Genomic DNA, 53,340 nt, shown 5'->3' with positions numbered 1-53,340 from the left:
GCGGCGTTCTACCCGCGGGCCCGCGCGTTCATGGACGCCCAGCTCGCCCGCTGGGCGGCCGGGGAGCCGCTGGAGAACATCGTCCGGCCCGGCCGCCGGTAGGGACCGCGCCCCCCGCCCGGCGGGCCGGGGCCCGGGCGGCCGCGGACCGTCGGTACCGCGGACCAGAATGGGCGCATGAGGATCGCGGTGGTCGCCGACGGCGAGGGCGGCGGACGGTTGCGGCCGCTGGACGGGGACGGCCCCGAACGGCGGGTCGACGACCTGGCCGCGGCCGTCCGCGCCGCCGAGGCCGACCGGCCCCGCTGGGTGTGGGCCGACACCCGCGACGTCTACCCCGACCTGGTGCGCGCCGGGGTGCGGGTGGAGCGCTGCCACGACGCGGCGCTCGTCGAGGCGCTGCTGCTCGGATACGAGGGGCGCCACGGCGAGCCCCGTTCCCTGGGCGCCGCCTGGTCCCGGCTGCACGGGCGCCCGGTGCCCGCGGACCCCCACGAGCCGGCGGGGGAGGGCGCGGCCGCCCAGCCCGCGCTCTTCGAGGCCGACCGCTCCACCCTGCCGCCGGGCACGGACCGGCTCGACGCCCTGGCCGAGGTCCACGCCGACCAGCGGCGCCGCCTGGCCGCCCTGCCGCCCGGCATGGACCTGCTGGCCGCGCTGGAGTCGGCCGGGGCCCTGGCCGCCGCCGAGATGTCCCACGAGGGCCTGCCCTGGCGGCCCGACCTGCACGACCGGATCCTCACCGGCCTGCTGGGACCGCGGCCCCCGGCGGGGCGCCGCCCCCCGGTGCTGGCCGACCTGGCCGCCCGCATCGGCGAGGCCGTCGGCCGCGAGGTCAACCCCGACTCCCCGGCGCAGGTCCTCAAGGCCATGGCGTGGATCGGCCACCCCGTCACCTCGACCCGGGCCCGGGAGCTGGAGCGGATCGAACACCCGGTGGTGCCGCTGCTGCTGCGCTACAAGGAGCTGTCGCGGCTGCACTCGGCCAACGGCTGGGCCTGGCGGGACGCCTGGGTGGACGAGCGGGAGGGCCCCGACGGGGTGCGCCTGGGCCGGTTCCGCCCCGACTACGTGGTGGGCGGGGTCGTCTCCGGGCGGTGGGCCACCCGGGGCGGCGGTGCCCTGCAGATCCCCAAGGCGGTGCGCGGCGCCGTGCGGGCCGACCCCGGGTGGGTGCTGCTGCGCGCCGACGCCGGGCAGCTGGAGCCGCGCGTCCTGGCCGCGGTCTCGGGGGACACCGCCCTGGCCGAGGCGGCCGCCGAGGACGACCTGTACGCCCGCCTGGCCGTGCACACCGGCGACGACCGGGCCCGCGCCAAACTCGGCCTGATCTCCGCCATGTACGGCCAGACCGGAGGGGACGCCGCCCCGCTGCTGGCGCTGCTGCGCCGCCACTACCCGCGGGCCCTGGAGTACGTGGACGCCGCCGCCCGCACCGGCGAGCGGGGCGGGGTGGTGCGGTCCTGGCTGGGCCGCACCTCGCCCCGGCCCGCCGGGTGGGAGCGGCGCACGTCGGGCCCCGACGGCGAGCGCCACCGGCGGGCGCACGGCCGGTTCACCCGGAACTTCGTGGTGCAGGCCGGGGCGGCCGAGTGGGCGCTGGTGCTGCTCGCGTCGCTGCGGCTGTCGATGCCCGGGGCGGTGGTGTTCTTCGTGCACGACGAGGTGCTGCTGCACGTGCCCCGCGAGCGGGCCCGGGAGGCCGTTCACGCGATCGATGCCGCCAGGGAGCGGGCGCGCACTGTCCTGTTCGGGGACACTCCGGTACGATTCCCCCTGGCTGTGACCGTTGCAGAGGAGTACGAAGACACCCCCCGACCCCCCATGACCCCCTGACCGGCCCGTACCGGGACGTTCGATATCGGACGGCGTGGGCTTCTTGCAAAGGCGTTCAGGTACACCCATTCTTGGACTCGGAACGTCATCGGAAAGGCGCGCGCCGTAGGGGTCCCCCACACCCCGGGTCGTTCAGAGAAAGGGCGAGACATCCCCGTGCGGAGCCGTAGATCTGCTTGCACCACGGCGGTCCTGGTGGCCGCCTTCACCGCGTTCGGGGCGGCTCCGGCCTGGGCCGACCCTGTCGTCGAGGACCGACCCCCCATCAGCGAACAGGCCGACCCCCTCGCGTCCGGGGGATCCGACCCCCTCCGGGACCCGCAGGCCTCCGCCTCCCCCGAGGTCGCAGACCCCGACGACCTCAGCCACAGCGCCTACGTGGCCCCCTTCCGCGAGGCGCGCAGCATCGAATACTTCGTGGTCGCCCAGGAGACCCTGCCCGCCGAGGCCGTGGACGCGGTCCGCGGGATCGACGGCGTCGAGCACGTGCTCACCGTGGACGCCGCCCGGGTCCTGGTCGACGAGGAGGCCATGTCCGTGCTGGGCGTGGACCCCTCCACCTTCCGCAACCACGCCCCCGAGCCCTCCGCCGAGTCCGACGACATCTGGCAGGGCGTCGCCGAGGGGCGCATCGCGCTGTCCAAGGACGCCGGCACCGAGCGCGGGCTGGAGGTCGGCGGCGACGTCACCGTGACCGGCGGGCGCGGCGACGTGCCCCTGGAGGTGTGGACGCACGCCACCTCCGGCATCGCCGGGATCGACGCCCTGGTCTCCCGGGAGACCGCCGCCGAACTCGGCATGCCCGAGGGCAACGCGCTGGTGGTCTCGGCCTCCGGGGCCGACCTGTGGGACCTGTACGAGGAGCTCGGCGGGGCGCTGGGCGAGGACGTGTCCGTCCAGCTGGTGGGCGACGCCCCCGAGCCGGCGGGCGACGGCGAGACCGTGCCGCCGACGGTCATCGAGCGTGTCATCGCCAACGCCGAGTCCCAGCTGGGCGTCCCCTACGTCTGGGGCGGCACCACCCCGGGCGTCGGGTTCGACTGCTCGGGCCTGCTCCAGTGGGCCTTCCGCGAGGCGGGCGTGGAGATCCCGCGCGTCACCCACGACCAGTGGAACGCGGGCGAGCGCATCGCCTTCGAGGACATGGAGCGCGGCGACCTCATCTTCTGGAGGTCGGACCCCACCGCGCCCGACTACATCTCGCACGTGGCGATCTACCTGGGCGACGGGATGATGCTGGAGGCGCCGCGGACCGGCCTGGACGTGCGCGTCACCCCGGTGCGCACCGCCAACTACGCGGGCTCGGTCCGCGTCCACACCTGACCGCTCGGCGGAACGCGCGGGCCCCGGCCGTTCGGCCGGGGCCCGCGTGCGTTCCGGAGGGGACGGACCTGTCCCGCCACGACCGCGGCCTCCTCGACGAAGTCGCCGAGGAACCCGACACCCGGCCCCGCAAGACGTCGGGGTGGGACTCCCCGTCCCAGCGTCTCGCGGTACTCATCTCGACTCATCCCGGCAGGCAACCGATCACCATGTTGCGACGAGCGCTCGGATTCGCCGGCCCCGGGCGGAGGCCCTCGGGCGGCGGCGGGGCACCGCGCCCGGGAAAGGCGGTGGGCCGTGGCGCCGCCGAACCGGCGGCACCACGGCCCACGGTCTCCTTGTCCGAAGGACCCGGCCGGGAGGGGAAGGCAGGCCTCGGTTCAGGAGGGGGTTGACAGGGAGCCGCTGAGGGAGGGGGAGACAGCGTGCCGACCCTGTCGGGATGGTCCTGGGGTGTGACGACGGCGTTCCGTCGCACAAGGACTACATAAGCAGCGAGCGGGCGATTTGGCAAGAGGCACGATCAAGGCAGGCAAGTGGTCCCAAACCAGTCTTAACGTGCAAAACGATGATTCGGATGTCCGTTTCGTTTCCGTTCGTCTCAGCGCCCGGCGGCGTATCCCTGGGAGCCCCGCGCGTCGGCCGCCGCACGCAGCTCGCCGGTCTCCGGATCGCGGGCCACGGCCGCCAGCCGCCCCAGCGACCAGGGCTCGGACACCTGCACCCGGTGCCCGCGCCGGCGCAGCTCGGCGATGACGTCCTCGCCCAGGCCCGGCTCCACGACCAGGTCGCCCGGGACGGTCTCCCGGGGGTGGAACGAGCTGGGGAAGGCGTTGGTGTGGAACATCGGGGCGTCCAGGGCCTCCTGGAGGTCCTCCACCCCGTTGAGGATGCGCAGCAGCGCGGTGAAGGTCCACTGGTCCTGCTGGTCGCCGCCCGGGGTGCCGATCGCCAGCACCGCCTGGCCGTCCTCCCGGGTGACCAGGGTCGGGGACAGCGTGGTGCGCGGCCGCCGGCCCGGGGCCAGGGCGTTGGGGGACTCCGGGTCGAGCCAGAACATCTGGGTCCGGGTGCCCAGCGGGAACCCGAGCGCCGGGATCACCGGGGAGCTGGTGAGCCAGCCGCCGCTGGGGGTCGCCGACACCATGTTGCCGCGGGAGTCCACCACGTCCACGTGGCAGGTGTCGCCGCGCTGCACGGTGGGCTCGCCGAGGGTGCGGTCCGCCGGGGCCTCCTGCGCCAGGTACACCGGCGGGGTGAAGGGCGTGCGCCCGGCCACGCTCCCGGGGCGCTGGTCCAGGGACGCGCGGCCGTCGTCCACCAGCGCCGCGCGCGCCGCGGCGTACTCGGCGGACAGCAGTTCCTTGAGCGGGACGTCGGTGAAGTCGGGGTCGCCGTACCAGGCCTCGCGGTCGGCGAAGGCGAGCTTGGCCGCCTCGGTCACCCGGTGCACGAAGTCGGCTCCCTCGCCGCGGGTGCCCAGCGCCTCGGCCAGCCGCAGCTGCTGGAGCATGGTGGGCCCCTGGCCCCAGGGGCCGGTCTTGTGGACGGTGTGCGCGCCGTAGGTGACGCTCGCCGGCTCCTCGTACGTGGCGCTCCAGTCGGCCATGTCCTGGGAGGTGAGCAGCCCCCGCTGCGGCTCCCCCGTGGAGGAGGGCACCGGCACGGCCAGGAACGCGGCCACGGCCTCGGCCACGAACCCCTGCGACCAGCTGCGGCGGGCCGCCTCGATCTGCGCCTCGCGGTCGCTCCCGGCGGCCTCGGCCTCGGCGATGATCCGCCGGTAGGCGGCGGCCAGGGCGGGGTTGCGCAGCCGGGTCCCGGCGGCGGGCACCCGGCCGTGCGGCAGGTAGACCTCGGCGGAGCCGGTCCAGTGCCGGGCGAAGACGGGCTCCAGGGCGGCGACCGCCGCGGAGATCCGGTCCAGCACGGGGTACCCGCGCTCGGCCAGGCCGACGGCGTGGTCCAGGACGTCGCGCACGGTCAGGGTGCCGTGGTCGCGCAGCAGCAGCATCCACGCGTCGAAGGCGCCCGGCACGGCGGCGGCCAGCACCCCGCTGCCGGGGATGCGGTCCATCCCGGCGAACGCCTCGACCGTGGCGGCGGCGGGCGCCACCCCCTGGCCGCACAGGACGCGCACCGGCCCGCCCGCGGCCTGGAAGACCACGGGGACCTCGCCGCCGGGGCCGTTGAGGTGGGGTTCGACCACCTGGAGGGTGAAGCCCGCGGCGACCACGGCGTCGAAGGCGTTGCCCCCGCGTTCGAGGACGGACATGCCGGTGGCGCTGGCCAGCCAGTGCGTGGACGCGACCATGCCGAAGTCGCCTCTGAGCTGGGGACGGGTGGTGAAACGGGCCATCGGAGGGGCCTCCAGGGGTAGCAGAGGTGGTGGGGGAGCACGCCGTACGCGGAACGGGATGCCGGTCCGCGCAGGGTGACGCTACAGCACGCCCCGAGGGCGGGGGGAGGGGTCATGGGATGGGAGGAGGGGTGGACACGCGAACGCCGGGGGCCCGAGGGCCCCCGGCGTCGGTCGGCGTTCGATCACTGCTGGGCCGGGACGCTCCAGGGCAGGGAGTCCCACAGCTCGCGCCACTCGTCGTCACCGATGGTGTCGAGCTCGGCCGCGGCGGCCTCGGTGCCGTCGTCGGCCTTCTCGGTCCCGGTCTCGGTCCCGGCGGCCTCGGCGGCCTCGGCCTCGGCGGCCAGCTCGGCGATCAGGTCGGAGATCTCCGCGATGACCTGCTCGACCTGGGCGCGCTCCAGGTCGTTCTCCTGGGCGCAGGTGTCGACGGCGGCGTTCTTGTCGCCCTCATCGCCGTAGTACCAGACGGTGGCGAGCAGGCGGTCGCGCTCGGCGTCGTCCAGGTCCTCCTTGCCCAGGGCCTGCTCGACGAACTCGCCGCTGTCCTGGGCCAGCTGGGACTCGTCCAGCCCGGTCTCACCCGCCTCGAAGTCCACGAACCGGTCCAGCAGGCACTCCTTGACCTCGCGGGAGCCCGTGCCGGGCAGGGTCACGGCGTCGTCGACCGGGGTCTCGGGGGTCTCCACCGGGACCTCGGGGGTCTCGACGGGAGCCTCCGGGACCTCGGGCAGCTCGGGCGCCTCGCCGACTACCCCGTCGACCGGGGTCCCGGGGACCTCCGGGGTGCCCGGGTCCACCGGGGTCTCGGGGGTCTCCACCGGGGCCTCGGGCGTCTCGGCGGGCAGCTCGGGCGTCTCGGCCGGGACCTCGGGGGTGTCGACGGGCGCCTCGGGCGTCTCGACCGGAGCCTCCGGGACCTCGGGGGTCTCGGGGACCTCCGGGGTCTCGACGGGCGTTTCGGGGACCTCGGGGGTGTCGACGGGCGCCTCCGGGGTCTCGGGGACCTCGTCCACGACCTCCTCGGCCACGTCCTCCGGGCCCGGGCTCGCCCCGGCCTGCTCCTCGGTCCCCTCGGCCGGTTCCTGGGCGGGCTCCTGGGCGGGCTGCCCGGCGGCCCCGGCCTCCTCGGTGACCTCCTCGGCCATCCGGCGCAGCTCCTTGACCTCCCAGCGGTCCGGCTGGAGGTGGGCGGCCACGGCGACGCCGGGTCTCTCCAGCCAGAAGAGGTCGCCGGTCTCCTCGGACAGGTAGGCCCCGTCCTCGAAGGCGGCGTCGCCCTCCACGAGCTCCAGCTCCCGGTCGGGGATGTGGCTGTACCGGCTCTTGCGCAGGTCGTCGAGGTCCTGGAGGGCCTCGGACCGGATCACGGACACCCGGCCGAAGAGCTGGTCGGGGCCCTGCACCCAGGAGAGCTGGGACTGGCGCCCGCCCTGGCGGTCGGTGACGGAGGAGGCGTTGATGCCGTACCTCTCCAGACCGGGGGGCAGGTACCCGATCTCGTACCCGTCGAGGCTGTAGGAGGACTGGCCCTGGCGGACGACCGGCCAGCTCAGCTCCCGCGCGTCCTCCTCGTCCGCGAGGGCGGACCCGGCGAGTCCGACCGGACCCGCGGCGGCCAGGGCGACGACGCCGAGAGTCGCGACCCACCTCGTGCGGTGCTTACGCATAGTGTTCCTTCCCATCGACTACTAATAGTGATAATTGCAGGGCTCTGCGTAATTATCGAGGGTCTCAAGAGCCAAAAATGTAACATGAAGTCATCAAGTGAATGCATACTGTGATAATCGGTGGGAGGCGGACAACATGACCGCGGGTCGTTCCCGCGTGCTCCGCACCCCGTAACCGGGGGGTCACCGAAAGCACTCAGGCTTCGGTGTCGAGGAACCCACCGATACGTCCGTCCACGCGTACCTGGGAGGCCCGGTGCACCGCATCGGCATCGTCTTCGGAGTCGTCTCACTCGTTCTCGCGGTCAGCGCCCCCATCGCCGCGTCCGCGGTCCACGCCCCCGGGCTCGACCCGCTGGGCACCACCACGGAGCCCGTCATCGTCCAGCACGCCGACCCCCAGCGCCCGATCATCGCCGTCTCCCACCGGGGGGCCGCCGGCCACGCCCCGGAGAACACGCTCGCCGGACTCGACGCCGCGCGGCGCTTCGGCGCGCTGACCGTCGAGATCGACGTCCAGCGGACCAAGGACGGCGAGCTCGTCCTCCTGCACGACGCCACCCTCACCCGCACCACTGACGTCGAGGAGGTCTTCCCGGACCGCCGGTCCCGCCTGGTCGCCGACTACACCCTGGCGGAGGTGCGCCGGCTCGACGCCGGGTCGTGGTTCTCCCCCGAGTTCGAGGGCGAGCCCGTGCCCACCCTGGGCGAGGCGCTGGACCGCATGCGGGAGCTGGACCTCAACCTCTTCCTGGAGATCAAGGAGCCGGCCCGCTACCCGGGGATCGAGAGGGAGATCGCGGTCGAGCTGCTCAGGCGCCCGGACTGGCTGGAGCACAACCCCGCGTGGGAGCCGCGCCGCCTGGTCGTGCAGAGCTTCGACTGGGAGGTCACGCGCTCGTCCAAGCGGCTCCTGCCCTCGGTCCCGCACGCCCTGCTCGGGCGGGTCCCCGAGGACCGGCTGTCGGAGTTCACCTGGGCGCACATGGTCAACCCCAACCACACCACCGTCGACGAGGACTACGTGGAGCTGCTCCACGAGCACGGGTACGAGACCATGCCCTACACGGTCAACAGCCGGGCCGCCATGGACGCCGTCCTGCGCATGGGGGTGGACGGGTTCATCACCGACTACCCCGACGCCGGGCAGCGCGCCATCCGCGACTTCCTCGACGACGAGGGCCGTGAGGACGAGGACCGCGACGACACCCCGGAGCAGGTCGCGACGCCGCTGCTCCCCGCGCCCCTGGTGCCGGTTCTCCACTAGCCGCTAGATTGCGGGGAGACCCACGAGCAGGAGGCGGAGCCACGTGAGCGACCGGTCGGACATCGGAGAAGTCGTCGACTGGCGGACGAAGGGGGTGTGGTGGCCGGGGGACCCGGTCGCCGCCGCCGACTTCGCCGCCCGGCGGGACCGGTTGTTCGACGGGCCGTTCACGTGGCCGCTGCTCGTGCTGCGCGAGTCCGCGCTCGCCCGCAACACCGCGGCCCTGGCCGACTTCACCCACCGCCACGGGCTGCTGTTCGCCCCGCACGGCAAGACCTCGATGGCGCCCGCCCTGCTGGACCGCCAGCTGGCCGCGGGCGCCTGGGGCATCACCGTCGCCACCGCCAACCAGGCGCTGGCGGTGCGCCGGTTCGGGGTGCGGCGGATCCTGCTCGCCAACGAGCTGCTCGAACCCGGGGTGATCCGCTGGGCGGCGGACGAGGGCGCGGCCGACCCCGGCTTCGAGTTCCTGTTCTACGTCGACTCCCCCGAGGGGGTCGCGGCCCTGGCCGAGGGCCTGAAGGGCGCCGAGGGCGGCCGGCCGCCCGGCGTGCTGCTGGAGCGCGGCGTCCCGGGCGGCCGCACCGGGGTGCGCACCCGCGAGGAGGTCCTGGAGCTGGCCCGAGCCGTGGCCGCCGTCCCCGGGGCGGGCGTGTCCGGCGTGGCCGGGTACGAGGGACCCCTGTCCGACGCCGACGGGGTCCGGGGGTTCCTGCGGGACCTGCGCGGTGACGCCGAGGCCCTGTCGGAGGCCGGGTTCTTCCCGGGGCGGGCGCAGCCGATCGTGACGGTGGGCGGGAGCGCGTGGTTCGACCTGGTGGCCGAGGAGCTCGGCGGCATGGTCGAGGCGATCCCGATCCTGCGCAGCGGCGCCTACATCAGCCACGACGACGGGCTGTACCGCCGCCTCACCCCCTTCAACCGGCTGCCGGAGGGCGGCGACGCGCTCACCGGCGCCCTGGAGCTGTGGGCCCGCGTCCTGTCCGCCCCCGAGGAGGGACTGGCGGTCGCCGGGATGGGGCGCCGCGACGCCGGGTACGACCAGGACCTGCCGATCCCGCGCGTCCTGCGCCGGGCCGACGGCACCACCGTCCCCGCCGCGGGGGTGACGGTGCGCAAGTTCGACGACCAGCACGCCTACCTCGACGTCCCGCCGGGGCTGGGGGTGCGTCCGGGCGACCTGATGTCGTTCGGGATCTCCCACCCCTGCACGACCTTCGACCGGTGGCGGAGCATCCCGGTGGTCGACGACGCCGACACGGTCGTCGACGTCGTCGCCACCTACTTCTGAGCCCTCCGGCGCGCCCGCGGCCCGCGCCGCGGGCGGCCGGGAGGCCCCGTCCCGGCCACCCGGGACGGGGCGGGGGATCAGCCCCAGCCGTGGACGCCGGGACGGGTGTGCCAGGGGCGCGGGCCGTCGAGCGGGCGGTACTCCACGCCCGCCGCGTCCAGGCGGGTCAGGTGGTGGACCAGGCGCGGCTCGAACTCGGCGTAGTCGCGCGCGTTGGCGGACCACACCTTCTCGGCGAACGCCGACAGCCGCGGGAAGACCATGTAGTCCAGCCGCCGCGGCGTGTCGATGTGCTCGGTCCACACGTTGACCTGGGCGCCCAGGACGTGCCGGGCCTCCTCCTCGGTCAGCGAGGCCGGGACCGGCTCGGCCAGGTACACGTCCTCCGTGCGCAGCAGGGTGCCCACCCGGATCGGCTCGTCGTCGGACTCCGACTGCTTGTAGTCCAGGTACGAGGTGGCGGTGGGGGACATGACCACGTCGTGCCCCGCCCGGGCGGCCGCGATGCCGCCCTCCTCGCCGCGCCAGGACATCACCGTCGCGCCCGGGGCCAGCCCGCCCTCCAGGATCTCGTCCCAGCCCACCAGGCGGCGCCCGCGCGCGGTGAGGTGGTCGTCGAGCTGCCGGATGAACCAGCTCTGCAGCTCGTCCTCGTCGGCCAGGCCCTCCTCGCGGATGCGCCGCTGCGCGCTCTCGCTGCCCTTCCACTGGGTCTTGGGGCACTCGTCCCCGCCCACGTGGAAGTACGTGCTCGGGAACAGCTCCAGCAGCTCGTCGATGACGTTCTTGTAGAACTCGATGACGTCGTCGGTGACCGCCAGCACCTCCTCGAAGACGCCCCAGCGCTGCCCCACCGGGATCTCGCCCACCTCGCCCAGCTCGGGGTAGGCGTGGATGGCGGCCTGGGAGTGCCCGGGCACGTCGATCTCCGGGACGACGCTGATGTGCCGGGCGTCGGCGTAGGCGACGATCTCGCGGATGTCGTCCTTGGTGTAGAAGCCCCCGTGCGGGCGCTCCTCGAACTCCGCCTCCTGCCCCGGCCGGGGGGTCCCCAGCTGGCTGCGGGTGCGCCAGGACCCCTTCTCGGTGAGCTTCGGGTAGCGGTCGATCTCCACCCGCCAGCCCTGGTCGTCGCTGAGGTGCAGGTGCAGCACGTTGAGCTTGTGCATGGCCAGGAGGTCGATGTAGCGCAGCACCTCCCGCTTGGGGACGAAGTGCCGGGCGGTGTCCAGCATCAGCCCGCGCCAGGCGAACCGGGGGGCGTCGGTGATCCGCACGGCGGGCAGCGTCCACTCGGTGCCGCCCAGGGGGGCGTCCCGGTGGGCCTCGGCGGGAAGCAGCTGACGCAGGGTCTGGGCCCCGTAGAAGACCCCGGCGGGGTCGTTGCCGACGATGATCGCGCCCTCGTCGTCGACGATCAGCCGGTAGCCCTCGCGGCCCAGGCCGGCCCCCGGGTCCACGCTGAGGCGGATCTGGCTGTCCTCGGAGCCCGTGGCGAGCGGCAACCCCGTGGCCGCGCCGAGTTCACGCTGGAGCCACACGAGGGTGTCCCGGGCTTCGGGGTCGGCGGACACCCTGGTCGCGGCGGTCAGTGTCAGCCCGCCCTCGTCGCCGGGCACCAGCTGGGCGGGGCGCGGGATGACGGGTCGGGAGTCGAGGAGGGAGGGGGAGGTATCAGGCACGGGTGGGCGCTCCTATCCGGTCTAGACCAATAGGGGACATGGTGCCATGGAGGCCGCCTCCGGCGCAGCACCGTTCTCCGGGTGGTCGGGACCGGACCGCGCATTCCGGCCGCCCCTTACCCGGTTTTGACCGCTCCCGGCCCTTACCGCACCGACTTTCGCGGAAGGGCTCCGGACAACGGCCCGGCGTGTCCGATCCGCCGAAAAGCGTGCGGGGGTCGGCTTCGGTGGATGCTGGGGGAGGAGACCCCCCGAGGGGGTGGGGTGCGGACCACACCCCGAAAGGGGCGCTGGCGTCATGGCCGGAGCGGAGCCCCGCCCGTAGCGTTGTTGGACGCGCCCGGAGCCGCCCGGGCGCCGGGAGGAGACGACGAGTGGCGCAGGCGACGATGGGACCGCGGTGGTCCGCCCCCCGGGGGTGGTGACGGTGGTCTGGTCCGTCCTCATCGCCGTGGCGGGGGCCTTCGCGCTCGCCCTGGGCTCGGCCCTCCAGGAGCGCGACGCCGTGCGCGCCCCGGGGGACCAGGTGGCCCGCGCCGGGTTCCTGCTGCACCTGCTGCGCCAGCCGCGCTGGCTGCTGGGCACCCTGGCCGCGGGGGTGGGCGTGTGCCTGCACCTGCTGGCCCTGAGTGGCGCGCCGCTCACCATCATCCAGCCGATCGGCGTCACCGGGCTGCTGTTCGCCATCGTCCTGTCGGCGCTGTTCAACCACCAGCGGGTGCGGACCTCGCAGATCATCGCCGGGGTCGCCGTCATGGCCGGCCTCATCGGCGTGCTGTGGACGTTCCCGCACGGCGCCGACCTGCCGGTCATGTCCACCCGGGCCGCCCTGGTCCTCACCGGGACCACCCTCTTCCTCGGCCTGGCCGTGTTCTTCACCGCGCACTGGATGCGCAGCGGCGCCCGGGCGATCGTGCTCGCGCTGGCGGGGGGCACGGCGCTGGGCGCCACCTCCGGCCTGGCCCGGGTGATCACCGCCAACGCGGTCGTCGACTGGACGACCGTCTTCGGCTGGCTGACCGTGCTCGCCCTGGTGCTGGCGGTCTTCGGCGGGCTGCTCATGCAGAACGCCTACCGCACCGGCCACTTCGCGGCGGCCTACGCGACCCTCCTCATCACCGACCCCGTGGTCAGCGTGGGGATCGGCGCGATCCTCCTGGGGGAGGGCGCCCCCGAGACGCTCGCGGCCCAGATCGGAGCGCTCGGCTTCACGGCCCTGGCGATGGCCGGGACCATCGCCCTGGCCCGCACCCGGCACCGCAACCCCGAGGCGAAGGGGGCGCACACGCACACGAGCACGGCCCGCACCCGCGACCGCTGAACGAAGGAGTTCCACACATGGCCCAGTCCAGAGCGCTGCGCGTCCTCATCGCCACCGACACCTACCCGCCCGACGTCAACGGGGCCGGATACTTCACCCACCGGTTGGCCGAGGGGCTCGCGGACCGCGGGCACCGGGTGCACGTGGTGTGCCCCTCCGACGAGGGGGACCCGTACGTGCGCCGCAACGGGCGGGTGATGGAGCACCGGCTCCGGTCGGCCCCGATCCCCCTCCAGACCGACATGCGCGCCGCCGTGCCGCTGGGCATGGGCGGCCACATCGCCCGCCTGGTGCAGCGCCTGGACCCGGACGTGCTCCACTCGCAGAGCCACTTCACGCTGAGCCGCACGGCGATGCGCAGGGGGCGCACGGCGGGCATCCCGGTGGTGCTGACCAACCACTTCATGCCGGACAACCTGTACGCCCACGCGCGGATCCCCGAGGCGATGCGGACGGCGGTGGGCGACCTGGCCTGGCGGGACATGGTGCGGGTGGCGGGGGAGGCCGACCACGTGACCACGCCGACCCCGCGCGCCGCGGCGCTGCTGCGGGAGAAGGGGTTCGCCGGGGAGGTCGAGCCGATCTCGTGCGGGATCGACCTGGAGCGCTTCCACCCGCGTCCGGCGGAGCGGTCCGCGCTGCGAGAGGGGTTCGGCCTGCCGGACCGGGAGACCGTGGTGTTCGTGGGGCGGCTGGACGAGGAGAAGCGGATCGACGACACGATCCGTGCGCTGGCCCTGGTGTCCCGGGAGCGGGACGTCCAGCTGGCCCTGGCCGGCCTGGGCCGCTGCGAGGCGCGGCTGCGGGCGCTGGCGGCCGCCGAGGGGGTCGCCGACCGGGTGTTCTTCCTGGGCTTCGTGCCGGACGACGAGCTGCCGCTGGTGTACGCGGCGGCGGACGTGTTCGCCATCGCGAGCGTGGCGGAGCTCCAGAGCATCGCGACCCTGGAGGCGATGTCCACGGGGCTGCCGGTGGTGGTCGCGGACGCCATGGCGCTGCCGCACCTGGTGGAGGAGGGGCGCAACGGCTTCCTGTTCCCGCCCGGCGAACCGCGCCTTCTGGCCGACCGGCTGCTCACCGTGCTGGGCTCGGAGCGGTCCCGGACGGAGATGGGCGAGGCCAGCCGGGAGCTGGCGGCGCGGCACGACCACCACCGCTCGCTGGAGCGGTTCGAGGAGGTCTACCGGGGGCTGCTGCCCGCGGCGCCCCGGCCCGCGCACCTGGAGCGGCTGGCCGCCTGAGGGCGGTCAAGCGGCGGCCAGGGGAGCGCAGGGGTATTTGTCGGCTTTGTCTGAATTGCGAATAATCTGAGGTTTGCCACTTTCCGCATTCTTTGCGTGGCTGACGGTGATATCCATGCGGCTCGGGAAACACATGGGGTGTGTGGTTCGAAGGGATCAATGGACGGAGCGGCCTCGGCAGGATCACCCGCGGCGGTGACGGGAACCAGGCCCTCAACGACCGACTGCTCGACGCCGAACGCGAAGCCGGGTTCCACGAGCGCGACATGTCGGCGTTCGAACGGGAACGCATCGACCTGGAGCACCGGGTGACCCGCATGGAGGCCGAACTGGAGGCACTGCGACAACGCCGGCTGGAGGCTTACGCCCGGTGGTGGAACGCCCGCGACGACCGGGACCGCGCGCTGCACGTCTGCCGCAAACTGCGCCGCCGCGTCGACCGGGCGCGGCGGCGGAGCGGCGATGGGGACGATTGAAGGACACCGGAGCGGGAGGCCCGCGGTGGCCCGGCCGAACGGCCGGGCCACCGTCATGTCCGGGACCGTCCGCCGCCTCGGACCCGCCGCGGTCGCCGTCCGCCGGATCCGCCGCCGCTCCGGGTCCGGAGGACCGGCGGCCGTCCCCGCGCGGCTCCGGTGGCTCCTGCGGGCGCGGGGGCCACAGAGCGCGAGGGCCGCGAGGAGTCCGGCGGCTCCCGCGAGCGCGGGGCCTCAGGAGGGCCGGTCGGTGAGCGCGTCCAGCTCCTCGGCCACGGTCCGGGCCGCGGTCCGCAGCGCCTGGAGGGTGACCTGGACCGCCGGGCGACGCAGCGAGGCCGGGCGCACCACCGCGTACACGTGCCGGGCCGGGACCCGCCCGGGCAGCGTCCGGTGGACCAGCCCCGCCGGGGCGCCCACCATCGCCAGCGATGGCACCGCCGCGATCCCGATGCCGCGCGAGACCAGGCTCAGCACCGTGCCCAGCCCCTCGAACTCCCAGGCCGCCCCGGGCAGTCCGCCCACCTCGGCCAGCAGCAGGTCGGTCCCGTAGCGCGAGCGCTCGCCCTCGGGCGCCACGATCCACGACTCGCCCAGCAGCCGCTCCAGCACCACCGGCTCCTCCGGGTCGGCCAGCCGGTGCCCCTGCGGGACGGCCAGCACCATCGGGTCGCGCAGCAGGTGCACGTGGCGCAGCCCGCTGTCCGCGCCCCGCCCCGGGTGCTGTCCGCTCCAGTCGTCGACCAGGGCGATGTCCACCTCCCGCGAGCGGACCTTCTCCGTCCCCGTCGACAGCAGCGTCTGGCGCAGCACCAGCTGCATCTCCTCGTGCATCCGCAGCGACGGCGCCAGCAGCGGGGCGAACGCCACGGCGGCGGTCGGGAACGCCGTCACCGTCACCACGCCCAGCGCCATGTCGGCCTGCTCGGCCAGGACCGACTCGGTGGCCTCCACCAGGGCCAGGATCTCCTCGGCCTGGGCGACCAGGAGCCGGCCGGCGTCGGTCAGCTCCGCCCCCCGCGGGGTGCGGTCCAGCAGCGCCACCCCCGTCTCCTTCTCCAGCGCGGACAGCTGCTGGGAGATGGCCGAGGGCGTGTACCCCAGGGCCGCGGCCGTGGCCGCGATCGTGCCCCGGGCGGAGAACTCGCGCAGGATCTGGAGGCGTCGGAGGTCGAGCATAAGAAAAGCTTACGCTCACCATCGAAAAGACTCGCTTGTAGTGAAGGGTGTTCCTGGGCAGGGTGAGGGGTGAGAGGCCGTCACCTGGAACGACGGCCGCACGCCGACCCTGAGCCGGAGATGAGTCATCACATGGCCGTCACTGTTTCCGCGACCCTCGCCGTCAACGAAGCCCTCGCCGAGAAGCGCCGCCAGGGGGTGCGCGTGCTGCCCCTGGGGTTCGGTGAGGCCGGTCTGCCGGTCCACCCGGTCATGCGCGACCGCCTCACGGCGGGCAACGGCGCCAACTCCTACGGCCCCGTCGCCGGGGTCGCCGCCCTGCGCGAGGCCGCCGCGGGCTACTGGGAGCGCCGCGGACTGCCCACCGACCCCGGCATGGTGATCGCCGGGCCCGGCAGCAAGCCGCTGCTGTACAGCCTCCTGCTGGAACTGGGCGGGGACACCGCCATCGCCGCGCCCAGCTGGGTCAGCTACGCCGCGCAGAGCCGGCTGGTGGGCGCCCGCCCCCTGCTCGTCCCGACCGCGGGCGGCGGCGAGGGCGGCGTCCCCCAGCCCGACCTGCTGCACGCGGCCGTCACCGCGGCGCGCGCGGAGGGTCGCACCGTCAACGCGGTCATCGCGACCCTGCCCGACAACCCGACCGGCACCCTGGCGAGCCGCGAGACCGTGCGCCGTCTGGCCGAGGTCGCCCGCGAGCTGGACCTGGTGATCATCTCCGACGAGATCTACCGCGACCTCGTCCACCCGGTCGGCCCCGGCGGGGAGCCCGTCCACGTGCACAGCCCCGCCGAGTTCGCCCCCGAGCGCACCGTCATCTCCACCGGGCTGAGCAAGAACCTCGCCCTGGGCGGCTGGCGGATCGGGGTCCTGCGCCTGCCCGACTCCGAGCTGGGCCACCGGCTGCGCGGCGGCCTGCTCGGTGTGGCCAGCGAGATCTGGTCCAGCCCGGCCGCCCCCGTCCAGGAGGCCGCCGCACACGCCTTCACCGAGCCCGCCGAACTCGTCGACCACATCGACCGCAGCCGCCGCCTGCACGGGATCGTCGCCCGCGCCGTCGCGGACGTGTTCACCGGGGCCGGGGCGACCCTCGCCCCGCCGCGGGCCGGGTTCTACCTCTATCCGGACTTCGAGCCGATGCGCGAGCGGCTGGCCGGGCTGCACGGCGTCACCACCGGGCCCGAGCTCACCGGGCTGCTGCTGGAGCGGTTCGGCATGGGCGTGCTGCCCGCCGCCGAGTTCGGGGAGGGGCCGCAGGCCCTGCGCATGCGGGTCGCCACCAGCCTGCTCTACGGGGACACCGAGGAGCGCCGCTACGCCGCGCTGGCCGCCACCGACCCGCTGGCGCTGCCCTGGATCCACGCCCACCTGGACCGGCTCGCCGAGGTGCTGGACGCTCTGGCGGCCGACCCGGTGTCCGCGGCGGTGGCGCCGACGCTCGTGCGGGCGGTCGCCGAACCCGTCCACTGACCAGGGGAGAGAGGGGCGGACGGTGCCCTTCCCCGGGGGTCGGGTCAAGGGAAGGGCACCGTCGTCCGTGATGGTCGCGGGAGTGCGGGGGCCGGGGCTCTCAGCGGGCGGGCAGCGCCGGGGGCTCCCCGGCGGCCAGTTCGCGGCTGGGGGCCAGCACCGACCGGTAGTGGGCCAGCAGCTCGTCGCCCACCGCCTCCCAGGTGCGGTGCTCCACCGACGCCCGCGCCCGGCCCGCGAGGTCGGCGCGCAGGGCGCGGTTGTGGGCCAGCCGCCCCACCGCCACCCGCAGCTCGCGCACCGAGTCCGGGGCGTACAGCAGCCCGTTGACGCCGTCCTCCACCAGGTCCAGCGGGCCGCCCGCGGCCGGGGCGACCACCGGGACCCCCGAGGCCAGCGCCTCCTGGACCGTCTGACAGAACGTTTCGTCGGCCCCGGTGTGCACGAACACGTCCAGGGAGGCGTACAGCCGGGACAGGTCGCCGCCGGTGCGCTGGCCGGTGAAGACCGCGCCGCGCAGCCGCCGCCGCAGCCGGGGCAGCTCCGGGCCGTCCCCGACCACGACCACCTTCACACCGCGCAGCTTCAGCACGTGCTCCAGCAGGTCGACGCGCTTGTCCTTGGCCAGCCGCCCGACGTAGCCGATGATCGCCTCCCCGCCGGGGGCCAGCGCCCGGCGCAGCGCCCCGTCGCGGTGCTCCGGGCGGAAGCGGTCGGTGTCCACCCCGCGCCGCCACAGGGCCAGCCGGGGGAACCCGCGGGCGGACAGGGCCTCCATCGTCGCGGAGGAGGGCACCAGCGTGCGGTCCGCGGCGGCGTGGACGCGGCGCAGCCCCGACCACAGGTGCTCGTGCCCGGGCAGCCCGTACCGCCGGGCGAAGCCCGGCAGGTCGGTCTGGAACACCGCCACCGTCGGCAGCGCCCAGCGCCGGGCCGCCTCCACCGTGGCCAGGCCCATCAGGGCCGGCGAGGCCAGGTGCACCAGGTCCGGGGAGAACGAGCGGATGGCGGTGGTCAGGGTGCGGCGGGCGGGCAGGCCCAGGGCGAAGTCGCGGTACACGGGCAGCGGCACCGAGGGCGTGCGCACCACCGGGAAGCCCGCGTAACGGGTGGGGCCGTCGTGCCCCGGGGCCAGGATCAGCGCCTGGTGGCCCCGGGCGGCCAACAGGTCGGCGACCCGGCACACGGAGTTGGTCACCCCGTTCACCTGGGGCAGGAAGGACTCGGTCACGATGGCGACGCGCAGCGGGCGCTGCCCGTCGGTGGAGGCGGGGGTCGGGTCGCGGAAGGTGTCGAGGGGGGACATGCGGGCGGCTCCCAACGCCGGGGGGACGTGTCCTCGACGCTAGAAGGCGCGGGTGAACCCGGATGGGGCGCGGAGGGAACCGGACACGTCGTGCGGGCGTGGGCTCACCGAGCGCGCGGTGACGGACCGCGGACGGTGCCCCCGCACCCGGGTTGACCGCAGATGACCCGTCGGTGGCTAAGATCGCATCACGTGATCGAATCATTGCTCTGAGGAGTGGAACGGTGACTCTCGTGGAATGGGCCGATGAGGTCCGCGTCGCACTCGGGCTTCCGGAGACCGATGCCATGGACCGCAAGGACGTGGACCGCGTCCTCGACCTCGCCAAGGACGCCGCGCACTCCGTCGCCCGCCCGGCGGCGCCGCTCACGGCCTACCTGCTCGGCATCGCCGTGGGGCGCGGGGCCGACCCCGAGGCCGCGGCGCGGATGCTGGGCGAACTCGCCCGGAGCCGGGCCGGGGACGACGGGAGCGGCACGTGACACCACCGAGGGGCGGAGAACGAGACGGAGCCCGCCCCGGTTCCCGGTGAGACCGGCATGTCGAAGGTGTGTGACATGTTCGTTACGCACCACTGCGATTCTTTGCCGATGACGCGAGGCCACCACCAGTGCCGACGCGTCCACGAGGGCACCCGCCCCCCGCGCGCCGACACCCGCGGTGTCCTCGGCCCCATCCACTGACCGACAGGGAGATCCCCCGTGGACCAGCTCCTTGAAATGGCCGGCCTCATCAGCGGCATCATCTGGGGACCGTTCGTCCTCATCCCGCTGCTGTTCGCCGTCGGCCTTTTCCTCACCATCCGCCTGAACCTTCTCCAGCTCCTCAAGCTCCCGCACGCCCTGTGGCTGGCGCTCGTCCGGCGCAAGGAGGACGACTCCGTAGAGGGGGACATCTCCCACTACCAGGCGCTCAGCACGGCCCTCGCGGCCACCGTCGGCGTCGGCAACATCGCCGGCGCGGCGCTCGCCATCGGCATCGGCGGCCCCGGCGCCCTCTTCTGGATGTGGGTCGTCGGGTTCCTCGGCATGGCGACCAAGTACAGCGAGGCCCTGCTGGGTGTGAAGTTCCGCCGCGCCGACGCCAAGGGCGAGCAGAGCGGCGGCCCGATGTACTACCTCAAGTACGGCATCGGCGGGGGCTTCGGCACCGTCCTGGGCGTGCTCTTCGCCGTCTTCGGCGCGATCGCCGCCTTCGGCATCGGCAACGGCAGCCAGGCCAACACCGTCGCCCAGCAGATCAACAGCGTGACCGGGGTCGACACCTGGATCATCGGCCTCATCCTCATGGTGCTGGCCGGCGCGGTCATCCTCGGCGGCATCAAGAGCATCGGCCGGGTCGCCTCCGCGCTCGTCCCGATCATGATCATCTGCTACGTGGCCATCTGCCTGCTGGTGCTCGCGGTCAACTGGGCGCAGATCGGCCCCGCGCTCCTGCTCGTGGTCACCGACGCCTTCACCGGTACGGCCGCGGCCGGCGGCTTCGCCGGCTCCACCGTGCTGATCGCCATCCAGATGGGCTTCGCGCGCGGCATCTTCTCCAACGAGTCGGGCCTGGGCACCGGCGGCATCGCCGCCGCCGCGGCCAAGACCCGGCAGCCGGTCCGCCAGGCCATGGTCTCCATGACGCAGACCTTCATCGACACCATCATCGTGGTCACCATGACCTGCATGGTCATCATCACCACCGGTGTCTGGCAGGGCGAGAACGCCGAGGACGGCTCCCTGCTCACCAGCCAGGCGATGACGCAGGGCCTGGAGGCCATCAGCCCGGCCCTGGCCCCGGCGGGCGCGGTGATCGTGGCGATCGCCGTCGCGGTGTTCGCCTTCACGACCCTGCTCGGCTGGTCCTACTACGGCGACCGGTGCATCGAGTTCCTGGCGGGCCGCAGCCTCGTGCTGCCCTACCGGATCCTTTTCATCATCGTCATCTTCATCGGGTCGGTCGCCGACCTCAGCTCCGTGTGGCTGTTCAGCGACATCGCCAACGGCCTGATGGCGCTGCCCAACCTGGTGGGCCTGCTGGTGCTGTCGCCGCTCGTGGTGGCGGAGACCAGGAAGTTCTTCGCCCACCCGGACTGGAGGAACCCCGACGCCCTGATGGACGACGTCGTCAAGGGCTAGCCGCCACGGCACGCCGTGGAACGGAAAAAGGGGGACCGGCCCGTGCGGCCGGTCCCCCTCTCGCGTTCCCGTGCCCGGGTCACCACCAGGCGTGGAAGTGGTGGACGGGGCCCTGGCCGCCGCCCGCGTCGATCTCGTCGGCGCGGCGCAGGGCCTCGGTCAGGTAGGCCTTGGCGTCGGCCACGGCGGAGGCCGCGTCCGGGCGCTGCGGCAGCAGCGCCGCGATGGACGACGACAGGGTGCAGCCGGTGCCGTGGGTGTTGCGGGTGTCCACGCGGGGCGCGGAGAACTCCCGGTGCTCTCCGTCCCGGGACACCAGGACGTCCACGCTCTCCCCGCCCTCCAGGTGGCCGCCCTTGAGCAGCACCCGGCGCGGGCCCAGCTCCAGCAGGCGGCGGGCCTGGGCGCGCATCCCCTCCAGGTCCGTCGCCTCGTCCTCCTCCAGCAGGTCGGCGGCCTCGGGCAGGTTGGGGGTGATCAGGTCGGCGCGGGGCAGCAGCGCGGTGCGCAGCGCCTTGGTGGCCGAGGCCTCCAGCAGGCGGTCGCCGCTCTTGGCCACCATCACCGGGTCGACCACGACGTTGGGCAGACCGTGCCGCCCGATCGCCTCGGCGACGGCCTCGGTGATCTCGGCGGTGCCGAGCATCCCGACCTTGACCGCGTGCACGGTCGCGTCGGAGAAGAGGGTGTCCATCTGGCGGACCACGAAGTCGGCGGGGACGGGGTGGACCCCGGTGACGCCCCGGGTGGATTGCGCGGTGAGCGCGGCGATCACGCTCATCCCGAACGTCCCGTGGGCGGAGAAGGCCTTGAGGTCGGCCTGGATCCCGGCGCCCCCGCTGGGGTCGCTGCCGGCGATGGACACGATGTTGTACGCGCTCATGGGCGTTCCTTCGCTAGTGCTAACTAGGGCAGGTTCGACGGGTGTGCTCTCAGCCGGGGCGCGGCCGGTCGGCCGCGCCCCGGCACCCCGCGCCGTGCGGACCCGGGAGGGTCCTTCGGTTGAGGATGCCGCCGGTGGGGCGGTCAGGCGGTGGGCGTGTTCTGCGCCCCGCGCGCCCGGACGATCTTGAGGACCCGGGCCACCACGAACCACAGCAGCAGCAGGGCGATGACGACCAGCACGATGTTGCTGATCAGGCCGCTCCACTGGACCAGGATGGGCTTGATGGCCGGACCGAAGACGAAGCCCAGGCCGATCCAGATGGTGTTCCACACGGCCGAGCCGATGACGGTGTAGAGGGAGAACTTCAGCAGCGGCATCCGCTCGATGCCGGCCGGGACGGAGATGAAACTGCGGACCAGGGGCACGCACCGGCCCAGCAGGACGGCCATGCCGCCGAAGCGCTCGAAGAACTTCTCGGCCTTGTGGAAGTCGCCGATCTCCAGCAGCGGGGTCTTCTCGACCAGCCACATGGTGCGTTCGCGGCCCAGCAGCGCGCCGATCGCGTAGAAGCCCCAGGCGCCGACCAGGCAGCCGATGGTGGCCCACATGATGGCGAGCCAGACGTTCATCTGGCCGTCGTAGGCGAGGAAGCCCGCGCCGGGCAGGACGGCCTCACTGGGCATCGGGGGGAAGAAGGTCTCGATGAACAGGGCCACGCCCACACCGGGCTCGCCCAGGGTCACCATGAGGTTCAGGACCCACCCGATGAACCCCTCGTACTCGTGGACGATCTCCTCCTCGACCGACGTGTTCATGGCCAGGGCCGACATCGTCCACAGATTCGCTGGCATCCGGGTTCCTCTTCTTCTTCGTGCTTTGCGGGCGGGTCTGGGGGAGGGGAAGGACTCCGCCGGTTCTGGGGAGGGGTGCGGACCGCTCTCACGCGGCCGGCAGGGGTGCCCGGTCCGTCACGGGTCCTTCGTCTGCTGGTGCGGGCGGGGTGGGACGGTCTCCCCGCTCGGGGGCGTCCTCGGCCTGCCTTCTCCTAAGGTACAAGCGGAAACGGTCGCTGTGGGCGGCCGCGGGGACGGGGTGCGGATTCCCCCACCCCGTGTCATCGGGGGCACCGGGGGAGGGAAGGGGCGGGGCGAACAGGCGTTTTGTCATCCACTGTTCGATTTTTCGGTCGTGCAGGGACGCCACCGCTCAGAAGCCGAAAAAGAAGGAGTCCCACAGCACAGTGCTGCGGGACCCCGCATGGCCGGTTCCGGCCCCCTCAGACGCTTTCCCGGACCACCGACGACGCCCACCGGTAGTCCTGCTTGCCGACCGCGGTGCGCCGCACCCGGTCCACGAAGTGCACGGTCCGGGGCACCTTGAACCCGGCCAGCCGCACCCGGCAGAACGCCAGCAGGCCCGGCTCGTCCGGTGCCGCGCCCGCGGCCAGCGACACCAGCGCGGTGACGCGCTGCCCCAGCAGCTCGTCCGGGGCGGGCACCACGATGGCGTCCTCCACCGAGGGGTGGGCCTTGAGCGCCGCCTCGACCTCCTCGGGGTACACCTTCTCGCCCGCCGTGTTGATGACGACGCTGCCGCGTCCCAGCAGCACGATCGACCCGTCGGCGGCCCGCGTGCCGAAGTCGCCCGACAGCGCCCAGCGGCGCCCCTCCCCATCGGTGGGGAACGTGCGCGCCGTGGCGATCGGGTCGTTGTAGTACCCCAGCGGGATCCGGCCGGTCCGCGCGATGCGGCCGACCGCCGCCGACCCCGGCGGCACCGGGCGCAGGTGCTCGTCCAGCACGGCGATGCTGCCGCCCATGGTGAAGCTGCGGCCGTCCCGGGAGCCGGTCAGCGGCTCCGCGCCGCCCTCGGCGTCCTGCCCGCCGGTCGCCGAACCGCACACCCCGGTCTCCGAGCCCCCGTAGGAGTCGGCCAGGGCGATGTCCTCGCGCCAGGCGCGCCACAGGCCGCGCACCGGCGGGGTCAGCGGTGTCCCGCCCGAGCGCACCGCGGACAGGTCCGGACACAGGCCGGGCTCGGTGAGCAGGTGCCGGGCCAGCGGGCGGGCCATCGCGTCGCCCACCACCTGGAGCGTGTGCACGCCCTCCCGGTGGGCCAGCGCCACCACCCTCTCGGCGCGGAAGCTGCGGTCGGTGGACAGCACCACGCGCTTGCCGCACAGCAGCATGCTCAGCGCGTTCCACTGCCCGGCGGCGTGCATGAGCGGCCCCAGCACCAGCATGCGCTGGGGGAAGCAGGCGCGGGCGCGGTCGGCCACGTCGCGGGGGGAGCGGGCGCGCGGGGCACCGGGGGAGCGGCGCTCGATCGCCGCCCGGAAGATGTCGGCCTGCCGCCACAGGACGCCCTTGGGGTAGCCGGTGGTGCCGCCGGTGTACAGCAGGTAGTGGTCCGAGCCCGAGGTGGGCGGCAGCGCCCGGTCCAGCGGGGCCGCGGCCAGCGCGTCCTCGTAGCCCACGGCCCCGGGGAAGGCGGCGCGCACGGCCTCGCGTGCTGCGGGCCCCGCGCCGTCCTCCAGCAGCACCGCGTGGCGCAGCCGGGGCAGGTCGGGGCGGACCCGGGCCACCGTCGCGGCCAGGGACTCCTCGGCGATCAGCGCCACCGCGTGGGAGTCGGCCAGGACGTGGCGCAGCTCGCCCGCCACGTAGCGGTAGTTGACGTTCACCGGCACCGCGCCCGCGCGCAGCACCCCCAGGAACGACTCCGTCCACTCGGCCCGGTTGAAGGCCAGGATCGCCACGTGCTCGCCGCGGCGCACGCCCGCGTCCGCCAGGTGGCGGGCCAGCCGGTCCGCGCGCCCGCGCAGCCCGGCGTAGGAGACGACGCGCCCCCCGGCGACCAGGGCGGTCCGCTCGGGCACCGCGTCGGCGACGGCGTCGAACAGCCGGGTCAGCGAGAACGCGGCGTCGGGGTCGGCCGTCGCGGGCGACGCGGCGGTCTGCGGCGCGGCGGGTCCGGGCGATGAACGCACGGGCGGCCTCCCTTGGCGGCGGATGCGGCGCGGCCGTCCACGGCACGGGGGCTCGCGGCGGGACGCCGGCGCCGACCGGCTTCCGGCCGACGCGTCGATGACTTGTGTGCCGACCGTACCCGTCGGGAGGGGAGCCGATCGCCACCGGGGGTGTGGAGCGCATCACCCCACTTCACGGGCCCGGTCACAGGGTCCGGACGGCCCTGTTCCACGGCCTTTCCGGGGCGCCGGAGGGGCCCGGATTTCGGGCCCGGTCGTGCGTTTGTGACACACCTCACCCCTTGTGGGGTCACCGGGTCATCTGCTCAACTCTTGGGGACTCTCCGGCGGGGGCTCTACCGGGCCCCGCGGTGGGTATCTAGTGTCTGACATCGGTCAATGGTGATCGGAGCGGTTGGATGAGCAACACCCAGAACCTGGGGCAGGCGAACGACGCCGGGAACCCCGGCGCGACACTTCCCGAACACGACACACCCGCACTCTCCAGCGCGGACCACATCGCACTCGCGCAGGAGCACTCCGCGCACAACTACGCCCCCCTGCCCGTCGTCATCGCCGAGGGCCGCGGGGCCTGGGTGACGGACGTGGAGGGCGAGCGCTACCTGGACTGCCTGGCCGGCTACTCGGCCATGAACTTCGGACACCACAACCCCGACCTGCTGGCCGCGGCCCACCGCCAGCTCGACCGGGTGACCCTCACCAGCCGCGCCTTCTACAACGACCAGTTCGGCCCCTGGGTGGACGCCCTGGCCCGGATGGTCGGCAAGGAGAAGGTCCTGCCGATGAACACCGGCGCCGAGGCGGTGGAGACCGGCATCAAGGTCGCCCGCAAGTGGGGCTACGAGGTCAAGGGGGTCCCCGAGAACCAGGCCACCATCGTTGTGGCCGGGGCCAACTTCCACGGCCGCACCACCACGATCATCTCCTTCTCCTCCGACCCCGAGGCCCGCACCGGCTTCGGCCCGTACACGCCGGGCTTCCGCTCGGTGCCCTACGGCGACGCCGCGGCCATCGAGGCGGCCATCGACGACACCACGGTCGCCGTGCTCATCGAGCCCGTGCAGGGCGAGGCCGGGGTCATCGTCCCGCCGCTCGACTACCTGCCGCGGGTGCGGGAGATCTGCGACGACAACCGCGTCCTGTTCATCGCCGACGAGGTCCAGTCGGGCCTGGGCCGCACCGGCACGATCCGGGCCTGCGAGCACAGCGGGGTCGTCCCCGACGCCTACCTCTTCGGCAAGGCGCTGGGCGGCGGCATCCTGCCGGTGTCGGCGATGGTCGCGAACGAGGACGTGCTCGGCGTCATCAAGCCGGGCCAGCACGGCAGCACCTTCGGCGGGAACCCGCTCGCCGGGGCGGTGGGGAGCACGGTCGTCCGGATGCTGACCGAGGGCCCCTACCTGGAGAACGCGCGCAAGCTGGGCGAGGTGTTCAGCCGCCGCCTGGAGGAGTTCGTCGGCAAGGGCGTGCTCTCCGTGCGCAGCATCGGCCTGTGGGCCGGTGTGGACGTCGACCCGGCGCTCGCCTCCGGCAAGGAGATGTGCGAGCGGCTGGCCCGCAACGGTGTGCTGGTCAAGGACACCCACGGCTCCACCGTGCGCATGTCCCCGCCGCTGGTGATCAGCGAGGAGGACCTCAACTGGGGCCTGGACCGGTTCGCCGAGGTGCTGGAGGACCTGCGGGCCGGGCGCTGACCGCCCCGCGGACCCGTGCGGAGCCCGTCCCCGGACCGGGGGCGGGCTCCGCCACGCACTGCGGGGGACCGGTCAGCCGCCCGCCTCGTTGACGGGGGACTCCGACGGCGACGCGGAGGCCGCGTCGGAGGGGCCGCCCGAGGGCGCGTGCACCGGGTCCAGCGGCCCGCCCAGCTCGGTGTGCAGCAGCGACTCGTCCACCCGCTCCAGGGTCTCCCGCGACACGTACAGCACGCGTTCGGGGCCCTCGACGATCTGCAGGCGCACCCGCTCGGCGATCGACATCTGCCCCTGCGCGGTGGGGTGGAACGTCGCCCGGTCCACCTTGAGCCCCTCGCCGAACCGGCCCAGCACGATCCCGTTCAGCCAGGCGTCCTCGGCGCTGACCTCGTGGCCGGCGAGCGCGGAGAAGGTGTTGACGTACTCCACGCTCCCGGTGCCCCGGGACCCGTAGACGTCGCCGTCGGCCCGGTACACCGCGTCCCGGATGCGCTCGTTGAACCGCTCGGCGATCCCGTTGAGCCACAGCTGGTCGTTGACGGTCAGCGTGTAGTACATCGCCGGCGGCTCCTCGGGGAACAGCCGGGGGTAGCCCAGCACCAGCAGGCGGGCGTCGGGGGCGCGTTCGCGGATCTCCGCGATGACGGTGTCCAGGGTCTCCTCGAACTGCCGCATGCGCTTCTCGATGTCCTCCTCCTGCTCGGTGCAGACGCCGCTCTCCAGCAGCGGCATCCGCACGATGCAGGTGCGCAGCACCGGGATGAACCCCAGGTCGTTGCCGCCGATCCCGAGCGTCACCAGGGAGGTGTGCTCGGTGACCCGCTCGATCTGGGACTCGGGGGTGCCCAGCTCGTCGAGCATCTCGCGGCCCTTGTGGCTGCTGCACGCGTAGAAGGCCAGGGACCCGGCGAAGTCGAACTCGTCCTCGATGAGGTGGGCGTAGGCGTTGGACGAGCGCCAGCAGCCGCCGGGCACGGCGGTCTCGGGGGCGTAGTCGCCCGCGCCGTCGCCGGAGGAGTAGGAGTCGCCCAGCGCCACGTAGTTGCCCCACAGGGCGCCGTCCTGGGGGCTCACCCGCTCCCGCCAGTCGGCCTGCTCCTCCTCGGTGATGGGGGGCAGGTCCTCGGCCGGGCACACGCCGCCGGTGATCTCGCACCACAGGGAGCGTAGGGAGTCGCGGCCGGCGGGCACGGTGAGCATGACGATGAGGGAGAGGACCAGCACCAGGGAAACGCCGACGCCGATCCGGGTGCGCAGCCGGGTGCGGCGCCGCGGCGGCCGCGCCGTGGCCCCGGTGCTCTCGGTGTCCGTTGGGCCCTCTGGGTCCGTTGGGTCTCCTGCGTCCCCTGGGGCCGCTGTGTCCGCGGTGCCGTCGGAGGTCTCCGGGCGTGCCGTGGCTCCGGTGTCCGCGGCCTTGTCGGCGGCCTTACCGGTCCCGTTCCCGGAGCCCTCGGGAGGAGTCGGGTCCGGGGTCTCCCCGGGGGTTCCGGACACCTCGTCACCGGTGGGCACCGCCGCCACCGCCTCCCCTGTCTCCGACGGTCTGTCTCGGCCTCGAGACTACCCGGGGCGACCCGCGGCGATGACGTCCACGGCCCTGTGCACCTCGGCTCCGGTGAGGTCGGCCCGGGCGGTCAGCCGCAGGCGCGAGCGGCCGTCGGGCACCGACGGCGGGCGGAAACAGCCCACCCGCACCCCGGCCGCCAGGCACCGGGCCCGCCAGCGCACCGCGGCGTCCGGGGACGGGGCGGTCACCGACACCACCGCCGCGTCGGGGGAGGTCGCCTCCAGCCCGTGTCCGCGCAGGCCGTCGCAGAGCAGCCGGGCGTTCTCGCGCACCGCCCGCGCGCGCTCGGGCTCGGCGCGCAGCAGGCGCAGCGCGGCCAGCGCCGCGGCCGCCGAGGCCGGGGCCAGCCCGGTGTCGAAGATGAACGTGCGGGCGGTCTCCACCAGGTGCCGGATCACCCGGTCCGGGCCCAGCACGGCGCCGCCCTGGGCGGCCAGCGCCTTGGACAGGGTGACCGAGACCACCACGTCGTCGGGGGCCGGGGACAGCCCGGCGGCGGCCAGGGCGCCCCGGCCGCCCGGGCCGACCACGCCGAACCCGTGCGCGTCGTCCAGCAGCAGGGCGCCGCCGGCCGCCCGAGCCGCCCGGTGCAGCGCCGCCGTGTCGACGAGGTCGCCGTCCACGGAGAAGACGGTGTCGCTGACCAGCAGGGACCGGGCCCCGGGGGCGGTCCCGCGGGACCCCAGGGCGCGCGCCGCCGCGGCCGGGTCGGCGTGGTCGAACAGCTCCACCCGGGCTCCGCCCGCCCGGGCCAGCCGGGCCGCGTCGATCAGCGAGGCGTGGTTGTGGCGGTCGCACACCAGCAGCGGGGCCGGGGCGTCGGCGCCCGCCCCGGGCACCCGGGCGGTCAGCGCGGTGAGCATCGCCAGGTTGGCGGTGTAGCCGGAGGAGAACACCAGGGCCGACTCGGTCCCGGCGAAGTCGGCCAGCTCCCGCTCCAGTTCGTGGTGGAGCTCGGTGTCGCCGGTGACCAGGCGCGAGCCGCCCGCGCCGGTGCCCCAGCGCCGCAGCGCCGCCTCGGCGGCGGCGGTCACCCGCGGGTGGCGCAGCAGCCCCAGGTAGTCGTTGCCGGCCAGGTCCAGCACGTCCTCGGCGGCCGGCCGCGGGACGATCCGGCGCGACAGCCCCGACCGGGCCCGCGCCCGGGCGGCCTGCGACAGCCAGGAGAAGGGGTGCGGCGCCGCACCGGAGGGGCCCGGGCCCGCGCTCCGGGAGCGGAGCGTCCACGGGCGGCGGGGCGGTGACAGGGCGGCGCCGTCCATGGGCGGGTGCTCCTTCGGTGCGGGGAACGGGGCGTCGAGCGTCTCCGAGGGGGTGGGGCGACGGGGGGAACCGGTGCACGAAGGGACCGACCCAGCGGCGGCCAATCCCGCTGGGGCGGCCCGGTCCTCGTGCCAGGGAGGCGGTACCGACTCTGCCGGGTCCGCGCCCCCCGCGTCACCGGTGGAAGCCCACAAAGTTCGGACACCGAACCTGGTAGGTCTGCACGGATCCGGTCCGCGGACCGGATCGGAAGAATGGGACCACATGACGCCCGAGTGGATACGTTCCGTCGACCGCGCCCACCTGTGGCACCCCTATACGACCCTGCCCCCCGCCGAGCCGCCCCTGGTGGTGACCGGAGCGGACGGGGCGCGCCTGCGGCTGTGGGACGGGGAGCGCGAGCACGAGGCCGTCGACGGCATGTCCTCCTGGTGGTCGGCGATCCACGGCTACCGCCACCCGGTCCTGGACGCCGCGCTGCGCGCGCAGGCCGACGACTTCAGCCACGTGATGTTCGGCGGGCTCACCCACGGCCCGGCGGCCGAGCTGGCCGGGCTGCTGGTGGAGATCACCCCCGAACCGCTGCGCCACGTCTTCCTCGCCGACTCCGGCTCGGTCGCCGTCGAGGTGGCCATGAAGATGTGCCTGCAGTACCACCGCTCCAGAGGGGAGGCGGGCCGCAGCCGGTTCCTCACCTGGCGGGGCGGCTACCACGGGGACACCTTCCACGCCATGAGCGTGTGCGACCCCGAGGGCGGCATGCACGCCCTGTGGGGCGACGTGCTGCCCGGGCAGGTGTTCGCGCCCGCGCCGCCGCGGGAGTACGACCCCGGGCACACCGCCCGGGTGGCGGCCCTGGCCGAGCGGCACTCCCGCGAGCTCGCCGGGATCATCGTGGAGCCCCTGGTGCAGGGCGCCGGGGGCATGCGCTTCCACGACCCGCGGCACCTGAAGGACCTGCGGGCCCTGGCCGACGAGCACGGCGTACCGCTGGTCTTCGACGAGATCGCCACCGGGTTCGGGCGCACCGGGGACCTGTTCGCCGCCGACACCGCCGGGGTGGCGCCCGACATCATGTGCCTGGGCAAGGCGCTCACCGGCGGCTACCTCACCCTGGCCGCGGTGCTGTGCACGGAACAGGTGTCGGGCACGATCGCCCGGGGCCGGGTGCCGGTGCTGGCGCACGGGCCCACGTTCATGGCCAACCCGCTGGCCTGCGCCGTCGCGGTCGCCTCGGTCCGGCTGCTGCTGGAGTCGGACTGGCGGGAGTCCGTCGCCCGCGTCGAGCGCGGACTGCGGGCCGGGCTGGCCGGGGTCCCCGGCGCCCGGGTGCGCGGCGCGATCGGGGTGATCGAGCTCGGGGACCCGGTGAGGATGCGCGAGGCGTCCCGCGCCGCGCTGGAGGCCGGGGTGTGGCTGCGCCCGTTCCGGAACCTGGTCTACGCCATGCCCCCGTACGTGTGCACCGACCAGGAGGTCGCCGCGGTGGCGGCGGGCATGGTCGCGGCCGCGGAGGCGTCCCGATGATCCTCGTGGTGACCGGTACCGGGACCGGTGTGGGAAAGACCGTCGTGACCGCGGCGCTGGCCGCCGTGGCCGGTGTCAGGGTCGCGGTGCTCAAGCCCGCCCAGACCGGGGTGGGGCGGGGGGAGCCCGGCGACGTGCACACCGTCGCGGCCCTGGTCCCGTCGGTGACCCCGGTCGAACTCGCCCGCTACCCCGAGCCGCTGGCCCCCGCCACGGCGGCCGCCCGCGCGGGGCTGCCCCAGGTGCGCGCCGAGGACGTCGCCGACGCCGCCCGAGCCCTGGAGGGCGACCACGGACTGGTCCTCGTCGAGGGCGCCGGCGGCCTGCTGGTGCGGCTGAACACCGAGGGCCAGACCCTGGCCGACGTCGCCGTGCTGCTGGACGCCCCCGTCCTCGTCGTGGCGCGTGCCGGGCTGGGCACGCTCAACGAGGTGGCCCTCACCGCCGAGGCGCTGCGCGCGCGGGGTCTGCGCCCGGCCGGGGTGGTCATCGGCTCGTGGCCGACAGAGCCCGATCTGGCGATGCGGTGCAATCTGGGCGACCTGCCGACGATGGGTGCGGGGCCGGTCGTCGGGGCGCTGCCGCAGGGGTGCGCCGACCAGGACCCGCGCTCCTTCGCTGAGACGGCGCGGCGGGCCCTGCCCCACTGGAGGCCGGGACCGGCGACGCGAGGGTGAACGCCCGCGGGCCGGGTCCGTGGGCGCGCAGGTGCTCCTCGCGCTCGTGGACCTCCTCCGGCCCGGGCCCGTCCGCCGACCACCACAGGGTGCGCTCCACCGAGGGGAAGGCGCCGTGCCGCTCGCGGTGCTCCACGAGCAGGCGGTGCGTCCGCTCCACGAAGGACCGCAGGGCCACCGGGTCCCGCCACAGGGACACGACGCGGACCTCGTCCCCCGTGCCGGAGGAGTCCACTTCGACGATGTGGCCCTCGGTGGACCGCGCCCGCAGCCGGAGCGCCTCCGCCAGCGGGCCGACGTGGTCGCCCCGGATCACCCTGGATTCGGCCAGGGTCAAGGATTGGTCTGCCATAACGACTCCTCTTCGAGGTCCATTTCTGTCAGTATGGATATGAAGAGAAGCGGCGCACAGGGCCAATGGAGGCGGTAATGGACTCTTCCCGGACGGTGGACGACCTCGTCGGTCTCCTCGGCGCGTGGTCCGCCGGGGACGGCGCGCTCTACCGGAGGCTCGCCGACTCCCTCCGGACGCTCATCGACGAGGGCAGCCTCGTCCCCGGCGAGCGGCTGCCGTCCGAGCGTGTTCTGGCGTCGGCGCTGCGGGTCAGCCGGACCACCGTCGTCTCCGCCTACGACCTGCTGCGCTCCGAGGGCGTCTTCGACAGCCGGCAGGGCAGCGGCACCCGGGTCAGCGACCGGATCGCGCCGGTGCGCTCCGACGGCTGGGCGGCCAACGGCGTCGGCCAGTTCATGTACCGCAACCTCATCCAGAAGGACGCCGGGCTCATCTCGGCCACCTGCATGAACACCCCCGCGATGCCGGGGTTCGCCGAGGTCGTCCGCGAGAGCCTGGACGACATCGGGCCGCTGCTGGACGAGGGCACCTACTACCCGCAGGGGCTGCCCGCGCTGCGCCGGGCCATCGCCGACTTCTACTCCGACAGGGGGCTGCCCACCGTCGCCGACCAGATCGTCGTGACCACCGGCGCCCACCAGGCCATCGCCCTGGTGGCCCAGCTCTACCTGCGCAAGGGGTCGCCTGTGGTGGTGGAGGACCCCGGGTTCGCGGGCTGCCTGGACCTGATGAGCGACCGGGGCGCCCGGTTCGTGCCCGTACCGCTGGACGACCAGGGCATCGACATCAACGGGGTGCGCCGCGCCGTCGACGAGCACGCCCCCCACCTGCTCTACACGATGCCCTCGTACCACAACCCGACCGGCACGATGATGTCCGTGGCCCGCCGCCGCGAACTGGGGGAGCTGTCGGCCCGGACCGGGACGCCGATCCTGGAGGACGCCGCCTACACCGGCGTCCGCCACCCGCAGGAGCCGCCGCCGCTGGCCGCCTACGCGCTCCGCGGTGCGGAGGTCATCAGCGTCGACTCGCTGTCCAAGGTGGCCTGGGCGGGACTGCGCGTGGGCTGGCTGCGCGCCCCGGTGGAGATGGCGGTACGGCTCAGCCGCCGCAAGCTCCTGGCCGACCTGGCCGGACCGCAGCTGGATCAGATCGTCGCCGTGCGGCTGCTGGCCGACTACGACCGGATCGCCCGTGAGCGCTCGGAGCGGCTGGCCGCCGCGATGGACCACATGGAGGGGCTGCTCCGCCGCGACCTGCCCGACTGGCGGTGGAAGCGCCCCGACGGCGGCGCCGCCCTGTGGGTCGAGCTGCCCGGCATCGACTCGCGGGCCTTCACCCAGGTCGCGCTCTGCCACGGGCTCGAACTGGTGCCCGGCAGCCTGATGTCGGCGTCCCCCATCGGACCGTTCGACCGGCACTTCCGGCTGCCCGTGGCCTTCGACGCCGCCGAGCGCGAGGAGGTCGTCTGGCGGCTGTCCCGCGCCTGGCGCGAACTCGACCGCCACGGCCCGGTCGGGGCCCCGATCCCCCTGGTGGTCTGACGGCGAAGCCCCCACGGGGTTCTGGAGGCCCGGAGCGGATGTCCGAGGGACGAGGATGTCCGTGCAGGGGCGAAGGTTCCCGTTCTCCGGGGGGCTGAGCACGGGCCGAAGCGGAGCGGAGGCTCAAGGGGGCACAGTGCCCCCACGGGGTTCTGGAGGCCGAGAGAGAACAGGGCCGCCCGCGGGACGGGTCCCGCGGGCGGCTCCGCTGTGGCAGGACCGGTCGGCTAGCCGATCCGGACCTTGCGGGCGGCCTCGAAACGCTCCTGGACGTCGGCCCAGTTGACCACGTTCCAGAACGCCTTGACGTAGTCGGCCTTCACGTTCTTGTACTGCAGGTAGAACGCGTGCTCCCACATGTCCAGCATGAGCAGCGGCACGGAGCTCAGCGCGGCGTTGCCCTGCTGGTCGTAGAGCTGCTCGATGATGAGGCGCTGGCCCAGCGCGTCCCAGGCCAGGAACGCCCAGCCGGAGCCCTGGAGGCTCGCCGCGGCCGCGTTGAAGTGGGCGCGGAAGGCGTCGAAGGAGCCGAACTGGTCGTCGATGGCGGCACCGAGCTCGCCCTCGGGCTTGTCGCCGCCGTCGGCGGACAGGTTCTTCCAGAAGACGCTGTGGTTGACGTGGCCGCCGAGGTGGAACGCGAGGTTCTTCTCGAGCATGGTCACGGCACCGAAGTCGCCCTTGTCGCGGGCCTCGGCCAGCTGCTCCAGCGCCCCGTTGGCACCGGCGACGTAGGCGGCGTGGTGCTTGTCGTGGTGCAGCTCCATGATCTGACCGGAGATCCACGGCTCCAGGGCCGCGTAGTCGTAGGGCAGCTCGGGGAGCGTGTATGGCGCAGACATCTCAGGCGCACCTTTCCGATGAAGCGGTTCGTCGTCACTTACCAGCGAAGGATCGCTAGGCAGCAAGCTATCAGCCGTGCGGCGGGGGCCCCGGTGTCGGACGGGCGACACCCGGGGCCGGGAATAAACCGCCGTACACCCTCCGTAGCGGTGTACTTTCTGTGGGGAACCGTGTTCGTACGGTGGGGATCTCCGGGGGTGGGGGAGGTCGGGTCGTTTCGGAGGTTCGGTCAAGGTCGCCGGGCGCAGGTCGCCGGGCGTTGGAGGGGCGTTCACCGGTCGTTCCGCCCTGTGGGCGATGATCCGACGCCACTTCCCCGTCATCTCGCACATTCTCGAGGCATGTCCATGTCCACTCCCGAACGCGGTGCCGCCGAACGCCCCGCCTCCCAGCGCGGCGGCTTCCGCCCGGAGATCGAGGGGCTGCGCGCCGTCGCCGTCCTGCTGGTCGCCGTCTACCACATCTGGTTCGGCCGGGTCTCCGGCGGAGTGGACGTCTTCCTCTTCCTCACCGGGTTCCTCATCACCGGGTCCCTGGTGCGCTCGGTGGAGCGCGACGGGCGCATCGCCCCGTTCGCGTTCTGGTCCCGGCTGCTGCGGCGGCTCACCCCCGCCGTCGGCGTGGTGCTGGCGGCGGTGCTGGCCATGGCGTACCTGTGGCTGCCGCGGTCGCGCTGGCCGGACGTCATCGCCCAGGTGTACGCGTCCGCGCTCTACCACGAGAACTGGGCGCTGGCCGCCGCGGCTGTCGACTACCTGGCCCGGGAGGGCGCGCCCAGCCCGGTGCAGCACTTCTGGTCGCTGTCCATCCAGGGCCAGTTCTACCTGCTGTGGCCGCTGCTGCTGGGCGCGGTGCTGCTGGTGGCGGGGCGGGACCGGATGCGCCGGGCCTCGCTGGCCGCGATCGGCGCGGTGCTGGCGGCCTCCCTGGCGTACTCGGTGTGGATCACCGCCGTCGACCAGCCCTGGGCCTACTTCGACACCGGCGCCCGCCTGTGGGAGCTGGCCCTGGGCGGGGTGCTGGCCCTGGTCGTCCACCGGATCACCCCGCCCGTGCCGGTGCGGTGGGCGCTGGGCTGGGGCGGCCTGGCCGCACTGGTCCTGTGCGGTGTGCTGTTGCCGGTGTCCACGGTGTTCCCCGGGTACGCGGCCCTGCTGCCGACCCTCGCCGCGGCCGCCGTCATCGTCGCCGGCGGCGGGGGCGGCCGGGCCGGGGTCCACCGGGTGCTCGCCTGGCGCCCGCTGACGGCCCTGGGCGGCCTGTCGTACGCCCTCTACCTGTGGCACTGGCCGGTCCTGGTGGTGTACCTCCAGCTCACCGGCCGCTCCCTGGCCACCCCGCTGGGCGGGGCGGCCGTGCTGGCCCTGTCCCTGGGCCTGGCCTGGGTCACGGCCAAGGCCGTCGAGGGCGGGGCCGAGAGCCTGAGCCGCAGGGTCTCCCGGCCGTGGCTGCCGGTCTGGTCGGCGGCGATGGCGGTCCTGGTCATCGCCCCCTCCCTGGTCGTCGGCTCCCAGTGGTCGGACCGGCTGGCCGAGGAGAGGCGGGAGCGCGCCGAGCGCGTCATCGAGCCCGTCGACTACCCCGGGGCCGCCCTGGTCACCCACCCCGAACTGGCCACCGTGCTGCCCGACCTGCCGGTGGTCCCCGACCCCCTCGACGCCCAGGACGACCTGTCCGACCACCACCTCCAGGGCTGCCACGTGGACCTGAAGGCCACCGAGCCGAAGGTGTGCTGGGCCGGACCCGAGGACGCCGAGTACACGATCGCCATGGTCGGCGCCTCGCGCACCGCCCACTGGTACCCGGCGCTGGAGGAGGTCGCCCTCAGGCACGGGTGGCGCCTGGTGTCGTTCACCAAGAGCGGGTGCCAGTTCAGCGCCGAGGTCCCCTACACCCAGGGGCGTGTGTTCACCGAATGCCAGGAGTGGGACGCCCGGGCCATGGAGGAGCTGGAGCGGCTGCGCCCCGACGCCGTGTTCACCTCCTCCACCCGGGCCAGCGCCGCCGGGGAGGTCGTGCTGCCCGGGTTCCCGGTGCGCTGGCGGGAACTGGACGCCATGGGCATCGACGTCATCGGGGTGCGCGACCTGCCCCGGCACTCCTACGCCGGGGCCGAGTGCGTGGCCGACAACCCGGACGACCCGGCCGGTGCGTGCAGCGACCCGGTCGGCTACTCGCACGCCGAACGCCACCCGGCCGCCGTGCTCGCCGAGCGGGGCAGGCTGCCCGCCAACGTCTCCCTGGTGGACCTCACCGGGCACGTGTGCCCCGGCGGCCGCTGCGACGCGGTCGTCGGCAACATCCTCGTGTACTGGGACCACTCCCACATGACCGCCACCTACGCCCGCACGCTCGTCCCGGCCCTGGAGGAGGCGCTGGTGGAGGCCACCGGACAGGGGAACGCGACAGCGAACTCTTGAGGGCGCGGCGGTCGGCCGGGGGTGATCTTCCGGTGAACAACAGTGGAATTGCCCCGCACGCGGGTTTCGCCGCCCTCCACGAGGTGGTGTCTTAGTCGGGTGGGCCCTTCGTGTCACCGAGCCGTGGCGCCGGCCCCGCCCCTTGCCGTCCGGCCCCGTGCGCCCGGGACCCCTCCCCGCGCCCGCCGGTCCTGCCATCCCCCCTGGAGATGCCCGTGCGTTCGCTGCGCCGCCTGTCGCGCCCCCTCCTGGCCGTCGCCGCCGTCGTCGGCCTCCTCGCCACGGCCGCCCTGGTCACCCTGGCCGCCCTGGGCCTGGTCGGCTGGGTGGAGGCGGGCACCCTGGTCGCCCTGGCCCTGCTCGGCGCGCTGGTCTGCGGGCTGGGGCTGGGCCTGGTCCTGGTGCGCCGCTCGGTGCGCGCCCTGGAGGAGTCGGTGCGCGAGCACGCCCGCACGGTCTCCCAGGCCCTGGGCGAGGACCGGCTGGAGACGCGGCGCTCCCTGAAGGACCTGCGCGAGCGCGTCACCCGGGTCACCGACCACGCGCTGCCCAAGGCCTCCCGCGAGCTGCGCCGCGCCGTCGAACTCCAGGGCCGCGCCGACTACGAGCAGCAGGTCGCCTGGACCGAGCTGCGCGACCACCTGGACACCGCCCCGTTCATGCCGCCGCTGCGCGGCTGGGCCGCCTCGCCCGACGTGCTGCGCGTCCTGGTCCGCCACATCGAGCGGCTGCGCCCGGCGACCGTCGTGGAGTGCGGCAGCGGCGCCTCCAGCGTTTGGCTCGGCTACGCGCTGCGCCGGGCCGGCGGCGGCCGCCTCGTCGCCCTGGAGCACGACGCCCGCTACGCCGAGCTGAGCCGCGCCCTGGTCGCCTCCCACGGGCTCGACGACATCGTCGAGGTCCGCCACGCCCCCCTCACCCCGATCGAGCCGGACACCGTCACCGTCGACGGCGAGGAGCGCACCACCGCCGACCTCTGGTACGACACCGCCGCCCTGGCCGACCTGGCCGGGGTGGGCCTGGTGTTCGTCGACGGCCCGCCCCAGGCCACCGGCCTCCAGGTCCGCTTCCCCGCGCTGCCGCGGCTGCTGGCGCACTGCACCGAGGACGTCGTGTTCGTCCTGGACGACGCCGACCGCGAGGAGGAGCGAGCGGTCGGCGACCGCTGGCTCGCCGCCCACCCGGAGTTCCAGCGCACCGAGGAGCAGGCGGAGAAGGGGGCGCACGTGTTCGGCCGCAAGGGGATCTGACCCGCCCCGCACCACCCGGCACCACCGCACCGACACCCACGAGGTCTGGATGATCACCACCGCCCTGCGGGACGCCCTGCGCGCCCGCGGCACCGAGACCGCCCTGCTGTGCCACACCGGCGCAGGGGCCCGCGCCCACCTGGAAGGACTGCCGCTCGCCCCGGCGGACGCGGTCGTGGACCTGGACGCCCGCGTCCTGGGCGAGCCCCTGGAACTGCGCAACCTCTGGGAGCGCGACAGCGGCCCCGAGGCCGGGCTGGTCGCGGTCGTCGCCGCGACCCCCGCCGACCTGCACCGCTCCCTGGCCGCCGCGGCCGACCTGCCGCGCGCGGTCCAGGTGGTGGTCGCGATCGTGGACACCCCCGGCCACCAGGAGCCGCCGCTGCCCGCGTCCCCCGGCATGGGCCAGTGGCGCGAACTCCAGGAGGTGCGGGTGCGCCGGGCCGGCCGCCGCGGATGGCTGTGCGAGCTGTTCTTCCCCAACGGGGTGGAGACCCCGCAGGTGCTGGACGCGGTCTGGTCGGGCACCCGGGGGCGGCGCCGGGGGCCGGCGATCTCGCCGCTGGCCGCGCTGTCGGGCCCCGAGGCCGCGCTGTGGCGGCCCGGCGACACCGGCGCCCGCGGCGTGGAGGCGGCCGGGCCGGTGCCGTTGCGCCGGGTGACCCCGGTCGGCGACCTGGCCCTGCGGGTGGGGGAGGGCGCCCCGCCGGAATGGACGGACGAGGCGGTCCCGGTGCTGGACCGGCGCACCACCGGCGCCGACGCCTGGGAGCGGATCGCGGCGCCGGGCGGCGCCCGGGTGCACGAGAACGCGGGACCCTCGGACATCGCCCCCATCGACGAGCTCTCCGTCAACCCGGTCGGGTTCTCCAAGGACGCCTCCGGCCCGATGGGCGACCTCACCGTCCACGGCGACCGCGCCGTCGTCCGCCAGGGCGAGAAGGATCTGGCCGTCGTCGCCCCGGACGGCACCGTCACCGACGTCGACCTGTCCCGGATCCGGCACCTGCGCGGCGTCCGCGTGGACTGGTCCGGGCACACCGGCCCCACCGCCGCCGTGCGCGCCGTCGCCTCGCTGGCGGCCGGCGGGGTCCCGCTCGTCTCCGGGCCGCCGCCCGCCTGGGCGGCCGCGCTCGGCGCGCCCCTGGCCGATCTGATCACCGCCGCCGACGCCGAGGAGCTGGCCGACCCGCTGCGGCGGGAGGAGTACAGCGTCCGCCTGCGCCGCACCGCCCTGCGCCTGCACGGGTCGCGCTCCCGGTGGCGGGACCTGGGCGCGCAGGCCGGGGTGCCCGTGCCCCCCGCGCCCACGGTGTCCGTGATCCTGTGCACCCGCCGCCCGGAGATGGTCGGGTTCGCCCTCGCCCAGATCGCCCGCCAGCGCGGGGTGGACGTCGAACTCGTCCTCACCCTGCACGGCTTCCCCGCCTCCCTGCCCGAGGTGGCCGCCGCCATCGCCGAGTACGAGGCCACCGGGCGGCCCCTGGTCCTGTGCGAGGCCCCCGCCGACAAGATCTTCGGCTCGGTGCTCAACGACGCGGTCGCCCGAACCTCCGGGACCCTCGTGTCCAAGTGGGACGACGACGACTGGTACGGCCCCGACCACCTCGCCGACCTGGTCCTGGCCCGCACCTACTCCGGTGCCGAGCTCCTCGGCGTCGGGCAGGACTTCGTCTACCTCCAGGAGGTCGACCTGACCCTCTGGCGGGAGGGCCGGTCCGAATCCTCCAGCCGGTTCATCGCCGGGGGCACCATCCTCACGGACCGGGCGGTCCTGGAGGAGGCCGGCGGCTTCCGGCCGGTGCCCCGCTCCATCGACACCCAACTCCTCATCGCCGTCATGCGCGGCGGCGGCCGCATCTACCGCGGCCACGGGCTGGGGTACGTGCTCCGCCGCACCGGCGGCGGCCACACCTGGTCCGAGGACATGGCCTTCTTCCTGCGCAACCGCATCCAACAGTGGTTCGGCTGGCGTCCGAGCGCCCTCCTGGAGGGGGAGCCCGAGCCCTTCGGCCGACCCGTCACCGAGTACACGGGGGGACTCCGTTGACCACTCTGGAAACCGGCCGGGAGCCGGCCGCCGAAACCGCACCGAGAACCCTGCCGCGGGGGGAGGCGGACTTCTCCGGCCAGCCGCGCCTGGTGCGCAACGACTACGCGCCGCTCACCCCGGCCCCGCTGGGCGCGTGGACGCCGACCCTGTCGGTCAGCGTCGTGATCCCCTCCCACGGGCACCCCGAGAAGCTGGCGTTCGTGCTGGCCGCCCTGGCGGGCCAGAGCTACCCGGCGCACCTCATGGAGGTGGTCGTGGTGGACGACGGCTCCCCGGAGCCGCTGGTGCTGCCGCCGGTGCGCCCGGAGAACACCCGGCTGATCACCTCCGCCCCCGGCGGCTGGGGGTCGGCCCACGCGTTCCACACCGGTGTGGCGGCCTCCTCCGGGCAGGTGATCCTGCGGCTGGACGCCGACATGCTGGTGTACCGCGAGCACGTGGAGTCGCAGATGCGCTGGCACCACCTCGTGGACTACGGGGTGGCCATGGGGCACAAGCTGTTCGTGGACTTCGACCCCGGAGCGATGACCCCCGAGCACGTGCGCGACGAGGTCGCCGCGGGGCGGGCGGAGAAGCTGTTCGACCGCGAGGGCGCCGACACGCACTGGGTCGAGAAGATCATCGACGGCAGCAACGTGCTGCGGACCGCGGCCCACCAGGCCTACCGGGTGTTCACGGGGGCGACCGGCTCGCTGCACCGGACCCTGTTCGACGCCGCGGGCGGCATGGACGCGGAGATGGTGCTGGGCGGCGACACCGAGTTCGCCTACCGGGTGTCCCAGCAGGGCGCGGTGTTCATCCCCGACCTGGAGACCAGCAGCTGGCACCTGGGGCGCTCCCAGATGCAGACCCGCCGGGACGCGGGGATGCGCTACCGCACCCCGTACGTGTCCAACCGGGTCCCCGACTTCCGGCTGCGCCGCAAGAACCCGGACCGCTCCTGGGAGGTGCCCTACGTCGACGCGGTCATCGACGTCCGCGGCCGCACCCTGGAGGACGCGGAGGCGACCGCCGCCGCCCTGCTCAACGGGACCACGCCCGACCTGCGCCTGTGGCTGGTGGGGCCGTGGGGGGAGCTGACCGACGGGCGGCGCTCCCCGCTGGACGAGGAGCTGCTGGATCTGCGGCTGATCGGCGAGTCGTTCCGGGGCGACCCCCGGGTGAGGCTGGTCGAGGAGGCCCCCGAGCCCGACCCGCGGGTCACCTTCGTGCTGCACGCCCCGGCGGGGACGAAGCTGACGGACACGGCCGTGGCCGACATGGCGGAGCTGGCCAACAAGGAGCGCGCGGGCCTGCTGTGCGCCCCGCCGCCCGGCGCCACGCGCGCCGAGGACGGGGTGCTGCGCCTGGAGCGCCGTGCGGCCTTCGCCCGGGTCCGGCACCTGTCCCCGGACGCGGACGGCGCGGCGGCGGACCGGGCGGTGGAGGAGCTCTACGGCGCCCACTGGCTGTCGGGGGAGGCCTTCACGGTCCCCGAGCCCGAGCCGGGCGCCCCGGCCCGCAAGAACGAGAGCCCGGAGGCGCTGCGCCGCAAGCTGGAGCAGGCGCAGGCGGAGGTCGAGAAGCTGCGGGCCCGCGCCCGCCGCGCGGAGCGCAAGCTGCGCTGGTTCACGCCGGGCGTGGGCCGCCGGGTCCTCCGCAAGATCGTCCGCTGAGCAAGGGGCCGCCCTCCGGGGCGGCCCCTCTTCGCTCGGCGGGAACCCCCTCCGTCCGTCACGCCGTCGACCCGGCGTCGGTCAGCGGCTTCCAGGGGTAGCTGCGGAGCACGAGGGACGTGGTGACGGGGCCGTAACGGGCGAGCGCGTCGACGACCTCCTCCAGCCGCCCCGCCTGAGGGCAGTAGACGTCGAAGATGAGGCAGTCCTCCCCGGTGACCCTGAGGGTGGAGGCGATCTCGGGGGTCCGGGAGGCGAAGTCCAGGGCGTGTGAGAGCCGGGCGTGCGTGGCGCGCAGCCGGATGACCGCGTGGATGTTCAGGCCGAGGGCCGCCGGATCGACCACCGCCCGGTAGCCGGTGATGACACCTCTCCTCTCCAGCCTCTGGATGCGCGCGCTGGCCGCGGGCTGCGAGAGCCCGACCCGGCGCCCCACCTCCGCGCCGCTCAGCCGGCCGTCGGTCTGGAGCAGGGCGAGGATGTCCTGGTCCAGCCGGTCGAGTGATTCCATCGTCGTCCGCACCGTTTCCTTTGAGATCGCTCGGGTCACCACCACCGCCCTGATACATCCAGCAGAATCTGCTCCGGGCGCCCCCCTGATCGTGGGGAGCGGCGAATGAAAGGGCGGGCAGTGGTCGCGTACGTCATCATCCCGGGTATCGACGGCTCGGACGGCCGGCACTGGCAGACCCTGTGGGAACGGGACCGGGGCGCCGCGGCGGTGAGGATCTCCCCGGACTCGTGGTCCGCCCCCGATCTGGACGACTGGGTCGGCGCCGTCCAGGAGGCCTACGACGAGGCCTCCGGCCGGGACGACCGCGTCGTGCTGGTGGCCCACAGCCTGGGCTGCTGGGCCGCGTCCGCCTGGCTGGACGGGAACCCCTCGAGTCCGACGGCCGGTGCGTTCCTGGTCGCACCGCCCGACCCGCGCGGGCCGGCGTTCCCGCGCCGGGCGGCCGCGACCTTCGTCGAGGTGTCGGCGCGACCGCTGCCGTGCCCGGCACTGGTGGTGGGCAGCACCGACGACCCGTACTGCTCCCCCGAGGCTGCCGCCGGATTCGCGGAGCAGTGGGGGGCGCGGTGGCACCCGGCGGGCGCGTGCGGGCACATCAACTCCGCCAGCGGCCTGGGCCCGTGGCGGCACGGCCGTGAGCTCCTGGACTCGCTGACCCGGCGGTGATCGGGCACCCAGGGGACGTACGGCCACCGGTACGGTCCCGCGGTCCCCTTCCGGACAGGGAGGTCCGCCGCCGGCGCACGCCGGTGCGCCGGGGGCGGGCACCGGTGGGCGCGGGCGGAGCCCTCGGGCCTGGGTGCGGCGACGCACCTGGGGCCGCTTTTCGGGGTGGCTTTTTTGGGGGTTTCGGGCTGCTCCTGAGCAGTGGTTATGACAACACGCGCACGGTAGGGCACTAAAAGTTACAAGCGTGTCTAGTATGAGGCCTCGTGGTCGGTTAGTGCCGGCTCTTTGTCGCCGAGACGATCGAGGTCGCCCGATGATCACCTCCGCCGTCCGCCAGGCCCTGCGCACACGCGGGGACGAGCCCGCCGTGCTGTGCCTCATCGGGGACCTGGGCCCCGACCGGGCCGAGCTCGCCTCGCTGCGCCTGAGAGCGAACGATCTGCGGATCGACCTCGACGCGCACGGCATGGGCCGCCCGGTGGAGGTGCCGGGCGTGGGCGGCGAGGGGGAGTCCGCCTCGACCGGCCTCACCGTCGTCGTGGCGGGCGGCCTCACGGACCTGCGGCGGGCCGTCACCGTGGCCACGCAGCTGCCGCCGACCGCCCACCTGCTCGTGGTGGTGCGGCACATCCCCGCCCACCTGGGGCCGCTGGTGCCCGCGCCGCCCACCATCGACGAGTGGAACGACCTCCACGAGCTGCGCGTCCGCCGCTTTGACCACCGCGGCTGGGCCTGTGAGCTGTGCTTCCCCAGCGGCGTCTCCGTCGCCGAGGCCCTGGCCGCCGTGGTGCACGGCGCGCGCGGGCGCAGGCGCGGGCCCGGCATCGGGGTCCTGGGCGGGCTGCACGGCACCGACGCCGCGCTGTGGCGCCCCGGCGACGTGGCCGTCCGGGGTGTGAGCGCCACCGGGCCGGTGGCGATCGACCGGGTCACCCCGGTCTCCGACGTGGTGCTGCGCCTGGACGACGGGGAGGGCCTGCCGTTCTGGGAGGACGTGGAGGTCCCCGTCGTGGACCGCCCCGCCCCCGTGGCCGCGGTTCCCGAGGCGCGGGTGTACGCGGGCGACCCCGTCACCCGGGTCGCCCCCATCGACGACCGGTTCGTCAACCCGATGGGGTTCACCAAGAAGACCAAGGGCCCGCTGGGCGAGTTCGCCGAGGCCGACGGCCGCCTGGTGGTCCGCGACGAGACCGGCGTCCTGGTGCGTCCCGCCCTGGACGGGACCGTCACCGAGAACGACCTGGAGCGCATCCGCCACCTGCGCGGCGTGCGCGTCTCCTGGCCCGCCCGCGGCGACGCCTCGGCGGTGCGCGCCATCGCCTCGCTGGCCGCCGGCGGTGTCCCGATCGCCGGCGATCCCGCCCCCGCCTGGGCCGCCGGGCTGGGCGCGGACCTGATCGACCTGATCCCCTCGGTCGGCGAGGACGTGTTCACCGACGCCCTGCGGAGGGAGGAGCACAGCATCCGCCTCCGGCGCGCCGCCCTGCGCACCCACGGGGTGCGCACCCGGTGGCGGTCCCTGGCCGCCGAGGCCGGGCTGCCGGTCCCGCCGGACACCCGGGTGTCGGTGGTGCTGTGCACCCGCCGCCCCGACCTGGTCGGGTTCGCCCTGGCCCAGATCGCCCGCCAGCGCCACGTCCGCTTCGAGACCGTGCTGGCCCTGCACGGCTTCCCCGCCGGGCTGGTGACCGCCGAGATCGCGCGGTTCCGGGCCACGGGGATCCCGCTGGTGGTCCACGAGGCCGACGGGGGCACGGTGTTCGGCGCCGTCATGAACGAGGCCGTCGACCGCGCCTCCGGGACGGTCATCGCCAAGTGGGACGACGACGACTGGTACGGCCCCGAGCACCTGTCGGACCTCATGCTGGCCCGCACCTACTCGGGTGCCGACGTGGTCGGCATCAGCCAGAACTTCACCTACCTGGAGGAGCTGGACCTGACCGTGTGGCGCGGCTACCGGTCGGAGGTGCCCAGCCCCGCGATCGTCGGCAGCACCATCCTCGCCGACCGGGTCGTCATCGAGGACGTGGGCGGCTTCCGCCCCCGCCCCCGCGCCATCGACAGCCAGTTCCTGCTCGCCGTCACCCGGTCCGGCGGCCGCGTCTACCGCACGCACGGGTTCGGCTACCTGCTGCGCCGGGCGGGCGGCGGCCACACCTGGAACGTGGACCTGGGCTACTTCCTGCGCAACCACACCGAGCAGTGGATCGGTCGGCGCCCCAGCGCCCTGCTGGAGGGGGAACCCGCCCCCTTCGGCGACCGCGCCCACACCGAGCAGCACACGGGGGGACACGTTGAGCACTTCTGAGAGCATCCCGCGTCAGCACGGCCCGCGGCCCGTGGTGGACTTCGCCGACCAGCCGCGCGTGCGCAGAAACGAGTACGGACTCCTCGACCCGCCCGCACTGGGCGGGTGGGAGCCGAGCCTGACGGTCTCGGTGGTCGTCCCGGCGCACGGCCACCCCGAGAAGCTGGCCCTGGTGCTGGCGTCGCTGGCCGGGCAGAGCTACCCCGCCCACCTGACGGAGGTGGTCGTGGTGGACGACGGCTCCCCGGAGCCGCTGGTGCTGCCGCCGGTGCGCCCGGAGAACACCAGGCTGATCACCTCCGCCGCCGGGGCGTGGGGCTCCGGGCACGCGGTCAACACCGGTGTCGCGGCCTCCTCGGGGCAGGTGGTCCTGCGGCTGGACGCCGACATGCTGGTGTACCGCGAGCACATCGAGGCGCAGATGCGCTGGCACCACCTGGTCGACTACGCCGTGGTGCTGGGCCACAAGCTGTTCGTGGACTTCGACCCGTCGATGACGGCGGGCGCCCTGGACCCGGAGCGGGTGCGCGAGGAGGTGAGCGCCGGGCGGGCCGGGACGCTGTTCGACCGGGAGGCCGCCGAACCGCACTGGGTCGCGGAGTTCATCGGGCACTCCGAGGGGCTGCGCACCGCCGGGTACGGCGCCTTCAAGGTGTACGTCGGGGCCACCGGCTCGCTGCACCGCGGCCTGTTCGAGGAGGCCGGGGGCATGGACCCGGACCTGGTCCTGGGCGGGGACAGCGAGTTCGGCCACCGGCTGGCCGAGCGGGGGGCCCTGTTCGTCCCCGACGACGAGGCGGACTCCTGGCACCTGGGCCGGTCCCAGATGCAGGACAGGCGCAGCGCGGGCATGCGCTTCCGCGCGCCCTACGTCGCCAACCGGGTGCCCGACTTCCACCTGCGCAACAAGGGCCCCGCCCGGGTGTGGGAGGTGCCCCGGGCCGAGGTGGTCGTGGACGCGGCGGGCCGCACCCTGGAGGAGGTCGACGCCACCGTCGCCCCGCTGCTGGCCGGCACCGCGCCCGACGTGCGGGTGTGGCTGACCGGGCCGTGGGAGGAGCTGTCGGAGGGGCGCCGTTCGCCGCTGGCGGAGGAGCTGCTGGACCTGCGGCTGATCCGCGAGACCTACCGGGCCGACCTGCGCGTGCGGTGCGTGGAGGAGGTGCCCGCCCCCGACGGGCGGGTGCCGTTCCGGCTCCACGTGCCCACCGGGGTGCGCCCGCTGCCGGGCATGGTCGCCGACCTGGTCCGGCTGGCCGACCGCAAGTCGGCCGGGCTGGTGTGCGCCCCCGTGCCCGGAGCGCTGCGGGCCGGCGACGGGGTGCTGCGCCTGGAGCGCTCCGCCGCCTTCGCCCGGGCCCGCCACCTGTCGCCCAAGGCGGAGGGCACGGGCCTGGACCGGGTGGTGGAGGAGACGGGCGGCCTGCAGTGGACGTCCGCCAACCGGTACGTGGAGGTCCCCGAGGACGCCGAGGCCACCTGGGGCACTGTGCGCGCGGAGCCGGCCGCGGAGCCCGAGCCGACCCCGGTCGAGCTGCGCGCGGAGCTGCGCCGGGCCCACCGGGAGATCGACCGGCTGCGCCGCCGGGCCGAGCGGACCGAGCGCAAGCTGCGCTGGTTCACCCCGGGGCTGGGCCGCCGCCTGCTGCGCCGCATCGCCCGCTGAGCGGGGAGCGGAGAGGGGCGCCGGGGGCATCCCCGGCGCCCCCGTCCGCGCGGGGCGGCGTCAGGGCCCCAGGGCGTCAGGGAACCCAGAGGCCGAGGGACTCGGCGACCAGGGCCGGGCGCTCCTGGCCCTCGATCTCCACCGTGTGCCTGGTGGTGACCAGGTACCCCTTGGGGTTCTCCTGCACCGAGAGGACCTCCACCCCGTCGCGCAGCCGCGAGCCGACGGTGACGGGCTGGAGGAAGCGCACCTTGTTCAGGCCGTAGTTGATGGACATCGACGGCTTCTTCTCGATCCGGATGACCGACTGCGAGAAGTGCGCGAGCAGGGACAGGGTGAGGAACCCGTGCGCGATCGTCCGCCCGAAGGGGCCCGCGGCGGCCTTCTCCTCGTCGATGTGGATCCACTGGTGGTCCTCGGTCGCGTCCGCGAACCGGGTGATCCGTTCCTGGTCGACGGTGATCCAGTCGGTGTACCCCAGGTGCTCGCCCTGGGCGGCGATCACCTCGTCGATATCGGCGAAAACGCGCACCACGCCTCCACAGTCCTCGGTCGGATGGTGCGGCAACTCTACCTAACAGTGTTCGGTTATGGGAGGGGTCAACGGCCCCGGACCGCCGTCCGGGTCCCCGAGGCATCCACCAGCAGCGCCTCGGCGGTCCGCTCGGCCACCGCCGGCCGGTCCACGCCGTGGCCCAGACCGCTCTCGGCCAGGGGGACCGCCACGACGCCCTCGTGCGCGCGCACCGGCGGCGCCACCAGGCCGTCGCGCCCCCGGTGCCCCGCCCCGGGCATCTCCACGGGCAGCGAGGCGCCCGCCAGCGAGGCCAGCGCCACCGTCGCGGCCCGGCCCACCCCGGTCGCCGCCGACGACCCGCACCAGACCTTCCACCCGGCGTCGACGGCCAGGTCGACCGCCCGCCGGGCCGGGGTCAGCCCGCCCAGCCGGGACACGTCCACGTTCACGGCGCTCCCCGCCTCGGCGCCCACCGCCCGCTCCAGGTCCGCCAGGGAGCGCAGCGGCCGGCCCAGCGCCACCGGGGTGCGCAGCTCGGCCGCCGCCCGGGCGTACGCGCCCAGGTCGTCGGCGGGGAAGGGGTCCTCGATCGCCAGCAGCTCCAGCGAGTCCAGCGCCCGCAGCGCCTCCAGGTGCCCCTCCTCCTCGGAGTAGCGGCCGCCCGCGTCGACCTGGAGCACGAGGAACGGGAACCGGGACCGCACCGCGTGCACCACCTCGGTGTCCCAGCCCGGCGCGACCTCCAGCCGGACACGCCGGAAACCCGCGCCCACCTGGCGGTTGACCTCGGTGAACAGCGTCTCCACGCTCACCGTCCGGGGCACCGTCACCCCCGCCGTGAGCGCCGTGCGCTCCCCGCCCAGGGCGTGCGCCAGGGGGGTGCCGCGCTGGCGGCTCCACAGGTCCCAGCAGGCCGTGTCCAGGGCGCCGGCCAGCGCCGGGTCCCAGGGCAGGTCCGCCCAGGCCGCGCCCGCCTGGGTGGGGCGCGCCCACCCGTGGTCCAGCAGCGCCGGGGCGTACGCCGAACGCAGCGCCGCCCACTGGTCGGGGGTCGCCCAGGGCACCTCGCCCCAGCCGCTGACGCCCTCGCCGTCGGCGACGCGCACCAGCACGGGGCCGTCCCCGTCGTCGCGCCGCCCCCGGCCCCGGGGCCGCAGCCGGATCAGTTCGAGTTCGACGATCCGGGTCGCGGTCGTCGAGCCGGTGTGTCCCACGCTGTCCCACCTCGGTCCTCGTGGGCCCGTCTCGGTCCTTCCGGCCCGCGGCCGGACACGGGCTCCGTCCTTCCTCGACGGTACCCGCGCCCGCCCCGGCCGACCACCCCGAGCCGCACGGACCTGCCCGAACGCCCCCGCGCCGTGAGCCCTCCCGGACCCGCGGGCCCGCGGCCGGGAAGGCGGGGCGCTAGACCAGCACCTCGCCCAGGGGGCGGTGCTTGAGGCCGTGGGCCTCGGCCACCGGCGCGGAGACGACCTCGCCCGCGTAGGTGTTCAGGCCGCCCGCCAGCGCGGCGTCCTCGGCCAGCGCCCGCCGCCAGCCCTTGTCGGCCAGCGCCGCCGCGTACCGCAGCGTGTCCTTGGTCAGCGCGTGCGTGGAGGTGTTGGGCACCGCGCCCGGCATGTTCGCCACGCAGTAGAAGACCGTGTCGTGCACCCGGAAGGTCGGGTCGTCGTGGGTGGTGGGGCGGGAGTCCTCGAAGCAGCCGCCCTGGTCGATGGCGATGTCCACCAGCACCGCGCCCGGGCGCATCCGGGACACCAGCTCGTTGGAGACCAGCTTGGGCGCCCGGGCGCCCGGCACCAGCACCGCGCCGATGACCATGTCCGACTCCAGGACCGACAGCTCCAGCTCGAAGGCGTTGGACACCACCGTCTTGACCCGGCCCCGGTACAGGGCGTCGATGTGGCGCAGCTTGTCGACGTTGAGGTCCAGCACCGTGACGTCGGCGCCCATGCCCACCGCGATCTGGGTGGCGTTGAGGCCGGACACGCCGGCGCCGATCACCGTCACGCGGGCAGGCCGCACGCCCGGGACGCCGCCCATGAGGACGCCGCGGCCGCCGTTGGGCCGCTGGAGGGTGACCGAGCCGACCTGCGGGGCCAGCCGGCCGGCGACCTCCGACATCGGGGCCAGCAGCGGCAGGGAGCCGTCCGGCAGCTGCACGGTCTCGTACGCGATGCCGGTCACGCCGCGGTCCAGCAGGGCGTCGGTGCACTCGCGGGAGGCCGCCAGGTGCAGGTAGGTGAAGAGGGTCTGGCCCTCGCGCATCCGGTGGTACTCGGCGGCGACGGGCTCCTTCACCTTCAGGATCAGGTCGCCCTCTGCCCACACCTCGTCCGCGGTGTCGAGGATGCGGGCGCCCGCCGCCTCGAACTCCTCGTTCGTGATGGAGGAGCCCAGGCCCGCGTCGCGTTCGACGGACACCTCGTGTCCGCGGCGGGTCAGTTCGTGAACTCCGGCCGGGGTGATGGCCACACGGTACTCGTGGTTCTTGATCTCACGGGGCACGCCGACGCGCACGGTTCCTCCTGGATATCTCCGTTGATACCCCCACTGTCACCGGTGAAGGCACAGCGACACCATCGCCAACCTGACAGCGTGTCGGCGATCTTGTTGACAGGGTGTCAAGCCCAGGTGTGGGGCGGGCCACTGTCGCCCGAGGGCGCGCGCATCCCCGCGACCCAGACCGGGCCGACCTCTCCGACCAGACCCCTACCCGCGTAGGGGCTCCGATCCACGCCCGGGACCGATACCGGCCGTTCCGGGGCGAACGCCACCAGGTCCGCGTCGCAGCCCGGGGCGATGCGCCCCTTGCCCGCCAGCCCCAGCAGCTCCGCGGGCGCCGCCGCCGTCCACCGGGACAGCAGGTCCAGGTCCGCGCCGCGGCGCCGCGCCGCCGTCCACAGCGCGGACAGGCTCCACCGGAGCGTGTACAGCCCGTGCGCGGGCAGGTGCCCGGAGGACACCGTCGTGATCGCCGAGTCCGGTTCCAGCAGGGCGCTCCACAGCGCCTTGCGGTTGGCGTCCGAGCGCAGCGGCGGGCGGCAGGCGTGCGCGGGCGACTCCGGGTCCAGCACCTCCGCGGGCAGGCAGAGGTAGTGCGGACAGGTCTGCGCGCTCAGCCCCACCCCGATCGACCCGGCCGCCGACAGCAGCGCCGCGCACTCCGCGGCGGTGAACGGCACCACGTGCGTGCGGGTCCCCACCGACCGCGCCGCCGAGATCACCCGCTCCAGCCCCCGGCGCTCGGCCCGCGGCGGGCGCTGCTCCGCCGTCAGCGGCGGGGTGCCCAGCTCGCGGGCGTCCTCGGCGTGCACCAGCAGGACCGCGTCCAGCGCCGCCAGCTCCGCCATGGCCTTGCGGAGCCAGGCGTCGTCCAGCGCGGCCATGTCCGGGGCGCCCCCGTCCGACAGCGAGCACTGGAACGCCACCGCGCCCGCCGCCCGCAGGTCCGCCAGGTCCAGGGAGCCGCTGCCCGAGGTGACCCCGCCCAGGAAGTACAGCCCCACCGGCGACCCGGCCGCCGCCCGGCGCTGCGCCTGGAGGTCGTCGGCGCGGATCACCGCGGGGCGCGCCGGGGCGGGGGAGACCACCAGCGTCGTGACCCCGCCGCGCAGCGCCGCGGCACCGGCCTCCCGGTAGCAGTCCGCCGCCTCCAGACCCGGGTCGTACACCCCCGTGCCCAGGTCCACCGCCCCCGGCAGCAGGGCGGTGTCGCCCAGGTCGACCTCCTCGCGGGCCGACCAGCGGACCCCCGGGCCGGCCACCGCCTCGATCCGGCCGTCCCGGACGCCGACCGCGGCCGGGGCGACCCTCTCGGGCGTGACCACCCGCCTGGACCGGATCACGGTCTCGAAATCGGTCATCGCTTCTTCCCCTTCAGGTGTGTGCGACGGCAGGGACGCGAGAGGCGGTGCGGAGAGGGACCGCACGCGGACGACGAGGAAGACGAGGAAGCGGAGGACCTGCGTCTCGACCGGGAGCACCGAGAGTATCGCGAAGAACACGCAAGGGAGGGGCGAACGCCACTTCCCGCCGCGGCCCCGGCACCGCCGGAATCCTCGCCCCACCCCCGACCGGCACCCCGTAGCGGACGGTTTACCCTGGAGTGCGCCGAGCCGCCCCCGACGGCATCCCCCCTGTGAACGACCTCGACGACGGAAGTGGCACGTGGCTCCTCCCGCAAAGATCACCCAGTCCCCGGACCGCGCCGGGGCGCCCCGCACGTCCACGACGGCGGTCCTGGCGGCGGTGGCCGCCCTGCTGTGCCTGGCCGGGCTGAGCATCACCCTGGTCCTGGGCGGCGCCGCGTTCCCCGAGATCATCCCCGGCCTGCCCGACGCGGGCGACGCCGTGCGCTGGGGCCTGCCCCTGTCCAAGGCGGTCATGGACGCCGCGGCCGTCCTCACCGTCGGGACGCTGCTGCTGGCCGTCGTCCTGCTGCCCTCGGACAAGGGGCGGCTGTCCCGCCAGGCCACCGGCTACGTGCAGGCCGCCACCTGGAGCGCCCTGGCCTGGGCCGCGGGCGCCGTGGCCACCCTGTACTTCCAGGCGTCGGAGTTCCTGGCCCGGCCGCTGGGACAGGTCAGCGTCGACGAGGTCACCGCCTACGCCGGATCGGTCTCCGGCGGCATCGCGCTGATGTTCGTCATCCTGCTCACCACGGGCATCCTGCTGTTCGGCCGCACCGTCACCGGCGCGACCGGCGCCCTGTGGCTGCTGATCCTCTCCCTGGTCGCCCTCACACCGCCCGCGCTGACCGGCCACTCCGCCTCCTCCGGGTCGCACGAACTGGCCGTCACCGGCCTGGCCATGCACGTCGTCACGATCAGCGTGTGGACCGGCGGCCTGGCCCTGCTCACCTACCACGCGATGCGCGCGAACGGCGACGCCGTCGAGATCGCGGCCGCCCGGTTCAGCCGCCTGGCCCTGTGGGCCTACATCGGCGTGGCGATCAGCGGCCTGGCCAGCGCCCTGGCCCGGATCGAGTCGTTCGACGCCCTGGTGCGCACCGAGTACGGGCTGATCATCGTCGTCAAGGCCGTGCTGTTCGCCGTCCTGGGGGCGTTCGGGTACCTGCACCGCGAGTTCGCCCTCAAGGGGGCGGACGGCGCCGCCGGCGAGCCGGCCCGGCCCGCCTACCGGCGCCTGCTGTTCCTGCGCATCGCCGCGGTCGAGGTCCTCGTCATGGCGCTCGTCATCGGCGTCTCCGTCGGCCTGGGCCGCACCGCGCCGCCCCCGCCGCTGGACAGCCGGGTGGACCCGGCCGCGCTCATCCTCGGCTTCCCCGTCCCCCCGCCCATGGACCTGGTCAACCTGCTCACCCTGTGGCGGCCGGACCTGTTCTTCATCATGCTCGTGGTCGTCGCCGGGGGCCTGTACGCCGCCGGGGTCACCCGCCTGCTGCGCCGCGGCGACTCCTGGCCGGTCGGGCGGACCGTCGCCTTCGCGGCGGGCCTGCTCACCATCGTGGCCGCGCACCTCAGCGGGTACGCCACCTACGCGATGGTGCTGTTCTCCGCGCACATGATCCAGCACATGGTGCTGTCGATGCTCACGCCGATCCTGCTGGTGCTGGGCGCGCCGGTCACCCTGGCGCTGCGGGCGCTGCGCCCGGCGAAGCGGCGCGGAGACCGGGGGCCGCGCGAATGGCTCAACCTGTTCCTGAACAGCCGGTTCTCCAAGGTGGTCACGCACCCGGCGGTGGCCACGCCGCTGTTCGTGTTCAGCCCCTACGCGCTGTACTTCACCCCGCTGTTCCCGACGCTGATGAACGACCACCTCGGTCACCTGTTCATGGGCGTGCACTTCCTGCTCACGGGGTTCCTCTTCTACTGGGTGATCGTCGGGGTCGACCCGGCGCCCCGCAAGATGCCCTACCTGCTGCGCATCCTGCTCCTGCTGCTGGCCATGGGCTTCCACGCGTTCTTCGGCATCTCGATCATGATGCAGACGGCGCCCATCGCCATGGACTTCTACGGCCAGTTCGACGTCCCGTGGGTCGACGACCTGGCCGAGGACCAGTACGCGGGCGGCGGCGTGGCCTGGGCGCTGGGCGAGATCCCGACGCTCCTGGTCATGCTGGCGCTGGTGGTGCAGTGGTCCCGCGACGACGAGAAGCAGGAGCGCCGCCGGGAGCGGCACGCCCGCCGCGACGGCTCCGAGGACGCCGACCTGGACGCCTACAACGCCTACCTGGCCGAGCTCGACCGCCGGAACAAGGCGATGTCGGGCGCCGAGGCGCCGACCGAGGCCCCGGCCGAGGCGCCCGCCGGGGAGCCGGCGGAGAAGAGGGCCGACGAGGCCTGAGGCCGCACGCGAGGGGCCCGCGGGCCCCCCGCCGCCGCGGGCCCCCGCCCGCGCGCGCCCCGGCCGGGGGGGGGGGGGGGGGTGTGTGTT

38 protein-coding genes, 2 pseudogenes and 1 riboswitch are annotated in these 53,340 nt (G+C 74.4%); of the genes and pseudogenes, 23 read left to right on the top strand and 17 right to left on the bottom strand.

Annotated features, from left to right (window positions below):
• From ABZ249_RS30530 to ABZ249_RS30520, 3 genes and pseudogenes are all read left to right on the top strand, one after another.
• Positions 1-102: pseudogene (locus ABZ249_RS30530) on the top strand (dihydrofolate reductase); the annotation flags it as partial.
• A 75-nt stretch (positions 103-177) separates the two neighbouring features.
• Positions 178-1,836, top strand: a complete 1,659-nt coding sequence (locus tag ABZ249_RS30525) for a bifunctional 3'-5' exonuclease/DNA polymerase (protein ID WP_355269688.1) — start codon at positions 178-180, stop codon at positions 1,834-1,836.
• A gap of 195 nt (positions 1,837-2,031) precedes the next feature.
• Positions 2,032-3,159 (top strand): C40 family peptidase, encoded by a 1,128-nt coding sequence (locus ABZ249_RS30520; RefSeq protein WP_355269686.1) that lies wholly within the window; start codon positions 2,032-2,034, stop codon positions 3,157-3,159.
• Positions 3,160-3,760: 601 nt separating this feature from the next.
• On the opposite strand, the gene ABZ249_RS30515 is transcribed toward ABZ249_RS30520, so the two are convergent.
• On the bottom strand, positions 3,761-5,518 hold the full coding sequence (locus ABZ249_RS30515; protein ID WP_355269684.1) for a gamma-glutamyltransferase family protein: 1,758 nt from the start codon (positions 5,516-5,518) through the stop codon (positions 3,761-3,763).
• 185 nt (positions 5,519-5,703) lie between these two features.
• Positions 5,704-7,191 carry a hypothetical protein gene (locus ABZ249_RS30510; RefSeq protein ID WP_355269682.1) on the bottom strand — a complete coding sequence of 496 codons (1,488 nt, stop codon included), beginning with the start codon at positions 7,189-7,191 and terminating at the stop codon, positions 5,704-5,706.
• A 256-nt stretch (positions 7,192-7,447) separates the two neighbouring features.
• On the opposite strand from ABZ249_RS30510, the gene ABZ249_RS30505 reads away from it, so the two are divergent.
• Together ABZ249_RS30505 and ABZ249_RS30500 are read left to right on the top strand one after the other, a co-directional pair.
• On the top strand, positions 7,448-8,458 hold the full coding sequence (locus tag ABZ249_RS30505; RefSeq protein ID WP_355269680.1) for a glycerophosphodiester phosphodiesterase family protein: 1,011 nt from the start codon (positions 7,448-7,450) through the stop codon (positions 8,456-8,458).
• A gap of 43 nt (positions 8,459-8,501) precedes the next feature.
• A complete protein-coding gene (locus tag ABZ249_RS30500; RefSeq protein WP_355269678.1) occupies positions 8,502-9,749 on the top strand; it encodes an alanine racemase in 1,248 nt (415 codons plus the stop codon).
• 77 nt (positions 9,750-9,826) lie between these two features.
• On the opposite strand, the gene ABZ249_RS30495 is transcribed toward ABZ249_RS30500, so the two are convergent.
• Positions 9,827-11,431 carry a beta-N-acetylhexosaminidase gene (locus ABZ249_RS30495; RefSeq protein ID WP_355269676.1) on the bottom strand — a complete coding sequence of 535 codons (1,605 nt, stop codon included), beginning with the start codon at positions 11,429-11,431 and terminating at the stop codon, positions 9,827-9,829.
• Between the two features lie 418 nt (positions 11,432-11,849).
• Here ABZ249_RS30495 and ABZ249_RS30490 point away from each other — a divergent pair, with 418 nt between their 5' ends.
• From ABZ249_RS30490 to ABZ249_RS30480, 3 genes are all read left to right on the top strand, one after another.
• Positions 11,850-12,752, top strand: a complete 903-nt coding sequence (locus tag ABZ249_RS30490) for a DMT family transporter (protein ID WP_355269696.1) — start codon at positions 11,850-11,852, stop codon at positions 12,750-12,752.
• 17 nt (positions 12,753-12,769) lie between these two features.
• Positions 12,770-13,993, top strand: coding sequence for a glycosyltransferase (locus ABZ249_RS30485; RefSeq protein ID WP_355269674.1), 1,224 nt, complete (start codon positions 12,770-12,772; stop codon positions 13,991-13,993).
• A gap of 140 nt (positions 13,994-14,133) precedes the next feature.
• The gene (locus ABZ249_RS30480; protein WP_355269672.1) at positions 14,134-14,469 is read left to right on the top strand and encodes a hypothetical protein; all 336 of its coding nucleotides are present in this window, start codon (positions 14,134-14,136) and stop codon (positions 14,467-14,469) included.
• A 234-nt stretch (positions 14,470-14,703) separates the two neighbouring features.
• Here ABZ249_RS30480 and ABZ249_RS30475 read toward each other — a convergent pair whose 3' ends face one another.
• Positions 14,704-15,648: a LysR family transcriptional regulator gene (locus ABZ249_RS30475; protein WP_355269670.1), complete on the bottom strand. Its 945-nt coding sequence runs from the start codon at positions 15,646-15,648 to the stop codon at positions 14,704-14,706.
• 132 nt (positions 15,649-15,780) lie between these two features.
• Between ABZ249_RS30475 and ABZ249_RS30470 the strand changes: the two genes are divergently transcribed.
• Positions 15,781-17,115, top strand: a complete 1,335-nt coding sequence (locus tag ABZ249_RS30470) for a pyridoxal phosphate-dependent aminotransferase (protein ID WP_355269668.1) — start codon at positions 15,781-15,783, stop codon at positions 17,113-17,115.
• A gap of 100 nt (positions 17,116-17,215) precedes the next feature.
• Here ABZ249_RS30470 and ABZ249_RS30465 read toward each other — a convergent pair whose 3' ends face one another.
• Entirely contained in the window at positions 17,216-18,421 is a 1,206-nt protein-coding gene (locus ABZ249_RS30465; protein WP_355269667.1) for a glycosyltransferase family 1 protein, read from the bottom strand.
• A 224-nt stretch (positions 18,422-18,645) separates the two neighbouring features.
• Here ABZ249_RS30465 and ABZ249_RS30460 point away from each other — a divergent pair, with 224 nt between their 5' ends.
• Positions 18,646-18,903: a DUF6457 domain-containing protein gene (locus ABZ249_RS30460; protein WP_355269665.1), complete on the top strand. Its 258-nt coding sequence runs from the start codon at positions 18,646-18,648 to the stop codon at positions 18,901-18,903.
• 219 nt (positions 18,904-19,122) lie between these two features.
• Positions 19,123-20,544 (top strand): sodium:alanine symporter family protein, encoded by a 1,422-nt coding sequence (locus ABZ249_RS30455; protein WP_355269663.1) that lies wholly within the window; start codon positions 19,123-19,125, stop codon positions 20,542-20,544.
• A gap of 79 nt (positions 20,545-20,623) precedes the next feature.
• Here ABZ249_RS30455 and thiD read toward each other — a convergent pair whose 3' ends face one another.
• The 3 genes from thiD to ABZ249_RS30440 all read right to left on the bottom strand — a co-directional run bounded on the left by thiD (position 20,624) and on the right by ABZ249_RS30440 (position 24,419).
• Positions 20,624-21,427 carry a bifunctional hydroxymethylpyrimidine kinase/phosphomethylpyrimidine kinase gene (gene thiD / locus ABZ249_RS30450; protein WP_220562734.1) on the bottom strand — a complete coding sequence of 268 codons (804 nt, stop codon included), beginning with the start codon at positions 21,425-21,427 and terminating at the stop codon, positions 20,624-20,626.
• A riboswitch (TPP riboswitch) is annotated at positions 21,416-21,527 on the bottom strand. It overlaps the preceding gene by 12 nt.
• Positions 21,528-21,570: 43 nt before the next feature.
• Positions 21,571-22,281: a DedA family protein gene (locus ABZ249_RS30445; RefSeq protein ID WP_355269661.1), complete on the bottom strand. Its 711-nt coding sequence runs from the start codon at positions 22,279-22,281 to the stop codon at positions 21,571-21,573.
• 425 nt (positions 22,282-22,706) lie between these two features.
• Positions 22,707-24,419 carry an acyl-CoA synthetase gene (locus tag ABZ249_RS30440; RefSeq protein WP_355269659.1) on the bottom strand — a complete coding sequence of 571 codons (1,713 nt, stop codon included), beginning with the start codon at positions 24,417-24,419 and terminating at the stop codon, positions 22,707-22,709.
• A gap of 398 nt (positions 24,420-24,817) precedes the next feature.
• On the opposite strand from ABZ249_RS30440, the gene rocD reads away from it, so the two are divergent.
• Positions 24,818-26,113, top strand: coding sequence for an ornithine--oxo-acid transaminase (gene rocD / locus ABZ249_RS30435; RefSeq protein ID WP_355269657.1), 1,296 nt, complete (start codon positions 24,818-24,820; stop codon positions 26,111-26,113).
• Positions 26,114-26,185: 72 nt separating this feature from the next.
• On the opposite strand, the gene ABZ249_RS30430 is transcribed toward rocD, so the two are convergent.
• Complete coding sequence (locus ABZ249_RS30430; protein WP_355269655.1) at positions 26,186-27,625, bottom strand: SGNH/GDSL hydrolase family protein; 1,440 nt, start codon at positions 27,623-27,625, stop codon at positions 26,186-26,188.
• A 48-nt stretch (positions 27,626-27,673) separates the two neighbouring features.
• A complete protein-coding gene (locus ABZ249_RS30425) occupies positions 27,674-28,942 on the bottom strand; it encodes an aminotransferase class I/II-fold pyridoxal phosphate-dependent enzyme (protein WP_355269653.1) in 1,269 nt (422 codons plus the stop codon).
• Between the two features lie 265 nt (positions 28,943-29,207).
• Between ABZ249_RS30425 and ABZ249_RS30420 the strand changes: the two genes are divergently transcribed.
• Together ABZ249_RS30420 and bioD are read left to right on the top strand one after the other, a co-directional pair.
• On the top strand, positions 29,208-30,470 hold the full coding sequence (locus ABZ249_RS30420) for an adenosylmethionine--8-amino-7-oxononanoate transaminase (RefSeq protein WP_355269651.1): 1,263 nt from the start codon (positions 29,208-29,210) through the stop codon (positions 30,468-30,470).
• Positions 30,467-31,147, top strand: coding sequence for a dethiobiotin synthase (bioD, locus tag ABZ249_RS30415; RefSeq protein ID WP_355269649.1), 681 nt, complete (start codon positions 30,467-30,469; stop codon positions 31,145-31,147). Before ABZ249_RS30420 ends, bioD begins: the two co-directional genes overlap by 4 nt.
• A gap of 46 nt (positions 31,148-31,193) precedes the next feature.
• Here bioD and ABZ249_RS30410 read toward each other — a convergent pair.
• Positions 31,194-31,499: pseudogene (locus tag ABZ249_RS30410) on the bottom strand (hypothetical protein); the annotation flags it as partial.
• 77 nt (positions 31,500-31,576) lie between these two features.
• Here ABZ249_RS30410 and ABZ249_RS30405 point away from each other — a divergent pair.
• Positions 31,577-33,046 (top strand): PLP-dependent aminotransferase family protein, encoded by a 1,470-nt coding sequence (locus tag ABZ249_RS30405; protein WP_355269647.1) that lies wholly within the window; start codon positions 31,577-31,579, stop codon positions 33,044-33,046.
• Positions 33,047-33,273: 227 nt separating this feature from the next.
• Here the strand turns inward: ABZ249_RS30405 and ABZ249_RS30400 are convergent, their stop codons facing one another.
• Positions 33,274-33,888 (bottom strand): superoxide dismutase, encoded by a 615-nt coding sequence (locus ABZ249_RS30400; protein ID WP_220562727.1) that lies wholly within the window; start codon positions 33,886-33,888, stop codon positions 33,274-33,276.
• A gap of 348 nt (positions 33,889-34,236) precedes the next feature.
• Here ABZ249_RS30400 and ABZ249_RS30395 point away from each other — a divergent pair, with 348 nt between their 5' ends.
• The 4 genes from ABZ249_RS30395 to ABZ249_RS30380 all read left to right on the top strand — a co-directional run bounded on the left by ABZ249_RS30395 (position 34,237) and on the right by ABZ249_RS30380 (position 41,267).
• Positions 34,237-36,309, top strand: coding sequence for an acyltransferase family protein (locus ABZ249_RS30395; RefSeq protein ID WP_355269694.1), 2,073 nt, complete (start codon positions 34,237-34,239; stop codon positions 36,307-36,309).
• A 215-nt stretch (positions 36,310-36,524) separates the two neighbouring features.
• Positions 36,525-37,559: a class I SAM-dependent methyltransferase gene (locus ABZ249_RS30390; RefSeq protein ID WP_355269644.1), complete on the top strand. Its 1,035-nt coding sequence runs from the start codon at positions 36,525-36,527 to the stop codon at positions 37,557-37,559.
• A gap of 49 nt (positions 37,560-37,608) precedes the next feature.
• Positions 37,609-39,609, top strand: coding sequence for a glycosyltransferase family 2 protein (locus ABZ249_RS30385; RefSeq protein ID WP_355269642.1), 2,001 nt, complete (start codon positions 37,609-37,611; stop codon positions 39,607-39,609).
• Positions 39,606-41,267 carry a glycosyltransferase gene (locus ABZ249_RS30380; protein WP_355269640.1) on the top strand — a complete coding sequence of 554 codons (1,662 nt, stop codon included), beginning with the start codon at positions 39,606-39,608 and terminating at the stop codon, positions 41,265-41,267. The genes ABZ249_RS30385 and ABZ249_RS30380 overlap by 4 nt, the downstream gene beginning before the upstream one ends.
• A 58-nt stretch (positions 41,268-41,325) precedes the next feature.
• On the opposite strand, the gene ABZ249_RS30375 is transcribed toward ABZ249_RS30380, so the two are convergent.
• Entirely contained in the window at positions 41,326-41,778 is a 453-nt protein-coding gene (locus ABZ249_RS30375) for an Lrp/AsnC family transcriptional regulator (RefSeq protein WP_355269638.1), read from the bottom strand.
• Positions 41,779-41,883: 105 nt separating this feature from the next.
• Between ABZ249_RS30375 and ABZ249_RS30370 the strand changes: the two genes are divergently transcribed.
• From ABZ249_RS30370 to ABZ249_RS30360, 3 genes are all read left to right on the top strand, one after another.
• The gene (locus tag ABZ249_RS30370; protein ID WP_355269636.1) at positions 41,884-42,447 is read left to right on the top strand and encodes an alpha/beta fold hydrolase; all 564 of its coding nucleotides are present in this window, start codon (positions 41,884-41,886) and stop codon (positions 42,445-42,447) included.
• 316 nt (positions 42,448-42,763) lie between these two features.
• Positions 42,764-44,758, top strand: a complete 1,995-nt coding sequence (locus ABZ249_RS30365; protein ID WP_355269634.1) for a glycosyl transferase family 2 — start codon at positions 42,764-42,766, stop codon at positions 44,756-44,758.
• Entirely contained in the window at positions 44,745-46,424 is a 1,680-nt protein-coding gene (locus ABZ249_RS30360) for a glycosyltransferase (RefSeq protein ID WP_355269632.1), read from the top strand. Before ABZ249_RS30365 ends, ABZ249_RS30360 begins: the two co-directional genes overlap by 14 nt.
• A 76-nt stretch (positions 46,425-46,500) precedes the next feature.
• Here the strand turns inward: ABZ249_RS30360 and ABZ249_RS30355 are convergent, their stop codons facing one another.
• The 4 genes from ABZ249_RS30355 to ABZ249_RS30340 form a co-directional block, all read right to left on the bottom strand.
• The gene (locus ABZ249_RS30355) at positions 46,501-46,956 is read right to left on the bottom strand and encodes a MaoC family dehydratase (protein ID WP_355269692.1); all 456 of its coding nucleotides are present in this window, start codon (positions 46,954-46,956) and stop codon (positions 46,501-46,503) included.
• A 68-nt stretch (positions 46,957-47,024) separates the two neighbouring features.
• On the bottom strand, positions 47,025-48,155 hold the full coding sequence (locus ABZ249_RS30350; protein ID WP_355269630.1) for an enolase C-terminal domain-like protein: 1,131 nt from the start codon (positions 48,153-48,155) through the stop codon (positions 47,025-47,027).
• 190 nt (positions 48,156-48,345) lie between these two features.
• Positions 48,346-49,461, bottom strand: a complete 1,116-nt coding sequence (gene ald, locus ABZ249_RS30345; protein ID WP_355269628.1) for an alanine dehydrogenase — start codon at positions 49,459-49,461, stop codon at positions 48,346-48,348.
• A 104-nt stretch (positions 49,462-49,565) separates the two neighbouring features.
• Positions 49,566-50,807, bottom strand: coding sequence for an amidohydrolase family protein (locus ABZ249_RS30340; RefSeq protein ID WP_355269626.1), 1,242 nt, complete (start codon positions 50,805-50,807; stop codon positions 49,566-49,568).
• 376 nt (positions 50,808-51,183) lie between these two features.
• On the opposite strand from ABZ249_RS30340, the gene ABZ249_RS30335 reads away from it, so the two are divergent.
• Entirely contained in the window at positions 51,184-53,250 is a 2,067-nt protein-coding gene (locus tag ABZ249_RS30335; protein WP_355269690.1) for a cytochrome c oxidase assembly protein, read from the top strand.
• The last annotated feature ends 90 nt before the right edge of the window (positions 53,251-53,340 follow it).

This window comes from Nocardiopsis sp. NPDC006139 (genome assembly GCF_040614155.1).
Lineage (GTDB): Bacteria > Actinomycetota > Actinomycetes > Streptosporangiales > Streptosporangiaceae > Nocardiopsis > Nocardiopsis changdeensis.
Note: the sequence above shows the minus strand (reverse complement) of the source record. Positions and strands in the feature narration are given on the sequence as shown.

What these genes read in the sequence shown, in the direction of transcription:
- ABZ249_RS30525 (WP_355269688.1), top strand. Translation starts at nt 178, where the DNA reads ATGAGGATCGCGGTGGTCGCCGACGGCGAGGGCGGCGGACGGTTGCGG.
- ABZ249_RS30515 (WP_355269684.1), bottom strand. Translation starts at nt 5,518, where the DNA reads ATGGCCCGTTTCACCACCCGTCCCCAGCTCAGAGGCGACTTCGGCATG.
- ABZ249_RS30510 (WP_355269682.1), bottom strand. Translation starts at nt 7,191, where the DNA reads ATGCGTAAGCACCGCACGAGGTGGGTCGCGACTCTCGGCGTCGTCGCC.
- ABZ249_RS30485 (WP_355269674.1), top strand. Translation starts at nt 12,770, where the DNA reads ATGGCCCAGTCCAGAGCGCTGCGCGTCCTCATCGCCACCGACACCTAC.
- ABZ249_RS30475 (WP_355269670.1), bottom strand. Translation starts at nt 15,648, where the DNA reads ATGCTCGACCTCCGACGCCTCCAGATCCTGCGCGAGTTCTCCGCCCGG.
- ABZ249_RS30470 (WP_355269668.1), top strand. Translation starts at nt 15,781, where the DNA reads ATGGCCGTCACTGTTTCCGCGACCCTCGCCGTCAACGAAGCCCTCGCC.
- ABZ249_RS30465 (WP_355269667.1), bottom strand. Translation starts at nt 18,421, where the DNA reads ATGTCCCCCCTCGACACCTTCCGCGACCCGACCCCCGCCTCCACCGAC.
- thiD (WP_220562734.1), bottom strand. Translation starts at nt 21,427, where the DNA reads ATGAGCGCGTACAACATCGTGTCCATCGCCGGCAGCGACCCCAGCGGG.
- ABZ249_RS30445 (WP_355269661.1), bottom strand. Translation starts at nt 22,281, where the DNA reads ATGCCAGCGAATCTGTGGACGATGTCGGCCCTGGCCATGAACACGTCG.
- rocD (WP_355269657.1), top strand. Translation starts at nt 24,818, where the DNA reads ATGAGCAACACCCAGAACCTGGGGCAGGCGAACGACGCCGGGAACCCC.
- ABZ249_RS30425 (WP_355269653.1), bottom strand. Translation starts at nt 28,942, where the DNA reads ATGGACGGCGCCGCCCTGTCACCGCCCCGCCGCCCGTGGACGCTCCGC.
- ABZ249_RS30420 (WP_355269651.1), top strand. Translation starts at nt 29,208, where the DNA reads ATGACGCCCGAGTGGATACGTTCCGTCGACCGCGCCCACCTGTGGCAC.
- bioD (WP_355269649.1), top strand. Translation starts at nt 30,467, where the DNA reads ATGATCCTCGTGGTGACCGGTACCGGGACCGGTGTGGGAAAGACCGTC.
- ABZ249_RS30405 (WP_355269647.1), top strand. Translation starts at nt 31,577, where the DNA reads ATGGACTCTTCCCGGACGGTGGACGACCTCGTCGGTCTCCTCGGCGCG.
- ABZ249_RS30400 (WP_220562727.1), bottom strand. Translation starts at nt 33,888, where the DNA reads ATGTCTGCGCCATACACGCTCCCCGAGCTGCCCTACGACTACGCGGCC.
- ABZ249_RS30395 (WP_355269694.1), top strand. Translation starts at nt 34,237, where the DNA reads ATGTCCACTCCCGAACGCGGTGCCGCCGAACGCCCCGCCTCCCAGCGC.
- ABZ249_RS30385 (WP_355269642.1), top strand. Translation starts at nt 37,609, where the DNA reads ATGATCACCACCGCCCTGCGGGACGCCCTGCGCGCCCGCGGCACCGAG.
- ABZ249_RS30375 (WP_355269638.1), bottom strand. Translation starts at nt 41,778, where the DNA reads ATGGAATCACTCGACCGGCTGGACCAGGACATCCTCGCCCTGCTCCAG.
- ABZ249_RS30370 (WP_355269636.1), top strand. Translation starts at nt 41,884, where the DNA reads ATGAAAGGGCGGGCAGTGGTCGCGTACGTCATCATCCCGGGTATCGAC.
- ABZ249_RS30365 (WP_355269634.1), top strand. Translation starts at nt 42,764, where the DNA reads ATGATCACCTCCGCCGTCCGCCAGGCCCTGCGCACACGCGGGGACGAG.
- ABZ249_RS30340 (WP_355269626.1), bottom strand. Translation starts at nt 50,807, where the DNA reads ATGACCGATTTCGAGACCGTGATCCGGTCCAGGCGGGTGGTCACGCCC.